The following is a 48,703-nucleotide window of genomic DNA, read 5'->3' on the forward strand; positions in this document are numbered from 1 at the left end:
CAGGTGGCCCCGGTGGGGGGGGCGGGGGCGGGGCCCGGACGGCCCCCCCCGGGGGCGGGGGCCGGGGCCCCCGCCCCCCCCCGGGGGGGGCCCGCCCCCCCCCCGGGGGGCGGCCCCGGCCGCCGTACGTCCCCCCGACGGGTCAGCAGATGCGCGGCAGCTGCTCGCCCATCGGGAGGTCGACCACGCGGGTGCCGCCGAACCCGGTGCGGGCCACGACCATGCCCGGGTGGTCGGTGACGCACTCGCCGATCACGGCGGCGCCGGCGCCGAGCGGGTGGGCGCGCATGGCGTCGAGGACGGCGTCGGCCTCCCGGCGCGGGACGAAGGCGACGAGCTTGCCCTCGTTGGCGACGTACATCGGGTCGAGGCCCAGCACGGCGCAGGCGTTGGCGACCTGCGGCGGCACGGGGACGGCCCGTTCGCTGATGACGACGCCGACCCCGGCCGCCGCGGCGATCTCGTTGAGCGCCGCGGCCAGCCCGCCCCGGGTGGGGTCGCGCAGGACGTGCAGGTCGGGGGTGACGGCCAGCATCGCCTCGACCAGTCCGCCCAGGGGCGCGCAGTCGCTCTGGACCTCGACCCCGAACTCGAGGCCCTCGCGGACGCTCATGATGGCCACCCCGTGCAGTCCGATCGCACCGCTGACGATCACCACGTCGCCCGGGGCGGCCCGTTGCGGCCGGATGTCCACCCCGGCCGGGACGAGCCCGATGCCGGCGGTGTTGAGGTAGATCCCGTCGCCGTGTCCGGACTCGACCACCTTGGTGTCCCCGGTGGCCACCTCGACCCCGGCGGCGCGTGCGGCGGCGCCGAGCGCCCTGGCGACCCGGTCGACGACCGCCATCTCCACGCCCTCCTCCAGGATGAACCCGCAGGACAGGTAGGCCGGCCGGGCCCCGCTCATGGCGAGGTCGTTGACGGTCCCGTTGACGGCGAGGTCGCCGATGCTGCCGCCGGGGAAGAACAGCGGGCGCACGACGTAGGAGTCGGTGGAGAAGGCGAGCCGGGCGCCGCCGAGTTCCAGGACGGCGGAGTCGCCGAGGCCGGCGAGGGCGGGCCCGCCGAACGCGGGCGCGAAGAGGTTCTCCACGAGTTCGGCGGACATCGCCCCGCCGCCGCCGTGTCCCATCACGACCCGGGGGTGGTCGCGCAGCGGCAGCGGGCAGCTCCAGCCGGAGAGGTCGGGGGCGGCCGCGGCCCGGGCGTCCGCCCCGGTGAGGGTCTCGGTGTCAGCCAACGGGGCTCGCCTCCTGGGGTGCGGCCGGCACGCCCAGGCGCCGGTAGAGGTAGTACGCGGCGCAGGCGCCCTCGCTGGAGACCATGGTGGCGCCGAGCGGGGTGCGCGGGGTGCAGGTGGTGCCGAAGGCCTCGCACTCGTGGGGTTTGAGCAGGCCCTGGAGCACCTCGCCGCTGCGGCACTGGGCGGGTTCGCGGGTGGTGATCCCGGAGACGTCGAAGCGGTGCTCGGCGTCGTGGTCGCGGTAGCGGGGGGAGAGCCGCCAGCCGCTCTGCGGGATGACGCCGATGCCCCGCCAGGCGCGGTCGGTCACCTCGAAGACGTCCTCGAGCATGGCCCGGGCCGCCGGGTTGCCCTCGGGCCGTACGGCGCGCGGGTAGGCGTTGTCGACGGTGTGCTCGCCGCGCTCCAGCTGCCGGACGGTGCGCCGGATGCCCTCCAGGATGTCGAGGGGTTCGAAGCCGGTGACGACGATGGGCACGCGGTGGCGTTCCGCCAGCGCCGGGTACTCGTCGGTGCCCATCACGCTGCAGACGTGTCCGGCGGCGAGGAATCCCTGCACCCGGCAGTCGGGCGAGTTCATGATCGCCTCGATCGCCGGGGGCACCCGGACGTGCGAGACGAGCATGCTGAAGTTGCGCAGCCCCTGCTTCCGGGCCACGTGGACGGCCATGGCGTTGGGCGGGGCGGTGGTCTCGAAGCCGATGCCGAAGAAGACGACCTCCCGGTCGGGGTTCTCCCGGGCGATCCGCAGCGCGTCCAGCGGTGAGTACACCACCCGGACGTCGCCGCCCTCGCCGCGCACCCGGAAGAGGTCGCGGTCGGTGCCGGGCACCCGGAGCATGTCGCCGAAGGAGCAGAAGACGACCTCGGGGCGGGCGGCGATGGCCAGCGCCCGGTCGATCACCTCCAGCGGGGTGACGCACACCGGGCAGCCCGGGCCATGGATCAACTCGACCTCCTCTGGCAGGAGTTGGTCGATGGCGTGCCGGATGATGCTGTGCGTCTGGCCGCCGCACACCTCCATCAGGGCCCACGGCCGGGTGACCGTGGCCCGGATGTCGGCGAGCAGGCCGGCCGCCAGCTCGGGGTTCTGGAACTCCTCCAGGTACTTCATCGCCCGGCCTCCTCCGCCGCTCCCGCCGCCTCCCAGGGGTCTCCGAACTCCTCCTGCAGCAGCCCGAGTTCCTCGAACAGCTGCAGGGTGCGCCGGGCCGACTCCTCGTCCAGGCGCTGCAGCGCGAAGCCGACGTGCACGATCGCGTACTCGCCGACCCCGAGGTCGGGCAGGTACTCCAGGCACACGTCCTTGACGACCCCGCCGAAGTCCATGACCGCCATCCTGGTCCCGTCGCGTTCCGAGACCTCCGTCACCCTGCCGGGCACCGCCAGGCACATCCGCACTCACTCCTCCCGGGCGGCCGCCGCGCGGGCGGCCACCATCAGCTGGCCGAGCGCCAGTCCTCCGTCGTTGGGCGGCACCCGGCGGTGCCGCAGTACGGTGAAGCCGTCCTCGCCGAGGCCGCGGGCGCAGGCCGAGGAGAGCAGCGCGTTGGCGAAGACGCCGCCGCTGAGCGCCACCGTGGTCGTGCCGTGCCGGTCGCGGACGGCCGCGCAGACCGTCCGCGCCAACCGGGCGACCGCGTCGTGGAAGCGCGCGGCCACCAGTCCGGCGGGCGCGCCGGCCCGGACGTCCGCCACCACCGCGGCCAGGACCGGTCCGGGGTCGGCGATCCAGCCCCCGGCCTCCGGCCGCAGCCCGAAGGCGTAGCCGGGCGCCGGGCCGAACTCCGCCGCCGCCGCCTCCAGTTCGATCGCCGCCTGGGCCTCGTACCCGGCCCGGTGGCAGATCCCCGCGAGCGAGGAGACCGCGTCGAACAGGCGGCCCATGCTGGAGGTCGGCACACAGTTCAGATTGCGCTCCAACTGCTTTTCGAGCAGATCGAGTTCCTTGCCCTGGCAGGCCTCCACCGGCGGCAGTCCGGCGCTCCGCGGCAGCCCGGCGGCGTACAGGTGCGCGAGCGCCGTCCGGTACGGGCGCTCGACCGCCGCGTCACCGCCGGGCAGCGGCACGTAGGCGAGGTGGGCCAGGCGTCGGAAGCCGGCGTAGTCGGCCAACAGCACCTCGCCGCCCCAGACCGCACCGTCCTCGCCGTAGCCGGTGCCGTCGAAGGCCAGGCCGAGGACGGGGCGCCGGCCGTCCAGGCCGTGCTCGGCCATCACCGCGGCGATGTGGGCGTGGTGGTGCTGCACCCGCCGGACGGGCCGGCCGGCGGCGACGCGTCCGGCGTGCCGCACCGAGCGGTACCCCGGGTGCCGGTCGGTGACCAGCAGCTCGGGCCGCACTCCGCTGACCGTTCCGAGCTGGGCGACGGCGCGGTCGAAGGCGCGCAGGGTGGCCAGGTCGTCCATGTCCCCGATGTGGCCGGAGAGCCAGGCGTAGCCGTCGCGGGCGAGGGCGAAGACGTTCTTGAGGTCGCCGCCGACGGCCAGGGCCGGACGGACCGGCACCGGCAGCGGGATCGGCAGCGGCGCGTACCCGCGGGAGCGGCGCAGCGGCAGCAGCTCACCGTCGACGACCCGCACCACCGAGTCCTCGCAGGGGACGTGGATCGGCCGGTCGTGGGTGAGCCAGCCGTCGACGAGCGGGGCGAGGTCGGTCAGCGCCCGTCCGTCGTCGGTGACGATGGGCTCGCCGGAGAGGTTGGCGCTGGTCATCACCAGGAGGTCCGGTCCGGGCGGGGCGAGCAGCAGGTGGTGCAGCGGCGTGTAGGGGAGCATCACCCCGAGGTCCGGGCTGCCCGGGGCGACCGCCGCGAGGCCGGGCAGCGGTGTGCCGACGCGGCGCAGCAGCACGATCGGCCGCACCGGCCCGGTGAGCAGCTCGCGTTCGACCGGGTGGAGCGGCAGCAGGCGCTCGACGGTGGCGAGGTCGCGGGCCATCAGGGCGAACGGCTTGTCGCCGCGTCGCTTGCGCCGCCGCAGCAGGGCGACGGCCTCGGCGTCGCGCGCGTCGCAGGCCAGGTGGTAGCCGCCGATCCCCTTGACGGCGAGGACGGCCCCGGCGCCGAGCAGCCGGCGCGCCCCGCCGAGCGCCTCCTCCCCGGTCAGGTCGTCGCTCCCGGGCACGGTGAGCGTGAGCCGGGGGCCGCAGGCGTGGCAGGCCACCGGCTGGGCGTGGAAGCGGCGGTCGGCGGGGTCGGTGTACTCCCGGGCGCAGTCGGGGCACATCGGGAAGCCGGCCATGGTGGTGCTGGCCCGGTCGTAGGGCAGGCCGGTGACGATGGTGTGGCGGGGCCCGCAGTTGGTGCAGCTGATGAACGGGTGCCGGTGGCGGCGGTCGGCCGGGTCGGCGAGTTCGGCCAGGCAGTCGGCGCAGACGGCCACGTCGGGCGGGATGAGGGTGCTGCTGGGGCCGTCGGTGCGGGACGGGACGATGGCGAAGCCGGTGGCGCCGGTGGCGGCCAGCGGCGCGGACTCCACCGAGGAGACCTGGGCCAGCGGCGGCGCGTCGCTGGCCACCCGCCGGCAGAAGGCGTCGAGGGCCGCGGGGCTGCCCTCGACCTCGGCCAGGACGCCCTCACCGGTGTTGGTGACGCTGCCGGCCAGGCCGAGCTCCCCGGCCAGGGTGAAGACGAAGGGCCGGAAGCCGACGCCCTGCACCAGGCCCCGGACGGCGACCCGCCGCCGCTCGGGGCCGAGCTCCCGGTGACCGGTCGTCACGCGCTCTCCCGCACCGCGGCGGTCGGGTCCCGGCGCTCCCCGTCCTCGCCCTGGTGCGGATGCCCGTGGTCGTGCGGGTGCCCATGGCCGTGCGCATGCCCGTGGCCGTGCGGGTGCGCATGCCCGTGCCCGGATCCGGCGTGGTCGGCCGCCATCACCGGCCGGTGCGGCACGGCCCCGTCCAGGACGGCCAGCGCCCGGTCCAGCAGCACACCGACGCCCTGGCCGCGCCGGGCCGAGGTGAGGACGACCTCCACCCCGGGGTTGACCCGGGTGACGTTCGCCCGGAACGCCGCCTCGTCGAACTCGGCCGCGGCGGCGAGGTCGGCCTTGGTCACCAGCACCAGGTTGGCCAGCCCGAACGCGGTCGGGTACTTGAGCGGCTTGTCCTCGCCCTCGGTCACCGAGGCGAGCGCCACCCGCAGCGATTCCCCGAGGTCGTAGGAGGCCGGGCAGACCAGGTTGCCGACGTTCTCCACGAAGAGCAGCCGGGTGTCGTCCGGCAGCCAGTCGGCGAGGTGCCCGGCGAGCATCTCCGCCTCCAGGTGGCAGAGCCCGTCGGTGAGCACCTGCTTCACCAGCGCGCCCGAACGGGCCAGCCGCAGCGCGTCGTTCTCGGTGGCGAGGTCGGCGGTGAGCGCGGCCACCGGCACCCCGCGCCGCCGGGCCAGGCCCAGTTCGGCCTCCAGCAGCGCGGTCTTGCCGCTGCCGGGGCTGGACATCAGGTTCACCGCGACCGTGCCGCGCGCGGCCAGGGCCGCCCGCAGCTCCCGTGCGCTGCCGTCGTTGCGGGCGAGGACCGCCTGACGGAGGTCGACCGTGCGGCACATCGGCATCAGCCTTTCTGATCGGCCTGGACGCCGGGGCGCTCGGCCCACTCGACGTCGAGGATCTGCAGCTCGCGCCCGGTCAGCAGCTCGACGCTGCCGCCGGCGCAGTTCGGGCAGCCGAGGTCCGGCGGCATGCCGACGGGCCACTCGACCGCGCAGGGCGTGCAGCGGGCGCGGGCCGCCACGGACTCGGTCTGCAGCACGGCGCCCGCCACCAGCGTTCCGGCGCAGGCCAGTTCGAAGCAGAAGTCGAGCGCCTGCGGGACGACGCCGGCCAGTTCGCCGACCTGCAGCCGCACCCGCGCCACGCCGGGCGCCCCGTGGTCGCGCGCGGCCGCGTCCACCTGTTCGACCACGGCGGCGGCGATCGACATCTCGTGCATGGGTCCCTTCCCACAGCCGGTGGCGGCGCGCGCCGACGGGCGGCGGCCCCGGCACGACGACGGGCCCCATGACAGGGCTGCGACGACGGGCCCCATTACAGGGCGCGGTGGCGGTCCCGGCCCGAAGCCGCGCCGCCACCGCGGCCGGGGCTGCACCGTTCGCAGCAATCCGCGCCCGGCGGCCGCCCGCCGGGCCCGTCCGGCAAGGCCTGCCGGCGGGTGCTACATCCGCGAGATGCGCAGGTAGCGCTTGAGGTCGGGCAGGCTCTGCCAGACCAGCACGCCGATGCCGGCCAGCAGGCCCGCGCAGAACAGTCTTCTCAGCATGGTGTCGTCTCCCTCTCCGGTTGCGTGGCCTCGTCCAGGACCCGCAGGATCACGTGGACCGCCTCCTCGACGGCGGCGGTGACGGGGGCGCTCAGCCCGATGCCCTCCTCGAGCGACGCCGGCTCGCAGCCGACCACCAGCACCCGCCCGGGCGGTTCGCCACCGGTGCCGGCGGCGAGGGTGGCCAGCAGGCCGAGCACGGCGTCCGGCCCCATCCGGTGCCCGTCCAGGACCGGTACCTCCAGCGGCTCGGCGGCCGCCTCGATGAGGTAGACGGTGCCCGGCGGGCCGCCCCGGCAGGTGGCGTCGACCAGCACCGCGGTGCGGTACCCGTCGAGCAGCCGGTACGCCAGGTCGACCCCGCGCACGCCGACGTCGACCACCTCGACGCCCGGCGGCACCGGGTGGGCGGCGAGCCGGCGGACGGCCTCCACCCCGAACCCGTCGTCGCCGAGGAAGACGTTGCCCACGCCGGCGACCAGCACCGTCGCGCCGCTCACGGCTCCACCACCGGGGCGGGGCCGTCCAGCGGGGTGACCTCGTCGGGCTGGAAGTAGCGGAACCGCCCCTGCGCGCGCCACAGGTCCGCGCCCGGGTCGTCGTCCACCGTGACGGCCAGGTGCACCGACCCGTCGACGTCGTGCAGCACGGCCTCCACGACGGCGCTGCGCCCGTGCAGGAAGAGGTCCTGGGCGTCGGTGCGCCGCCGCCCGGGCCGCAGCACCACCCGGCTGCCGGCGCCGACCGGCGTGCCGTCGACCATGACGCGGTCCTGCTCGGGGTCGACGTGCGGGTCGTTGCCCGGGTCCCACCAGGGCTGCTCGCCCGCGGCGGATCCGCCGGTGACCTCGCGCAGCCCGCGCACGGCGCCGTGCAGCCGCTCCAGCACCTCGGGCGGCATGGACTCCGCCAGGTCGATCACGGCGCCGGCCCGCTCGTCGGTGCCGCGGGCCTCGCGCTTCTCCTGGTCGGTGAGGGCCGCGGTCCGCAGGGCCAGGATCTCGTCGATCTCGGTGGCGTCGTAGAGGGTGCCGAGGCTCTCCGGGGCGATCTGCGGGTGGTCCTCGAGGATGATCGGCGAGGAGAGCAGCACCCGGCGCCCGCCGTCCGGCCCGGCCAGCACCGGCCAGGTGTGCTCGTTGCGGCACTTCTCGACGGCCGGGCGGGCCCACTCGGGCGGGTCGGTGACGGACAGGAAGCTGCCGTGCTCCAGCCCGAGCAGCAGGTGGGCGGAGACCAGCGAGCGGGGCAGCGCCTCCTCGCGGTCGGCGCCGCGGGGCGGCGTCCAGTCGGAGGTGTTCTCCACCACGACGGTCAGCCGCAGCGCCCGGAACGGCCCGGGCAGCTCCTCGGCGGTCACCCGGAGCAGGCCGTCGACCTGTTCGCGGCGGCGGGCCAGCCGGCCGATGGCGGTGCCGTTCTCGCGCACCAGCTCCAGTGCCGCGGTGGCCGGTAGCCGGAACGGTCGCATCACCCCCTGCCCGGTCAACTCCTTGACTTCGAGGAGGAGTTCGACCTTCTCCTCGACGCCCTCGTCCCAGGGGACGAGCACCCGGTCGGCCAGTTCGAGGCGTTCCACCGGCTCGAAGCCGCCGATGGCGGCGGTCTGTTCGACGGTGCGGCGCTGGGCCCGTAGGAAGCGCAGTTCGACCGCCAGCCGGTCGTCGTCCCCGCGCGGCTCCAGCAGGCACTCGGTGCGCTGGTGGGAGTGCTCGCCGCCGCGCGCGCCGTACTCGGGCGGGACGAGCACGCCGAACTGCCAGCGCAGCCGGTTCTTGGCGGCCGAGGCGCGGTACGGGTAGAGCACGTAGCCCTCGAGCAGCACCGCGTCGGCGATCTGCCGGGCGGTCGCGAAGCCCTGCTCGATCCCGCTCGGGAAGGCGCTCACCGGACTCCCTCCTTCACGATGTCGTCGACGGCCGTCCCCCCGGCCGCGGTGAGCAGCTCGCGTACCGTCGCCTCCCAGGAGGGCAGGGCCCGTCGGGAGCGGTACGCGAGCAGGGCGTCCATCAGGTCGTTCGGCAGCCGCAGCCAGCCGCAGCCGGGGAAGTGCTGGTCGACGGCCTCGCGCCAGACCCTCACCGGCATCCGGACGGAGGCCTCCCGGTCCCAGGGCACCGGGGTGACCTGGAAGCCGCCGGGGCCGCTGAAGGCGGTGCCGGAGAAGAGCAGCAGCAGCGGCACCTCGCCGCCGTCCAGGGCCCGGAAGTAGCGGGCGGAGGCGACCTCCAGGTCGTAGCTGCACGGGACGGGCAGGTCGACCTCGGTCTCCTCGGTGAAGCCGGGGACCATCAGCGGCACGGTGGCGAGCTGGATCGGGTTGAGCGTGGTCGCCCAGCGCTCCCGCTCGCCGAACAGGTCGGCGAGCCGCTCGCCCTCCGCCTCGCCGTACGGCCGGCGTCCGGGTTCGATGCGCAGCTGGCAGCGCAGCGCGAGGGCGTGCACCCGGGTGCCGGGGGCGGCGGTGATCCGCAGCCGGAACACCAGGGTCGGCACGGCCGCGTACGGGTCGGAGCGCACCGCGGTGCAGCCGAAACCGAGGGCGCTCACGCCGTCACCTCCGCGGGCAGCGGGCGGGCCCGGGCGGCCAGCCGCGCGAAGAAGGCGTCGAGTTCGGCGCGGGCCTCCGGTCCGCCGTCGAAGCCGTGCCAGCACCGGCGCAGCCGGCCGACGAGCTCGTAGCAGGCGTCGATCGGCACCAGCAGGCAGCTGACCCGGTCGGCCTCGCGGTGCAGCAGCAGCGCCTCGACGTCCGGTGCCAGGGCGGCCGCCAGCCGGCTGCTGCCGAGGGCGGCGCTCCAGGCCTCCTCGGTCAGTTCGCTCTCGGTGGCGCCGGCCGGCCCGGGGTAGCAGGCGACCGGCCGGCCCAGCGCGGTGTTGCGGAACAGGAACGCGGTGCCGACCGGGATCCCCAGCGCCGTCCAGGCCCGCTCGTCCAGCCGGGTGTCCGGGTCGCTGAGGTGGCGGTCCGGCACCGCGAGGTAGCGCCCGGCGGCGGCGCCCGGCTGCTGGAACAGCAGGCCGCAGGCGGTGCAGGCGCAGGTCAGCGCGCGCTGTTCGGTGTCCACCAGGTGGCGGTGGCCGGGTGGCAGGCCCTGGCCGCAGAACCCGCACCGCTCGGGCAGCGGCGGGGCCGGCTCGCGCAGCCGGCGCAGCAGGGCGCTGCCGGCCCGGGGCAGCGGTCGGCCTGTCATCGGGCCTCCGCGGCCAGCGGCGGCCGGGTGCCGATCTGCAGCAGCTGCGGGGCCCGTTCCAGCTCCAGGGACGTCACCTCGGGGGCGTGGCAGGCGAGCGCGGCCTCCACCTCGGCCTCGCCGCAGCCGCAGCCGGAGGCGGTCCGGCGCAGCCGCAGCGTGCCGGCGGCCGGCTCGAACCCGAGCACCTCGAGGGGTTCGGGCAGGGAGTCGAGCGCCCGGCGGATCCGGGTGTCCACGTCCTCGGGGTGCAGCTCGTGCAGGATCAGCAGCCCGGCCACCGCCGGGTCGTCCAGCAGCCGGGACAGGGCGGGCGGGGGCAGTTCGGGGACGAGCCGGGCCAGGCCCTCGCCGTAGAACTCCATCAGCTCGCGGACCAGCTGCTCGGCCGCCTGTTCGGCGCCGCTGCCGGCCAGCGCGTCCAGGGCCTCCTGGATCCGCAGCCCGGTCTGCTCGGCCGTCACGCGGTCAGCCCGCTCAGGCCGGTGGGCACGTGCATGGTCTGCAGGGTGCGCCCGTTGCCGACGTACATGTGCACGCCGCAGGGCAGACAGGGGTCGAAGCTGCGTACGGCGCGCATGATGTCGATGCCCTTGAAGTTCTCCGGGCTGTTCTCCTCGAAGATCGGGGTGTTCTGCACCGCGTCCTCGTACGGGCCGGGGGTGCCGAAGCTGTCGCGGACGCTGGCGTTCCACGGGGTCGGCGGGTAGGGGTGGTAGTTGGCGATCTTGCCGTCGCGGATCACCATGTGGTGCGAGAGCACGCCGCGCACGGCCTCGGTGAAGCCGCAGCCGATCGACTCGTCCGGCACCTCGAAGCGCTCCCAGGTCTGGCTGCGTCCGGCCCGGACCTCGGCCAGCGCCTTCTCGGCGAAGTGCAGGGCGGCGGCGGCCGCGTAGGCCTGGAAGTAGGTGCGGGCGCGGTTGCGCTCGATGGCGTTGCTCCACTGCGGGATCTTCCACTCGAAGGTGGTCTCCGGCTTGGTCATGGAGCGGGGGAGGTTGATCACCACGCTGTGCCCGGTGGCCTTGACGTAGCCGATGTCGACCAGGCCGGAGAGCGCGGTGGACCACAGCCGGGCGATCGGGCCGCCGCCGGTGTCCAGGGCGAGGTAGTCGGTGCCGTCGAACCAGCGGGGGGACATCACCCAGCTGTACTTGTCGTCGAAGTTCCGCTTCTGCGGCTGGGGGATGGTGTGCTGGTTCCACGGGTGCCGGGGGTCGACCGGGTTGCCCAGCGGGTCGTGGGTGACGAAGAGCTCCTTGCCCTGCCAGTCCTCGTAGTAGGAGCTGCCGAGCAGGATCCGGATGCCGAGGTTGATCTGGGTCAGGTCGTTGGTGACGAGCTTGCCGTCGACGACCACGCCGGGGGTGACGAACATCCGGCGCCCCCAGTCCGTCATGTTCCGGTACGTGAAGTCGCAGTGGTCCGGGTCGTTGAGGCTGCCCCAGCAGCCGAGCAGGACCCGCCGCCGGCCGACCTCCTCGTAGCCGGGCAACGCCTGGTAGAAGAAGTCGAAGAGGTCGTCGTGCAGCGGCACGACCTTCTTCATGAACTCCACGTAGCGCATCAGCCGGGTGAGGTAGTCGGTGAACAGCTGCACCGTCGCCACCGTGCCGACGCCGCCCGGGTAGAGCGTGGAGGGGTGCACGTGGCGGCCCTCCATCAGGCAGAACATCTCCCGGGTGTACCGGCTGACCTGCAGCGCCTCGCGGTAGAACTCGCCCTCGATCGGGTTGAGCGAGCGCATGATGTCGGCGATGGTCTTGTACCCGTGGTCGCCGGCGTGCGGCGCCTCGGTGCGTTCGGCGAGCTCCAGCACGCCGGGGTTGGTCTCGCGGACCATCTTCTCGCAGTAGTCGACCCCGACCAGGTTCTCCTGGAAGATGTTGTGGTCGAACATGTACTCGGCGGCCTCGCCGAGGTTGATGATCCACTCGCCGAGGTGCGGGGGCTTCACGCCGTACGCCATGTTCTGGGCGTAGACCGAGCAGGTGGCGTGGTTGTCGCCGCAGATCCCGCAGATCCGGCTGGTGATGAAGTGCGCGTCGCGCGGGTCCTTGCCGCGCATGAAGACGCTGTAGCCGCGGAAGACGGAGGAGGTGCTGTAGCACTCCGCGACCCGCTTCTGCTTGAAGTCGATCTTGGTGTGGATGCCCAGGCTGCCCACGATCCGGGTGATCGGGTCCCAGGACATCTCGGTCAGGCCGCTGCCGTCGCCGGCCGCCTTGGTCGTCGGTGCCATCGTGTGTGTGGTGCCCTTCTCTGCGAGCGGGGGAGGTGGTCGGCGGCGACGGGCCGCACGCCCGCGGGCGTGCGGCCCCCGGGCGTCACCAGGGCGGTCGGTAACCGGTGGTCAGCCGATTGCCCCGGTGCCGCCACTTCGGCTCCTTGTCGACGGTCTTCTGGGTGATCTCGCGCAGCCGGCGGATGACGGCCCCGTAGGCGGAGCTGGCGCCGGTGGAGACCCGCGAACCGGGCGGCGGGTCCATGAACGGCATGAACTTGTCCGGGAAGCCCGGCATCGTGCAGGCGATGCAGATGCCGCCCACGTTCGGGCAGCCGCCCACGCCGTTGATCCAGCCGCGCTTGGTGACGTTGCACTTGACGACCGGGCCCCAACAGCCGAGCCGCACCAGGCACTCGGGCGTGCCGTAGTCGGTGGCGAACTGGCCCTGCTCGTAGTAGCCGCCGCGGTCGCAGCCCTCGTGGACGGTGGCGCCGAACAGCCAGGTCGGCCGCAGCTTGTCGTCCAGCGGGATCATCGGCGCGGAGCCGGCCAGCTGGTACAGCAGGTAGGTGAGCGTCTCGGAGAAGTTGTCGGGCTGGATCGGACAGCCCGGCACGCAGACGATCGGCAGACCGGCCTTGGACTTCCAGTCCCAGCCGAGGTAGTCCGGCACGCCCATGGCGCCGGTCGGGTTGCCGGCCATCGCGTGGATGCCGCCGTACGTGGCGCAGGTGCCGATCGCCACCACGCCGGTCGCCTTGGGGGCGAGGCGGTCCAGCCACTCACTGGTGGTGATGGGCTGGCCGGTCGCGGGGTCGTCGCCGAACCCGCACCAGTATCCCTCCTTCTTGATCTTCTCGTTGGGGATCGACCCCTCGACGACCAGGACGAACGGGTCCAGCTCGCCGCGGTCGGCCTTGAAGAACCACTCGACGAAGTTGTCGGCGCCCTGGACGGGTCCGCACTCGAAGTCGATCAGCGGCCAGTGCACCGCGATCCTGGGCAGGCCGGGGAGCGCGCCGGTGACGATCTCCTCGATGCTCGGCTGCATCGCGGCGGTCAGCGAGACGGAGTCGCCGTCACAGCTGAGACCGGCGTTGATCCAGAGAATGTGCACCACGTCGGTGTCGGTACTTGCAGCACCCATGAGGATGCCTCCTCGGGGATGGGAGCCGGAGGAAATGGCTCGAAGCCAGTCATAGCAACGGTTCGCGGCGCCCGCCGGTCCGCACGGCCGGGAGGAGTGCCCCGCGGGCGCAAGCCGGCCGGGGCCGTTCGGGTCACCGTGGCGCCGCGGACCGGGCCGTCGCGGGCCGCTTGCGGACGAACGCGGACCGCAGCGCGTGGTACGGCTCTTCGGGGGAGAAGAACTGCTGCCGCATCACCGCCAGCTCCTCCTCCCGGTACGCGGCGAGCGGCCTGGCCAGCTCGTCGTGCTCGCGGGCGGCCTTCTTGGCGGCGATCCGCTGCTGGGCGGTCGGCGAAGCCGCGAGCAGCCCGGCCAGCCGGGCCGCGGCCGGCCCGAACTCCTGCGGCCCGCAGGGCAGCACCCGGTCGACCAGGCCGATCCGCTGCGCCGTCGCCGACGACAGCGGCAGCGCCTGCGCCGTCAGCCGCTCCGCCTCGGCCGCCCCGACCCGGCGCGGCAGCGAGTACGTCCAGTACTCCGAGCCGTACAGGCCCATCAGCCGGTAGTGCGGGTTGAGCACCGCGCCCCGGCGGCACCAGACCTCGTCCGCGGCGAGCGCCAGCATCACCCCGCCGGCCGCCGCGTTCCCGCCCAGCGCCGCGACCACCAGCCGGTCGGTGGTGGTGAGCACCTCGGCGACGAGGTCGTCCATCGCCGTGATGTTCGCCCAGGACTCGCCCGCCGGATCCGGCGCCGCCTCGATCACGTTCAGGTGGATGCCGTTGGAGAAGAAGTCCCGCCCGCCGCCGAGCACCACGACCGAGGTCGGCCGGCCCAGCGCGAAGCGGTAGGCCGACAGCAGCCGCCGGCACTGCTCCGTGGACATCGCGCCGCCCGGGAAGGAGAACTGCAGGAAGCCGACCGGGCCCTCCTCGCGGTAGTGGACGTCCGCCCACTCCGGGCGCCCGTCCTCCGCCGGCATCAGCGGCGCCGAGAACTCCGGCACCCGGGGCAGCAACGGGCCCAGCGCCGTGACCGCCGGCAGCCGGAAGGTCTCCGGGCCGCCCGGGGCGCGGCGCCGGCGCAGCTCGGGGATCCACACCGCGCCGTCCGAGGTCGCCCGGCAGACCGCGCCGTCCCGGGTGGCCAGCACGTCACCCGGGCGGCCGCGCAGGCCCGGCTCGGGGTGCCCGCCGTGCAGGTACCACTCGCCGCCGCAGAACGCGTCCAGCACACCGGGCTGGGAGTCGGCCGCGTGCAGACGGCGCAGCACCTCCTCGGTGGAGTGGCCGGCCCAGTCGATCCGCCGCTCCTCCTGGCGCAGGAACGGGCGGGTGCGCACCGCCACCCGCCAGTCCGGGCCGTGCTGCGGACGCGGCGCGTAGTCGCCGGAGGCGAGGCGCTCGACGGCGAGCAGGACCGCGCGCACGGCCGCGTCGGAGACCTCGTTGCGGTAGAGGTCGCCCTTGCCGAGACCGGGCACGAGGCGGCACGGCGCCCAGGCCCAGACCGGCCCGGCGTCCATCTCCTCCTCCGCCTGCAACACCGTCACGCCCCACTCGCTGACGCCCTCCTGGACGGCCCGGTCGAGCGAGGAGGGGCCGCGGTCGCCCGGTGGACCGGGATGGACCACCAGGCAGGGCACCGCCGACCAGACGTCCCGGGGGATCGCGCTGCGCAGCATCGGCGCCAGCACGCAGTCCGGCTCCAGACGGCGCACGTCCTCCCGCAGCGCGGCGTCGTCCCCGGCCAGCCGGACCTCCACGGTGTGCCGCAGGTCGCGCAGCTCGGCGTGAACCCGCTGGCTGAGGCTGTTGAACGCGCTGGCGAGGAGCAGGATCCGCATGCCGGCCTCCGGCGGTGTGGGCGTCCGGGAACCCGGCGATCATCGCCCCGCCACCGGCGCCCCCCGGACCCACCCGCCCCGCCGCGCCGTCCGTTCACCCGGCCGGACGCCCGACTCACCGGCCGGCCCGGCGGAGCGGTGGCTACCCTCGAAGCGGAGGACCGAGCAGACGGGTGGTGCCGTGGCCGCGAGTTACCCGTTCGTGGGGCGCGAGGACGTGCTGGGGGAGCTCCGCGACGCGCTGACGCGGGCGGCGGCCGGCCGCGGCGGGCTGGTCGTCCTGACCGGGGCGGCCGGCGTCGGGAAGACCCGGACCGCGGAGGAGGCCACCGGGCACGCCGAGGGCTTCCGGGTGCTCTGGACGTGGTGCCCGCCCGACACCGCCGGTCGCGCCTTCCGGCCCTGGTCGCGGGTGGTGGGCGAGCTGGCCGCCGACGACGTGGGGTGCGGGCGCCTCACGGCCGCCTCGCCACCGCTGCGGGCCCTGCAGGCCGGCGCCGCACCGGAGGACCCGGCGGGGGCCCCGTCCGCCACCGATCCGGAGGCGGCCCGGCTGCGGCTCGCCGGGGACCTCGCCCGGCTGCTGGCGACGGCCGCCCGGAGCCGGCCGCTGCTGCTGGTCCTCGACGACGTGCACGCGGCCGACGCCTCCTCGCTGCGCCTGCTGCTGGACGTGGCCGACGCGGCGCGCACCGCCCCGCTCCTGCTGCTCACCACCGCCCGTGACGACGACCCGGCCTGGCAGGACCGCGGCTGGGCGCGCGCCCAGCTGCTGCGCCGTGGCCGCAGCCTGCCACTGGGGCCGCTGCGCGATGCGGACGTGGCCGGCCTGGTCGAGGCCGCCACGGGCCGCCGACCCGCCCCCGCGGCGTTGCGGGAGCTCGTGCGGCGCACCGGTGGTGAGGCCTTCTTCGTCACGGAGCTCGTGCGCGCCCGCGGCCCCGGAGCCGGCGGGGGTCCGGACGCCGACCGGTTCGACCCCGGGCCGCCCGTGGTCGGCGTGCGGATCGCCGTCCAGGCCCGGATCGCCGAGCTGTCGCCGCCCGCCGCCCGGCTGCTCCGGCTCGCCTCCGTACTCGGCAGCCCGTTCCGGCCGGACGTGCTGGCGGAGGCCGCCGCGGTGCCGCTCGCGGCGGTGCGGGCCGCCCTCGACGAGGCCGCCGGGGCCGGGCTGCTGGCCGAGCTCACGGCCGACGGCGGCACCTTCCGGCACGACCTGCTGCGCGAGGCCGTGTACGGCACGCTGAGCCCCGGCGAGCGCACCGGCCTGCACGCCGCGGTGGGCGCCGTCCTCGCCGGGCACTGCCGGCGGGGCAGGGACACCGGGCCGGCCGAGGCCGCGCACCACCTGCGGCTGGCCGGCCCCGGACACGCGGCCGAGGCGGCCCGGTACGCGCGGTCGGCCGCCGAGCAGGCCGAGGCCCTGGGCGCGTACGAGGAGGCGGCCCGCTGGTACCGGGCCGCCGCCGGGGCCGCGGACGGCGCGGAGCTCGTCGAGGTGCTGCTCGGGCTCGGCGGGGCCGAACTGGGCAGCGGGGAGCCGGCGGCCGCCCGCGCCGCACTGCTGCGGGCCGCCGCGCTCGCCGGCCCGGCCGGCCGCCCCGACCTGCTGGCCCGGGCGGCCCTCGGGCTCGGCACCGGCCCGGTCGGCTTCGAGGTCGACCTCGCCGACCAGGAGCAGCAGGAGCTGCTCGCCGAGGCCCGCACCGCCCTCGCGGCCCGTCCCGACCAGGAAGGCCTGCGCGCCTGCGTCACCGCCCGGCTCTCCCTCGCCACCGCCCTGGTCGAACCGGAGCAGCACCGGCTCGCCCTCGCCGAGGAGGCCGTCCGCACCGCCCGCCGGCTCGACGACCCCGCCGTCCTCGGGCCCGCGCTCGCCGCCCGCTGCGACGCCGCGCCCGGGCCCGACCGCTGCCGGGACCGGCTCGACTGGTCCGCCGGGATCGTCGCCGCCGCCCGGGCCCGCCACGACCCGGTGCTGGAACTCCTCGGCCGCCGGCTGCGGCTGGTCGCCCTGATGGAGACCGGCGACTTCGCCGCGGCCGACGCCGAGGCCGACCGGTTCGACTCCGTCGTGCGCCCGCTGCGCCGCCCGCTGTACGCCTGGTACGTGCCGCTGTGGCGCGGCGCCCGGGCCCTCATGGAGGGCCGGTACGCGGACTGCGCCGCCGCCGTCGAGGAGGTGGCGGAGCTGGGGCGGCGGGCCGGCAGCGGCAACGCCGCGCTGCTCGCCGCCACCCAGCGCTGGTGCCTGGCCGCCCAGGGCGGCGACCTCGACGGGCTGCGCGGCAGCCGCGTGGACGCCACCGTGCTGGAGCAGCACTCCGGCGTCTGGCCCCGCGTCACCCTCGCCCTGATCGCCGCCCAGCTCGGCGACCGGGAGGAGGCCGGGCGCCGGCTGACGGCGGTCGCCCCCCGGATCGGCGGGGCGCCCCGGGACAGCGAGTGGCTGCCGATGCTGGCCCAGGCCGCCGAGACCGTCGGCCTCATCGGCGGGCACCCGGCGGCGGACACCCTGTACCGGCTGCTCGCCCCGTACGCCGAGCTGTTCGCGGTGGAGGGCATCGGCGCGGCCGTCCGCGGTCCCGTCCACCGCCACCTGGCGCTGCTCGCGGCGGCCGGCGGCGACGCCGCCCGGGCCCGCTCGCACCGGGAACGGGCGCTGCGGGCGGCCGGGGCGGCGGGCGCGGTGGCACTGGCGGAGCGGATCGCCGAGGAGACCAGGCCCGGGCCCGCCGCGCTCCCGCCCCCGGCCGGCCGGGACGGCGCGGTCTTCCGGCGAGAGGGCCCGCTCTGGCACCTGGCCTACGCCGGCCGTGACACCCGGCTGCCCGACAGCAAGGGCCTGCACGACCTCGCCGTCCTGCTCGCCCGGCCCGGTACGCCCGTGCCCGCCGTGGAACTGGCCGCCGCGCCCGCCGCCGCCCCCGGGCCGGCCGAGGGCCTGCACCCCGAGGGCGACACCGGCGAACTCCTCGACGCCACCGCCCGCTCCGCCTACCGGCGTCGCCTGCAGGAGCTGGCGGCCGAGGCCGAGGAGGCCGACGCCGCGGCCGACCCGCACCGCTCCGAGCGGATCGCCGTCGAGCGCGACGCGCTGGTCGCCCAGCTCTCGGCCGCCTACGGGCTCGGCGGCCGGGTCCGCCGCACCGGCTCGCCCGCCGAGCGCGCCCGCACCGCCGTCACCGCCCGGATCCGTGCCGCCGTCCGCCGGATCGCCGCCGACCACCCCGAACTGGGCCGGCACCTGGACACCGCCGTGCGCACCGGCACGCTCTGCGTCTACGCCCCGGAGGACCCGCCCGACTGGCGGCTGTGACCGCGCACCGGCCGGAGCGCACCGGCCGGAGCGTGCCGGAACACCGGCGTGCACCACCGCCGTGCCGCCGTGCCGCACACCGTGCCGTCCGATCTCACGCCTGTCGGTCGAAGGCGCCGTACGACGGATGTACGGCCGTGAGACCGAGGCAGGACACCATGCCGCGCACCAGCAAGACCGAGGCCGAGCTCCGGGTCGACGAGCCGGTCATCGAGGGCCGCTACGCCGAGATCGGCCCGTACACCGTCGGCTACGAGACCGTGAAGCAGGACCTGGACCCGGCGCCGCTCTTCCGCGGCCTGCCCGACGACCGCTGCCAGTGCCCGCACTGGGGCCAGGTGCTCACCGGCCGGATCGTGTTCCGCTACGCGGACCACGACGAGGTCTTCCGCGCCGGGGACAGCTACTACGGCGCCCCCGGCCACCTCCCGCTGCTGTTCGCCGGCACCGAGACCGTCGAGTTCAGCCCCACCGCCGAACTCGGCCGCACGATGGCCGTCATCGGCCGCAACCTGGAGGAGGCGGCGGCATGACCACCGACCAGGCCCGCGCCGAGGAACTGGCCGGCCTCTTCGTCCGGTTCCTGGAGACCAACACCGCGCCCGACGGCCTCTTCACCGACGACGTCCTCGTCGACCTCAGCCTGCCGCAGTGGCGGCTGCAGGCCTCCGGCCCGGACGCGCTGGTCGCGCTGCGCCGGCGCAGCCACCCCGCCCTCGGCCGCGTCCCGCGCCACCGCGTCGACGCGACCGGGACCGGGCTGGTGGTGGAGTTCGAGGAGCGCTGGACGGACGACCAGGGCCACTGGTACTGCCGGGAGATGATGCGTGCCGACGTCCGCGACGGCCGGATCGACGAGCTCTCCGTCTACTGCACCGGCGACTGGGCCCCGGACGTCCAGTCCGCGCACGCCCGCGAGGTGACCCTGCTGCGGCCGTGAACCGGAAACCGGGCCCACCGCCCCGCCCGGACGTGAGAGCATCGGCCGGTGCGAGCACTGACTGTCCTGGGGACGTGCGGGGCGTGGCCCGAGGCCGGCCGGGCCGCCAGCGGCTTCCTGCTGGAGTACGACGGGTTCCGGCTGGTCCTCGACCTCGGCTACGCGACCTTCCCCCGGCTGCTGGAGCACTGCCCCGACGGCCGGGTGGACGCCGTCGTCGTCACCCACGAGCACCCCGACCACTGCGCCGATCTCAGCGCGCTGTGCCGGGCCCGCTACTTCGCGCTGCAGCGCGGTCCGCGGGTGCCGCTGTACTGCCCGCCCGGGGTCGTGGCACGCGTCCAGGCGATGGAGCCGACCGAGGACCTGCACGAGGTGTTCGACGTGCACCCCCTCCCGGCCGCGCACCGGGTGGGGCCGCTGCGTCTGGACGCCGAGCCGCTGCCGCACCACGTCCTGCACGCGGGCGTCCGGCTGACGGCTCCGGGCCTGACCCTCGCCTACAGCGGCGACGCCGGACCGGGCCCGGCGCTGGAGCGGCTGGCGGCCGGAGCGGACCTGTTCGTCGCCGGCGCGACCCTGCAGGGCGGGCCGGCCGCGGACCCGTACCTGATGAGCGCCGCGGACGCCGGGTCCTGGGCCGGGCGGTGCGGCGTCGACCGCCTGCTGCTCACCCACTTCTGGCCCGGGGCCGACCGGGCACGGTCGATCGCCGAGGCGCGCGAGGCCTTCCCGGGCGAGGTGACCGCGGCCGAGGAGGGCATGACCATCCCGCTGTGACGCCGGACCGGGTCGCGTGCCCGGTCCCTCTCCAGGGGAGAATCGTCCCCTGCCCTGCCCTGCCCTGCTCAGCCCAGCCCACGAATCGACGGGTGACCTCAGATGACCGGAGAACGCACCGAGCCCCCCGCCGCGGGCGGCGCCCCCGTCCCCAAGCTGCTCTGCGACACCAGGGCGCTCGCGGCGCTCGACCCGGCACCGGCGGGGGCGCTGTGGCGGCTGGCCGAGCCCGGCCGGCAGCTGGACGCCAACCTCGTCCACGTCCCGCCGGGCGGCCGCATCGACACCCACACCGAACCGGACCTCGACGTCCTCGTCCTGGTCGTCGCCGGTGACGCCACCCTGCAGGCGGGCCCGGACCGGCAGCCGCTCACCGAGGGCGGCCTGTTCTGGCTGCCGCACGGCTCCACCCGCAGCCTCACCGCGGGCGACCGGGGCGTCTCCTACCTCACGGTGCACCGCCGCCGCCCGGGCCTGCAGATCCGGCACCAGGACCGCTGACCCGGGCCGCGGTGCCCCCGATCAGCGCCGGCCGGGGTGCGGCTTCCCCGCCGGTGGTGGGGCCCGGGGTGGTGCGGCCGGGCTGCCGTCGCGCAGCTCGCTGATCACGGCCCAGGCCACCGAGACCACGGGCACCGCCACGACCGCGCCCAGCACCCCGGCCAGGACGGCGCCGCCGGTGACGGACAGGGCCACCGCCACGGGGTGGATCCGGACCGACCAGCCCAGTACCAGGGGGTGCAGCAGGTGGCCCTCGATCTGGCCGATCACCACGATCAGTCCGAGCACCAGCAGGGCGACCACCGGCCCGCGCACGGCCAGGGCGACCAGCGAGGCGATGGCCAGCGCGATCGGCGATCCGATCAGGGGGACGAGCGCGGCGACGAACTCCAGCACCGTCAACGGCAGCACCAGCGGGACGCCGAGCACCGACAGGGCGATGCCGACCAGTACGGCGTTGGTCGACGCGACGATCAGCACGCCCCGGGTGTACCCGGCGAAGGTCTGCCAGCCGACCCGCCCCGCCCGGCTCCACACCGACCGTGCCCCGGCGGGTAGTTGGCGCTCCGCCCAGCCCCACATCCGGTCGCCGGAGTGCAGGAAGAACACCGAGCAGAACAGGCCGAGGGCGGCCGTGGTGACCAGTTCGACGACCCGGCCGGCACTGCTGATCGCGGTGCTGATCAGCGTGGACCGGTGCTCGGAGAGGAACTCGCCGAGCTTGGACCGGAAGTCGGTGACGGTGCCCGGACGGACGTGGAACGGCGCGCCGCTCAACGAGTGGTCGAGCCGGGCCAGGCCACCGTGCAGCTCCTCGCCCAGCCGGCTCCACTCGCCCGCCACCGTCGTGCCGACCAGCGTGAGCACCCCCAGGACCAGCGCGATCGCGGTCAGGAAGGACACCAGCACGGCGAGCGCGCGCGGCATCAGCCGGGCCAGCAGATCGACCAGCGGCCGTAGCACGGAGGTGATCACCAGCGCCAGGAACAGGGCGACGACCGGGAGTTGGAGCTCACCCAGGACCTGCACCACGAGGTAGCCGGTGATGCCGAACAGGAGCAGCCGCCAGGTGTAGGCGGCCGCCGTCCGCAGCCCGGGCGGGACGGTGGCGCGGGGCGGGGCCGGCCGGGGCCGGGGCGCGGGCACGCGGGGCCGCCGCCCGGCGGCCGGCCGGGGCGGTCGGTGGCCGGTGTCGCGCACGGGCCGCCTCCCTGGGGTCGTCGTCTCGGTCGTGTGGCGGGGCCGCCCGGTCGGGCGGCGGCCGTGCCCCCGGCGGCCCACCGCCGGGAGCCCCGGGGGGAGCAGGGCGCCGTGGGCACCGGCCGTCACCGCATCGACGGTCCGACCGTGCTGCCGCTCCCGCCCCTGCCGCTCCCGGGCGGCCGGCCCGCCGGTGCGGCGGGCGGCCCCCAGGTCTACCGCCCGGCGCGCGGCCGCGTCCCGGAGGCGACGCCGCCGCGCGCCGGATCACCGTGCCGGACCACCCGTTCGCCGGAGTGCGCCGGGCGGTGCTGTGATCATCTGTCCGGAGGCCCCGGGCGGCCGGACCGGCCGTGCGGTCGCGGCTCCTCGACCGGGTCGGTCACCTCGTACTCAGGGCCGTCCTCCGGCCCCTTGCGCTTCTCCTGCTCGGGTGGAAGCCTGCCGCCCTCCCCGGTCATCCGGGACTCGGGCGTCTCCACCCGCACCGGGGGGTCCTGCGAGCTGTCGTCCACGTCTCTCGCCTCCTCGGGCCGCGCAGGCCGCCGCGGGGCGGCCGCCCGGCGCCTGGTCAGTGCCGGCCGGCGTCCTTGATCTTCTCGGCGGCCTGCTTGAGGTCGCTCTTCGCCTGCTCGGCGTGGCCCTTCGCCTCGATCGAGCGGTCCCCGGTGGCCCGCCCGGTGACCTCCTTGACCTTGCCCTTGGCCTTGTCGGCGGCATTGCGCAGCTTGTCGTCGGTACCCACGACGGGGCTCCTCTCGTCTCGCGGTCAGGGCGGTGCCCGCCCGGGGCCGCGTGTGCCCGGACTCCGGTGTTCCATGCACGGCTGTTCCATGCACGGCGCACGCCTCGGCGCGGGCGCCGGACGGGTGGACGCCGTCCGTCCGCGCATCCCGGGGCCGTGCGCGGCATGATGGTCGGGACGGCACGCCGCCGCCGCAACCCGACCAGGAGCCCGCCATGCCACGGTCAGCCGAACCGCCCGGTGCGGGCGCGGAGGAGCAGGGCCCCGGTGGGCTGCGGGTCACGGCGCGGCGGGAGGGCCCGGTCCGGGTGGTCTCCGTCCAGGGCGAGCTGGACCGCGACACGGCGGACACCCTGCGCGCGGCGCTCGCCGGGCCCGGGGAGGAGGACGAGCGGCGGATCGTCGTCGACCTCGCCGGTCTGCGGTTCTGCGACTCGACCGGGCTGAACCTGCTGCTCCGTGCGCGTCAGGACACCGAGGCGGACGGGGTGCGTCTTGAGCTGGCAGGTGCGCGCGGGGTGGTGGCCAGGCTGTTCGAGATCACCGGGGCCGACACCGTCCTGCGCATCCACCCGGACCTCGACGCCGCGCTGGGCACGGCCGGCCCGGCGTCCGAGTCCGTCGCCGACCCGACGTGAGGAGGCCGGTGTGACACGTGCCGCGGACGGGCTCCCGCACGATCCCGGACGGACGCCGGGTGCCGAGCGGATCAGGCGGCTGGTCCTGGACGGGGCCGACGGGGCGGTGGCGCGCTGCCGCGAGTTCAGCCTCTCGGCCCTGGTCACGTGGCACTGGCTGCCGGCGCTCGACGACGAGCGGCAGGCCGTGACGGAGGACGTCCTGCTGATGGTCTCGGAACTGGTCACCAACGCGTGCCTGCACGCAGGGGGGCCGCGGGAGCTGCGGCTGCGCTGGGACGGCGAGCGGCTGCGGGTGGAGGTCGTCGACGCCAGCCCGGTGCCGCCGAGGCTGCAGCCGCTCATCGACCCTGGCCGGCCCGGCGGCCACGGGCTGCGGGTGGTGGACCGCCTGGCCCGGTCCTGGGGATCGCTGCCCGAGGGCGCGGGGAAGGCGGTCTGGCTGGAGGTGCCGTCGCCGCTGGGCCGCCCGGCCGACGGGGCCCACCGGGCCTGAGACCCCCGCGGCGTTTCCGGTTCCCCGCAGCGGATACCCGTGGGGCGGGGAGCCGTCGCCGTGGACGGCCCGGGAAAGGAAGGGGGCCGCCGCCATGACGCGCCGACCCAGGGCCGCGCAGCCCGTACCGGAGACGCTCGGGTTCACCGCGGTCGCCCGCCCGTGGGACCGCGGCACCGTCCTCACCCTCGTGGGCGAGCTGGACCTCGACACGGCCGGCGCCCTGACCGTGGCCCTGGACGCCGTCCTGGCCGTCCCCGGCACCGTGGTCGTGCTCGACTGCGCGGGCCTGGAGTTCTGCGACTCCAGCGGTCTCAACGTGATGCTCCGCGCCCACAAGCGGGCGGTGGCCGGGGGCGGCCGGGTCGAGCTCGCCGGCCCGCGGCCGATGGTGCTCAGGATGCTCGAACTGACCGGTGCCACCCACGCGCTCCCGGTCCGCGACTCGGTGCCGGAGTGAGCGGCCGGCCGCCACGGCCCGGGCCCGCACCACGACCCGGACCAGGCCGGGCGGCGCCCTGCTCGTACGCCCGTGCGGCGCCCGCCGGTGGCAGAGTGGGAGCAGGGCGGCGCCCGCCGCCCCCACGAGCCGTAGCCCGCCCGTCGGCGCTGGGGCCGTGCGTCCGTGCGGGACGGTGACAGGATGGACGAGCAGCCGGCGCCCGGTGCGCGGCCCGCCGACCCGGCCGGACAGGCCCTGCGGCAGCTGCTGGCCGGGCTGACCGCCGTGCGCGACGGCGACTTCGGGACGAGGCTCACGCCCGACCAGCCCGGGGTGCTGGGGGAGATCGCCACGGTCTTCAACGGCATGGCCGACCAGCTGTCCCGGGTGACCTCGGAGGTCACCCGGGTGGCCCGGGAGGTCGGCACCGACGGGCGCCTCGGCGGCCAGGCGCAGGTGCCGGGCGCGGCCGGTACCTGGGCGGACCTCACCGACTCGGTGAACGCGATGGCCGGCAACCTCACCTGGCAGGTCCGCAACATCGCCCAGGTGACCACGGCGGTCGCCGAGGGCGACCTGACGCAGAAGATCGAGGTCGACGCCCGGGGCGAGATCCTGGAGCTGAAGAACACCGTCAACACGATGGTCGACCAGCTCTCGGCCTTCGCGGACGAGGTGACGAGAGTGGCGCGGGAGGTGGGCACCGAAGGCATCCTCGGCGGCCAGGCCGACGTCAAGGGCGTCGCCGGGACGTGGCGCGACCTCACCGACTCGGTGAACTTCATGGCCGGCAACCTGACCGGCCAGGTCCGGGCGATCGCCCAGGTGGCCACCGCCGTCGCCGAGGGGGACCTGACCCAGAAGATCACCGTGACGGCCCGGGGCGAGATCCTGGAGCTGAAGACCACCATCAACACGATGGTCGACCAGCTGGGTTCCTTCGGCGCCGAGGTGACCAGGGTGGCCCGGGAGGTCGGCACCGAGGGCCGGCTCGGCGGCCAGGCCGACGTCCGGGACGTCTCCGGCACCTGGCGGGACCTCACCGAGTCCGTGAACGTCATGGCCGACAACCTCACCGCCCAGGTGCGCGCGATCGCCGAGGTGACCACCGCCGTCGCCGAGGGCGACCTGAGCCAGAAGATCCGGGTGGACGCCCGGGGCGAGATCCTGGAGCTCAAGGAGACCATCAACACGATGGTCGACCAGCTGTCCGCGTTCGCCGACGAGGTGACCAGGGTCGCCCGCGAGGTGGGCACGGCCGGCAACCTCGGTGGCCAGGCCACCGTCCGGGGCGTCTCCGGCACCTGGAAGGACCTCACCGACAACGTCAACGTGATGGCTTCCAACCTCACCGGCCAGGTCAGGTCGATGTCCGACGTGGCGACGGCCGTGGCGCGCGGAGACCTCTCCCGGAAGATCACCGTGGAGTCCCAGGGCGAGGTCGCCGCCCTGGCGGACGCGATCAACACCATGGTGGACACGCTGTCGGTGTTCGCCGACGAGGTGACCAGGGTCGCCCGCGAGGTCGGCACCGAGGGCATCCTCGGCGGCCAGGCCCGCGTTCCCAACGTCGCGGGGACGTGGAAGGACCTCACCGACAACGTCAACTTCATGGCGCACAACCTGACCAGCCAGGTCCGCAACATCGCCCAGGTGACCACGGCGGTGGCCAAGGGCGACCTCACCCGCAAGATCGACGTGGACGCGCGGGGGGAGATCCTGGAGCTGAAGACCACCGTCAACACGATGGTCGACCAGCTGGGCTCCTTCGCCGCCGAGGTGACCAGGGTGGCCCGGGAGGTCGGCAGCGAGGGACGTCTGGGCGGGCAGGCCCGGGTCGAGGGCGTCTCGGGCACCTGGAAGCGGCTCACCGAGAACGTCAACGAGCTGGCCGGCAACCTCACCCGGCAGGTCCGCGCGATCGCCGCGGTCACCAGCGCCGTCGCCGCCGGGGACCTTACCCGGTCCGTCACCGTGGACGCCTCCGGCGAGGTCGCCGACCTCAAGGACAACATCAACGCCATGGTCGGCTCCCTGCGCGAGACCACCCTGGCCAACCAGGAACAGGACTGGTTGAACACCAACCTCGCCCGCTTCGCGGCCGCCCTCCAGGGGCGCCGGGACGTCCGCTCCGTGGCCGAGATGATCACCGACGAGCTCACTCCGCTGGTGGGTGCCCAGTACGGGGCCTTCTTCCTCGCCGAGGAGGGCCCGGACGGCCCCGAACTCGCCCTGATCAGCGCCTACGGCCGGCCGACGGAAGGACTGCCCGACGAGCGGTTGCGGCTCGGCGAGACCCTGGTCGGCCAGGCCGCCCGCACCCGGCGCACCGTGGCCGTGGACGACCTGCCACCCGGCTACGCGACCATCTCCTCCGGCGCCGGGGCGGCCGACGCCCGGGCCGTCCTGATCCTGCCGATCGCCCTGGAGGAGTGGCTGCTCGGTGTGCTGGAGTTCGCCTCCGTCCACCCGTTCACCGAGGTCCACCGGGACTTCCTGGAGCAGTTCGCCGAGGCGTGCGGCGTCAACATCGGCACCTTGCTCGCCAACGCCCGCACCGACGAACTGCTCGGCGAGTCCCAGCGGCTCACCGCCGAACTCCAGGCCCGCTCGGAGGAGTTGCAGGAGGGGCAGGAGGAGCTGCGGCGCTCCAACGCGGAACTGGAGGAGAAGGCGGCGCTGCTCGCGGAACGCAACCGCGACATCGAGGCCAAGAACCTGGAGATCGAACAGGCCCGGCAGGAACTCGAGGAGCGCGCCCGCCAGTTGAGCCTCACCTCGATGTACAAGTCGGAGTTCCTGGCCAACATGAGCCACGAGCTGCGCACCCCGCTGAACAGCCTGCTCATCCTCGCCCAGCTGCTCGCCCAGAACGCCGCCGGCAACCTCACCCCCAAGCAGGTCGAGTACGCGGGTGTCATCCACTCGGCCGGCGCCGACCTGCTCCAGCTCATCAACGACATCCTCGACCTGTCCAAGGTCGAGGCCGGCAAGATGGAGCTGAGCCCCGAGCCCTTCGCCGTGCACGAGCTGCTGGACTACGTGGAGTCCACCTTCCGGCCGCTCGCCGACCAGAAGGGCCTCGGCTTCGAGGTCACCGTCGACGAAGCCGTGCCGGAACGACTCGTCACCGACCAGGCCCGGCTGCGCCAGGTGCTGCGCAACCTGCTCTCCAACGCCGTCAAGTTCACCGACACCGGCCGGGTCGAGCTGAGGCTCGAACCCGTCCGCGCCCCCGACCTCCCGGCCGAGCTCGGCCACCTGGCCGCGGCCGTCGCCTTCCACGTCGAGGACACCGGCATCGGCATCGCCCCGGGCCACCTGGACGCCATCTTCGGCGCCTTCCAGCAGGCCGACGGCACCACCAGCCGGCGCTACGGAGGCACCGGCCTGGGCCTGTCGATCAGCCGGGAGCTGGCCCGGCTGCTCGGCGGCACCATCGTCGTCCGGTCCAGGGCCGGCGAGGGCAGCCGCTTCACCCTCTACCTCGCGACCGGGGAGCCGGCCGAACCCCGCGCCGACCGGCGGCACGTCCTCGTCGTCGAACCCGAACCGCCCGGTCTGCTCACCATGATCGCCCGGGCCGCCGTCCGGTCCGCGGGGCCCTCGGCGGGGCCGGTCGAGGTCCGCGCCGCAGGGGACGAGGCCGCCCTGCGCTCCGCCCTGGTCCAGGGCCACTACCGCTGCGCCGTCCTCGACCTCGACCACTCCGGGGACCTCGCTCCGGTACTGCTGTCGGCCCTGGACGGCGACACCCCGGTGCTGGGCCACCAGGGTGACGGCACCGCCCGCTCCGGCACGGCGACCGCCGGCGGCTTCGAACTCCCCGGTGGCCTGGACGCGTTGCGCGGGCGGCTGGTCGAGCTGATCGGCGGCGCCCCGCAGGCCGTCGAGGCCGCAGTGCCCGCGCCCGAGCCACCGCAAGGGCCCCTGACGGGCCGGACCGTCCTGATCGTCGACGACGACGTGCGCAACGTGTTCGCGCTGACCGCCGCCCTCGAACAGCGCGGCCTGGACGTCCTGCACGCCGCCGACGGCGGCGGCGCGCTCGACCTGCTGCACGCCCACCCCGAGACCGCCCTGGTCCTGATGGACGTGATGATGCCCGGCATGGACGGCTACGCCGCGATCGGTGCCATCCGGGCCGACGAACGCTTCGCCCGGCTGCCGGTCATCGTCGTCACCGCCAAGGCGATGCCGGGCGACCGGGACCGCAGCCTCGCCGCCGGCGCGGACGACCACGTCACCAAGCCCGTGGACATCGGCAGCCTCCTCGACCGGATGCGGCACGTGCTGGACCTGCCATGAGCCCGGGACCGGACCCAGAGGACGGCACCGCCCGGGCGCTGGCCGGGACTGTCCGCCGACTTCAGCGCACCGTCGAGCGGATGCGGGCGGAGGAACGCTCCCGGGCGGTCGTCGACCTGGCGACCGGCATCCTGTCCGAACGGCTCGGCCTGTCGCTCGGCGAGTCGGCCGCCCATCTCGGCCGGCTCGCCGAGGAGTCGGGCGTCCCCGTCGCTGCGCTGGCCGCCGACGTCGCGGGCCTGCCCGCGCCCGACCACCCGGGCGAGGCCGGCGGCGAGCCCGTGGCCGCTCCCGGGCCGGGCGCATCCGTCGGCGGGGAGCGTTCCGAGCTGCAGCACGCCGTCGAAGCCGTCCTCGACCAGACCGGCGGGCCGCTCGGCGTGCGCGCCGTGGCCGTCTGGCAGTGTCTCGCCGACGGTGCGCTCGCCCTCGCCGCCCAGGCCGGACTGCCCACCGCGGAGGCGGCCGCCTGGGCCCGCGTCCCACCGGGCGTCCCCACCCCCGCGCAGCGGGCCGTCGGCCTGGGGCGGGACCTGTGGCCCGGCACCTCGGAGACGGCGGGCCCCTCGGTCGGGCCCGGATCCGTCCGGGCCGTCCTTCCTCTGATGGAGCGGGGCCGCCGCCGGGGAGCCCTGGAAGTGCTCTGGCCGCCCCCGGCGCCCGGCCTCGGCAGCGCCGAGCGCCGCCAGTTGCGGGCCCTGGCCGACCTGTGCGCCACCCTCCTCGACGGCCCCGCGGAGCCGCCCGCCGACGACGACCGGGGCGCGGTACCGGACGGTCTGCTCACCCCGGCCCTGCTGCTGGCACCGGTCCTGCGGGGCGGCCGGGTCGCCGACTTCGCGATCCTGCGCGTCAACGACCTCTTCCACGACCCGCTCGGCCGCCCGCGCGCGGAGGTGGAGGGCTCCTCGTTGCTGGAGGCCTACCCCGTCGCCGCCGCCACCGGACTCTTCGCGCACCTGCTGCGCTGCCACGAGAGCGGCGCCGCGCAGCCCGCGACGCTGCTGGAGCTGGAGTTCCAGCGCGGCGCGGACCCCCTGCCGAGCACCGTCCGGCTCGGTGTCGCCCCGCTCGGGGACCGGCTGCTGCTCAGCTGGCAGCCGGGCCCGGCGCGGGCCGGTGCGCCGCAGCAGGCCGACCTGCTGCGCCAGGCCCAACGGCTGGCCCGGGTCGCCGGGTTCGAGGAACCGGCCGGCACCGGCCGGATCAGCTGGAGCGAGGGCCTGCACGAGCTGTTCGGGCTGCCGCCGGAGGCGGCGCCGGTACCGCTGGCCCACCTCGGGCGGCACGCCTACCCCGACGACGAACCGGCCATCCGCCGGCTGGTGGACACCGTCCGGCACCGCCACCGCAGCGCCTCCGCCGTCTTCCGGCTGGTCCGTCCGGACGGCGCGCAGCGCTACACCAGGGTCATCGCCGAGCCCGTGCTGGACGCGGACGGCCGCCTCGCCGCCGTCCGGGGCGCCTACCACGACGTGTCCGCGCAGCACTGGACGGAGGTCGCGCTCGGCGCGACCCGGGAGCGGCTCGCCGACTCCGAGCAGGAGTCCGCCGAGCGCGCCGAACTGGCCCTGCGGCTCCAGCAGGCCATCCTGCCCACCGTCCCGCCGGCGCTGGGCCCGGGCGGCCTGCGGGCGGCCGTGCGCTACCGCCCGGCCGCCAAGAAGGACCGGGTCGGTGGCGACTGGTACGACGTCATGCCGCTGCCCGACGGACGGGTGCTGCTCGCGGTCGGGGACGTCGCCGGCCACGGCGTGGGGGCGGCCACCGGCATGGTCGCCCTGCGGCACGCGCTGCGCGCCCTGGCCGTCACCGGGGCCGGGCCGGGCCGGATGCTGGAGTGGGCCAACACCGTCGCGCTGGGCGAGCCCGGGCAGGTCACCGCGACCGCCGTCTGCGTCCTGCTCGACCCGGCGGGCGGTGGCCTGCACTGGGCCCGGGCCGGTCACCTGCCCCCGATCCGGCTGGGCGCCGCGGGCGCCGAGGTCCTGCCGCTGCCGCACGGCGTGCTGCTCGGGGCCCTGGAGGACGCGGCCTACGAGGAGCACAGCGCCCGGCTCGACCCGGGGGACGTCCTGCTGCTCTACACCGACGGCCTGGTCGAGCGCCGGGACCGGCCGGTCGAGGAGTCCGTCGACCAACTGATCCGGGCGGCCGGAGCGCCCGGGCCGGACCTGGAGGGCTTCCTCGACCGGTTGCTGGAGCTCAGCCCATCCGACACCGACGACGACACCTGCCTGGTCGCCGTCCGGAGGGACTGAGACCGGCCGGACGCGCCGGCCCCCCGGACCGGACGGGGCGTCGGTGCAGGGCGTCCGAGCTGGCCGTATGCTGTCCGCCACCACTGAAGAGGGGGAGGACACCATGGGTTGGCTGTGGGCGGTGATCCCGGCCGTCATGATCGGCGGAGGCTGGGTCGTCGAGAACGTGCGGGGTGCGCTGAAGACGCGTCACGAGCGCACGATGGAACGGCTGCAGGCGGAGGACAAGCGCAGGCTCGCACTGGAGGCCGCGCACCGGCCGCCGGAGCCGGTCTGCGGCTGTACGCACCACCTGGCCAAGCACGACAAGCAGGGGCGGTGCCACGAGGTCGTCGAGGCGCCGACCGCCTGGGACGCCGAGCGGCGTCCGCTGCAGTTCGAGGCGCGCGACTGCAACTGCCAGCAGTACGTGGGGCCGGAGCCGCTGGGCACGGTGTTCGCGCCGGAGATCGTCGCTCCCGAGTGAGGCCGCCCCCGGGAGGGGCGAACCCTGGTCCCGGCCCCGCCCGGGGCGGGACCGGGCGGCGGTACGAATGATGATCTTGTACGGATATGCTGGGAAACCGTCAGGTCCTCGTCGGGGGCGTGGATACGAGGGCGGGAGCCAGATCATGATGGGACCGGCGCATTCACTGTCGGGGGCGGCGGCGTGGCTCGGAGCCGGGGCGGTCGCCGCGGGGCTGGGGGAGCCGATGCCCTGGCCGGTGCTGCTGGTCGGTGCGCTGATCTGCGCGGGCGCCGCGCTCGCGCCGGACCTCGACCACAAGGCCGCCACGATATCCCGGGCCTTCGGTCCGGTCTCGCGCTCGCTGTGCGAGGTGATCGACAAGCTCTCGTACGCGGCCTACAAGGCCACCCGCAAGAAGGGTGATCCGCGCCGCTCGGGCGGGCACCGCACACTGACCCACACCTGGCTGTGGGCGGCGCTCTGCGGGGCCGGCGCGTCCGCGGTGGCCGTATTCGGCGGCCGGTGGGGCGTGCTCGCGGTGCTCTTCGTGCACATGGTGCTGGCGATCGAGGGGCTGCTCTGGCGCCACGCCAGGGTCTCCAGCGACGTGCTGGTCTGGCTGCTCGGCGCGACCAGCGCCTGGATGCTCGCCGACGTGCTCGACGAGCCCGGCAACGGTGCCGGGTGGCTGTTCGACCAGCCCGGGCAGCAGTACCTGTGGATCGGTCTGCCGGTCGCGCTCGGCGCCCTGGTGCACTGCCTGGGTGACGCGCTGACCGTCTCGGGCTGCCCGGTGTTCTGGCCCATCCCGATCGGGCGCAAGCGCTGGTACCCGGTCGGCCCGCCCAAGGGCATGCGGTTCCGGGCCGGCAGCTGGGTCGAGATCAAGGTCCTCACCCCGGTTTTCATGGGCGCCGGCGGGGTCTGCGCCCTGGGTGCGCTCGGCTTCTTCGGCTGAGCCGGCGGACGGGGCCCGCCCGCGCGCCCGCCGGACGTGCCCCGTCCGAGGGGGCGTCAGCGCGGCGGGCTCCGGACTGACCTCCGGTCAAAGCTCGGTAAAGTCCGGTCAGCCCCCTAGCTGTACCATTGCACATATCACATCATGCTTCCCATGAGGAAAGCCATCGCCCTGCTTGCGGCAGCCGCGGCCGTCGCCGCCTTCGGCGGAGTGTCCGCCTCCGCCGCCGAACCCGACACCGCCGAACTCGTCGACAGCGGGCAGGGGAAGCTCGCCTGGAGCTCCTGCAACGACGCCACCACGCCCGCACTGCAGTGCGCGATGCTCGACGTGCCGGTGGACTACGCCGACCCGCACGGCCGGAAGATCAGGATCAAGCTCAACCGGCTGCCGGCCACCGCGCCCAAGGAGAAGCAGCAGGGCCCGATCCTGCTCAACCCCGGCGGCCCCGGAGACTCCGGACTCTGGATGCCGGCCTACATCTCCGGGAAGGTCCCGCAGGACGTCGCCTCGACCTACGACTGGATCGGCTTCGACCCGCGCGGCACCAACGGCAGCGACCCCCACGTGGTCTGCGACGCCCACTACTTCGACGGCGAGCGGCCCGACTACCAGGTGAGCCAGGGCACGGCGAAGGCCTGGCTGAAGAAGGCCGCCGGCTACGCGGCCGACTGCGCCGCCGACTGGTCCTGGCTGCTGCCGCACATGACCACCGTGGACAACGCGCGCGACATGGACAGCATCCGGCGGGCCCTCGGCGTGCCGAAGATCAACTTCTACGGCGGATCCTGGGGCACCTCGCTCGGCTCCACGTACGGCCAGCTCTTCCCCTCGCACGTGCGACGCATGGTGCTGGACAGCATCGTCGGCCCGACCATCACCTGGTACGACCACAACATCCTGCAGGACAAGGAGCACCAGCGCCGGTTCGAGGCCTTCGCGGCCTGGACCGCCAAGGCCGACTCCGTCTACCACCTGGGCACCGACGCCGCCGCCGTCGAGAAGGCCTACGCCCAGGTCGAGGCCGCGCTGCGCACCGACCCGGTCGACGCCGCCCCGGCCCCGGGGAAGATCGGCCCGGCCGAGTTCGAGGACACCTTCTACGGCGGCGGCTACAACTTCCTGCGCTGGCCGAGGATGGCCACCGTCCTCTCCGCCTACGTCACCCAGCACGACACCCGGCCGCTGAACATCGCCTACAACCGCTACGCGGCCCCCGGCGCCGACGACGGCACCTTCCCCGCCTACAACGCCGCCCAGTGCACCGAGAACGCGTGGCCGCGGGACTGGGAGGTCTGGAAGAAGGACCAGGCCCAGGTCGACGCCGTCGCGCCCTTCTACACCTATAACAACATGTGGTACAACGCTGCCTGCATGTTCTGGCCCCACCAGGGCAACCCGGCCGGCCGCACGAAGATCACCGGCAAGGGCCTGCCCCCGGTCCTGCTGTTCCAGGCCACCGAGGACGCCGCCACCCCGTACGAGGGCGGCCTCGCCATGCACGACGCGCTGCCCGGCTCCAAGCTGGTCGTCCAGACCGGGGGCAGCTTCCACGAGATCCTCTTCCACGACAACCCGTGCCTGGACGACACCTTCACCGCCTACCTGCGCGACGGCAGCCTGCCCGAGGGCAAGGGGCGGATCGCCAGGACCTGTGCCCCCGAAGCCGACCCGGCCCCGGTCTACGTGACCCCGCCGCCGGCCACCACCAGCAAGACCGCCACCGCCGCCGCCGGCGGGGACGCCGCGACCGGCGGAGCCGCCCCGCTCGCGCCCACCGACCCGGAGGCGGTCCGCGGCATGCTGCGCTGACCCGCCGCCCGCGCGGCCGCCGCCCCCTCCCCGGGGCACGCGGCCGCGCGGCCGGCTCAGGCGGGCTGACCCGGCTCGACGTCCGCGACGTCGCGGTAGCACAGCAGCGGCGCGGTGCCGGGCGGCACGTGGACGGCGACGGGGGCGAGCAGCAGCCCGGTGTGGTCGCCCCACTCGGCCAGATCCAGGACCCGGCCGACGAACCAGGCCGGCGCCGCGGCGAGGATCGGCGCGCCGAACGGGCCGTGGTACCACTCGACCAGCGGGAACTTGGCCGTGCCGCTCAGACCGCCGAACACCTCGGCCAGCCGGTGGTCGCGGGGCAGCAGGTGGACGGCGAGGGCGTCCGCCCGCAGCGCCGCCGCGTGGGTGTGGTTCGCCCGCGAGATCCACACCACGAACCGCGAGGGCCGGATCGAGCACTGGCCGGCGAAACCGACCAGGCAGCCGGCCGGCTCGCGCCCGGCGGCCGTCACCACGTAGACCGGGTGGTCCAGCAAGGCCGCGAAGGCGTCGAAGTCGCTCATGCGCCCGCCACCTCCTCGGCCTCCGCCGGTTCGACGGCGCTCAGCGGCGAGGCCAGGTCCTCCAGGCTGCGCCGCTCGGCGCGGACCCCGATCGCCGCCTCCACCAGCCCCGCGGCCGTCATCAGCCCCGCGCCGATGCAGAACGCGAGCGTCGTCCGGGAGACCTCCCCGCTGCTCACCAGGCCGTTGAAGAGCAGCGGCCCGCTGATGCCGCCGACGGCCGTGCCGACGGCGTAGAAGAAGGCGATGCACAGCGCCCTGGTCTCCAGCGGGAAGATCTCGCTGACCGTCAGGTAGGCCGAGCTCGCCCCGGCGGAGGCCAGGAACAGCACGGCCGTCCAGCAGGCCGTCAGTCCGGCGGCGGAGAGCGAGCCGCTCTGGAACAGCGCGGCGGTGCCGAACAGCAGCACGCCCGAACCGATGTAGGTGCCGGCGATCATCGGCACCCGGCCGACCGAGTCGAAGAAACGGCCGAGCAGCAGCGGACCGAGGAAGTTGCCGACCGCGATCACCGCGAAGTAGTACCCGGTGTCGCCCTCCGGCACCTGGAAGTACGTGGTGAGGATGACGGCGTAGCCGAAGGTCACCGAGTTGTACAGGAAGGCCTGGCCGATGAACAGGGCGAGGCCGAGCACGGTGCGGCGCGGGTAGCGGGTCACCACGGTGCGGGCGATCGTGACGAAGCCGAGCGGACCGCGCTCGCGGATCCGGATGGGCTTGCCTGTCACGGGCGGCAGCGGTTCGCCGCTCTGCCGCTCCACCGTCGCCTCCGCCTCGGCCACCACCTCCTCGGCCTCCCGGGCCCGCCCGTGGGTGAACAGCCAGCGCGGGCTCTCCGGCACGTGCCGGCGCACCAGCAGGATCACCAGTCCCAGGACGACGCCCAGCCCGAAGGCGAGCCGCCAGCCGACGTCCGTCGCGAACAGCGAGGTGTTCAGCAGGGCGATGGAGGCGAAGGCGCCGATCGCGGCGCCGATCCAGAAGCTGCCGTTGATGACCAGGTCGATCCGGCCGCGCACCCGGGCCGGGATCAGCTCGTCGATCGCCGAGTTGATCGCCGCGTACTCGCCGCCGATGCCGAAGCCGGTGAAGAAGCGGCAGAGGAAGAAGAACCAGGCCGTCCAGGAGAACGCCGTCACGGCGGTCGCCGCCAGGTAGACGGCGAGCGTCACCATGAACAGCTTCTTGCGGCCCAGCCGGTCGGTCAGCCAGCCGAAGAACAGGGCGCCGCTGCAGGCACCCGCCACGTACATCGCGGCCGCGACCGTGGTCACCTGCGCCGTGGAGACGGCGATGCCGCTGCCGTGCTGCGCGAGCCTGGCCGCCATGTTGCCGACGATCGTGACCTCGAGACCGTCCAGGATCCAGACGGTGCCCAGGCCGATCACGATCCGCCAGTGCCAGCGGGACCACGGCAGCCGGTCCAGCCGGGCCGGCACGTCGGTCTCGACGACGTCTCCCGGAACGGTGGACCGGCTGCCGCGGGCCGCCTCCGACCGTCGTGTCGAGGACTTCGCGGGATCGGCCATCGGGTGTGCCTCCTTCACCAGCCGGGTCACGACGCCACGCGTCTGCCCCCTGCCGGCGTGGCCACACCTGGGCCTTGAGCGGCACGTGCGGTGAGCGACCGGCGACCGGACCGCCGGTCGCGGGGGTGTCGGGCCCGCCGGACGGCGCGGGCACGGGCCGCCCGGCACCATTCGTGTACATCCGGCCCGCTGGGGAGGACAATCGGCAGCACAGGGCGGGAAGACGAACGAGGAGGCCGATCATGCGGAGCCTCACGCACCGCTACGCGGTGACCCTGCCCGGTCCGGTCGGCGGGCACGCCCCGCCCACCGTCGTCGTGGTGCAGTCCACCGGCGCGGTGGGGCCCGGTGGGCGTCCGGTCTGGGAGAACGCGGACGGTGACCTACGGGTGGAGATCGCCGGCGAGGTGGCCACCGTCCTCGCCGCGCCCACCGGCACCGGCCGGCACAGCTGCCTCCTGGCGGTGCCGCTGCGCTGAGTGCCCGCCGCGGGTGCCGGCGTCAGTGGGCGTCGGCCGCCATCGCCTCACGGACGGTGACCAGGCACGGGTCGCAGTAGCGGTCCGGCGTCAGCGGCTCGGCGCTGTCCGCCGGGGGTGCCACGCGCTGGGCGGGTTCCAGGAACCGGCCGCACAGCGAGGTCGTCGCGTCGTCCTTCGTGACGACGTGCCACACCACGGTCGGGGGGAAGATCGCCGGGTCGTGCTCGGCCCACATCTCGTACACGGCTGCCTCCGGGATTCGCTGGGGCTCGTCACCCCATGCAACCCCCGCTGCGGTGGCTCGGCCACCGGGCGGCGCCCGGTGGGATGGCACGGCGGGCGGGCCCGTCGTCCCCACCGCCCGGAGCCCGTGGGGAAATCCGCCCGCGCGCCGATCGGACGGTCGGTAGATTGCTGCGGTCGTCGGCCCGGGCTCCGGGCGGACGACCGCCCGGCCTCGCCACCGCCGGGCCCGTCGACCCGGAGAAGGAGCGCACGTGACCCAGCCGCGGATGGTGCCCGAGCCCTACGACGAGGGCATGCTCGACGTCGGCGACGGCAACCAGGTCTACTGGCAGGTCCGCGGCACCCCCGGCGGCAAACCCGCCGTCGTGGTGCACGGCGGCCCCGGCGGGGGCTTCCACCGCGGCGGCTACGGGCGGTTCGACCGGGCCGGCTACCGACTGGTGCTGTTCGACCAGCGCGGCTGCGGCCGCAGCACCCCGAACGCTGCCGACCCGGCCACCGACATGCGGCACAACACCACCCACCACCTGATCGCCGACATGGAACGGCTCCGGGAGCACCTGGGCATCGAGCGCTGGCTGCTGTACGGCTACTCCTGGGGCTCCGCCCTCAGCCTGGCCTACGCCCAGCAGTACCCCGAGCGGGTGTCCGAGATCATCCTGGCGGCCGTCTTCGGCGGTCGGCGCAGCGACATCGACTGGCTGTACCGGGGAGCCGGGCGGTTCTACCCCGAGGCCTGGGAGCGGTTCCTCGCCGGGGTGCCGGGCACCCCGCGCGACGGCGACCTGCTCGGCGCCTACGCCCGGCGTCTGGAGGACCCGGACCCGGAGGTGCGGGAGCGGGCGGCGCTGGACTGGTCCGCCTGGGAGGACGCGCTGCTCTCGCACGAACTGCCCGGGCGGCGCGGCCCGTTCACCGGTCTGCCGCGGGCCGAGCGGATGGCCCTCGTGCGGACCTGCGCGCACTACTTCTCCCACGGCCTGTTCCTGGAGGACGACGCGCTGGTGCGCGGCGCCCATCGGCTGGCCGGGATCCCCGGCGTGCTGGTGCACGGCCGGATGGACATGAACGGACCGCTCCAGGCCGTCTGGGAGCTGGTCAGGGCCTGGCCGGACGCCGAACTGCTGGTCGCCGAGGACGCCGGGCACCTCGACAGCGAGACCAAGGTCCGTCACGTCTTCGAGGCCATCGAACGCTTCGCGGCCCGCTGACGGCCCGCTGACGGCCTCTTGACGGCCCGCCCGGTCCGGCCCGCTCCGGGCGCGGCTCCCGGTCGCGGCGGAGGGGCCGCCCGCGCACGCGGGTGGCGTGCGGGGGCTGCCCCTCCGGCGCGGGCCGTCCGACGGGTGCTCAGGCCTGGCAGCGGCCGGTGGCCCAGTCGACGGTGGCGGTGGCCTGGGAGTAGCGCCACTCGGGGGTCAGCAGGTCGCGGTCGAGCTGCGCGGCCGCCGTGCCGTCCTCGACGACGTACCCGAAGTCCTGCAGCCAGGCCGGGTAGAGGTTCTTGGACCCGATGTAGAAGGCGGATCCGTCGACCGCCACCAGCTTGTGGTGCAGCGCGTACGGGTGGCCGTCGGCCCAGGTGGCGGAGGGGGCGGCGCGGAAGGTGGCGAGCTGGAGGTTGCTGCAGAGCGCGGCGCCGGCCTTGGTCCGGTCCCCGGTGAGGGCGGTCAGCCGGGCCTTGAGGACGTCGCTGATCTCGTTGAGGGACTTGATCTGCGAGTAGCCGCCGCTGCCGACGGTGCCGCGGTTGGCGGGGTCGCTCACCACGATGCGGACCTTGACCCCGGCGGCGAGCTTGGCGGCCAGCGTCTCGTAGAGCCGGGAGTCGTAGCGGGGGAGCGGCGGGCAGGTGCCGTTCATGTCCTGCTGGGAGATCTCGATGTGGCTGGTGGCCCCGGCCACGAGGGCGCGCAGCGCGTTCTCCTCGGGGTTGACCGTCTCGTAGTCGCGGTCGGCGTTGGTGTTGTCGTGCAGGGTGAGCGGGCTGCACTTGGCGTCGGACGCGCCGGTGACCGGGCCCGGGCGGTAGTCGGAGGAGGGGTCGGCGGCGCGGATGCCGACGCCGAGGCCGCCGACGGCGAGGACGGGGACGTTGCCGGTGGCGGGTGCGTCCGGGTTGAGCTCGCGCTCCATCGACGGCCGGCAGGCGGCGCCGTCGGTGGAGGCGAACCAGGCGTTGTCGAAGACGCCGGTGCGTCCGCAGGTCCACTCCCAGAGGGTGTCCAGGTAGCGGGCCGCGGAGCCGGCGGCGGGGCCGGTGAGGGCGAGGTCGACGTCCGAGACGGGGTGCGCGGTGTCGAGGTAGTCGTCCTTCCAGCCGTTGATGCCGCCGGCGATCACGCTGCGGCCGTCGACGACCAGGAGCTTGGAGTGGTTCCAGGAGAAGGCGGTGCGCGAGGTGGTCATCGAGGCGACGGTGAGGGTCACCGACCGGGCCGCCGGGCCGAGCTTGGCGACCAGTTCGTCGCGGTAGCGGGACGGCAGGACGTTGGCGTTGTAGAGCGGGGCGGCGCCGACCAGGATCCGCACCTGGAGGCGGTGGCCGGCCGCCACCGAGGTCTTGAGGCCCTCGACCAGGGCGTCCTGGAAGCCGCCGTTCGGGAACGGCGCGAGGGTGGAGACGTCCACCGTCCGGGTGGCCGAGGCGACGTTCGCGCGCATCCGGTCGAGCAGGGCGCGGGTGCCGGGGCGGTCCGTGCAGGTGCTGTCGCCCCAGCAGCCGGGGGTCTGCAGCAGCCAGCCGGCCGGGTCGTCCGCGGTGGCGTCGAGGCTGTTGCCCTCGGTGCGCTGCCAGACGGTGCCCTCCAGGCCGGGCGCGACCTCGCGCAGGGCCTGCTCGACGGCGTCGAGGTGGGGTGTCGCACCGGGGGCGGCCGGGCCGGTCGCGGCGTCGGCGTGGGCGGGCGGCGGCGTCGCGAGGGAGAGCAGGGTGGTGGCTGCGGCGGCGGCCAGGGCGGAGCGCAGCAGACGGCCGGACCGGCCGGACCAGGGGAGGTGCACGTGTGGTTCCTTGCAGGAGGTGACGGGTGTTCACCCGTGGGACGACCTGAGATTACCCAGAAGTAACCTGATCCTTAAATCTGAGCATGACAATGAGTCACCAGGCCGGAATCACACCCGCCGTCCGGCCCCCGCCGTCGGACCCCCGCCCTTCGGCCCCCGCCGACCGCCGGGGTCCGACGGCGCGTCAGCCACCCCCGCCGCCGCCCCGCACCGTAGCGTCGGCCCATGCTCATCGGCCTGCTGTCCGCCCTCCTGGCCGCACTGCTCACCGGCACGGCCACCGTGCTGCAGGCGGTCGGCGCCCGCAGGGCGGCCACCTCCCCGCAGACGGGCGAGACCGCCGCCCTCGCCGGGGCGCTCCGGCAGTGGCCCTTCCTGGCCGGGGTCGGGATGGACATGCTCGGATTCGCCGCCGAACTCGTCGCCCTGGGGCGGCTGCCGCTCTACGTCGTCGAGGCCGCACTGGCCTCGGCGCTCGCGGTGACCGCCGTCGGCGCCTCCCGGGTGCTGGGCGTGCGCCTGCGGCGCAGCGAGTGGCTGGGCGTGGCCGCCGTCTGCGCCGGGCTCTGCGTGCTCGCGCTCACCGCCGGGCGGGACGGCCAGGGCAAGGGCGACGAGGCGCTGCGGCTGGGCGTGCTGCTCGTCGCGGTCCTGTTGCTCGGGGCCGGCCGGCTGGTGGTCCGCTTCGGCGGCGCCCGCCGCACCCCGCTGCTCGGCCTGGTCGCGGGCCTGCAGTTCGGGGTGGTCGGCGTCGCCGCACGGGTGCTGCCCGACCCGAGGCTCCCGGACCTGCTGACCGAGCCCTCGGCGTACGCCATCGCGGTCGCCGGCCTCGGCGGCTTCGCCGCGCTGACCTGGGCGATGCAGCACGGCTCGGTGACGGCGGCGACGGCCGCGATGGTGCTCGGCGAGACGCTGGGCCCCGCCGCGGTCGGGGTGCTCGTGCTGGGTGACCACACCCGGCACGACCTGACCCCGTTGGCCGTCCTCGGCTTCGCGGCCGCGGTGATCGGCGCGCTGACCCTGGCGCGCTTCGGCGACGCCGAACAGCCCGCCGCCGCGGGCTGACCGGGCGGCCGCCCGCGGGGGCGGAGGATCCGTCACACCGTCAGGAGTGGGAAGGCGCTTCCGGCGGAGGGCGCGATCCGGCGCAGGTCGGCCGGGCCGAGGGTGAGGTCCTCGACGGCCCGGCGGCGGGTGGCCAGGGTGACGCCCTCGCGGCGCAGGGCGGCCCGCCAGTCGGCGAGGCGGGCGGGCAGGTCGGCACCGTCGGGGGAGACGGCAACGGCGGGCGGCGGCGGTCCGGCGGCCGCCCGGGCGCGCTCGCGGGCGACCTCGGAGAACCCGCACACCTCCAGGCTCGCCTGCTCCGCGTCGTCCAGACCGGCGCTGTCCGCGAGGCGGCGCGCCAGCGGGTTCAGGGCGACCGCGCGGGCGAGGGAGAGCCGGTGCACGCCGGCACTGCGGTCGTCCAGGCGCAGCGGCTCGGGGACGTCGCGGATGCCGCAGCGGCCGCGCACGCCCCGGGCGGCGGCGGCCAGCATGGCGCTGGCCTCCGAAGGGTGCCAGCCGAAGACCCGGCGGACCGGTTCGACGTGCGCGGCGCCCAGGGCGAAGCCGGCCGGCGGCAGCCGAGCGAAGAGCTCCCGCGCCGGGACCTCCCGGTCCAGGGCGGGGCCGGTGACCCAGACCCGGGTCGGCAGCCGGGTGCGGACGCAGGCGGCGAGGACGAGGGCGTCGCCGAGCGGGCTGCGCAGCGTCGGCTCGGTGCCGTCGGACAGGATGTCGCCGCCGACGTCGACCACGTCGACGTGCGTCGCGCCGCAGTGCCGGGCCGCCGCCGCGACGGTGCGGGCCAGCCCGGCCGCGCCGCCGTACGGGTCCAGCAGGCCGAGCGGCAGCGGAAGTTCGGCGGCCAGCCGGGGCAGTGAGGAGCCGGCCGGGGGGATCGGCGCCGTCCGGGCGGTGACCAGGTCGAGGCGGGGCGCCGGGCTGTCCAGGCCGGTGAAGTCCGCGCGGCCGCGCGGGCCGGGCAACGGATCGACGACCAGGCGTTCCCAGGCGTACGTCAGGACGAGCGCGGGCGCGGCCGGGCCGTACAGCGCCGCGTGCAGCATGACGGCGGCGATGACGTCCCCGCCCCCGCCCGCGGCGATCAGAAGTCTCTTCATGCCGACCAGGGTTACCGCCCTCCCGGGTCAAGCACCAGACCTTCACGAGCAATTGACCGGTCGGCATATTTCTCCAGCGTGCGAACCTCTCAACTCCCCGGCCGCGCCGCTTTCGTCACTCGGAGAATCCGACCCGTGACCGCGGGATTCCGGTCCGCCTAGCGTCATGTCCCGGGCTTGACCGGACCTTGACCTAGCCGAACGGGAGTCACCACCCCGATGAGCACCTCCCCCCTGCTCCAGCTCACCCCGCGTCCCCCCGCCGACACCTCCGCCGACACCCCCGCCGAGGCCCTCGGCACCCCCTACCGGCAGTACGTCTACGCCTACCCGCACCAGAAGTCCTACCGCGCCCTGGCCGACGGGCCGGCGCTCACCGACATCTGGGCCGGAGAGCGGCTGGACGCCCTCTCGCTCTACGTCCACGTGCCGTTCTGCGAGATGCGCTGCGGCTTCTGCAACCTGTTCACCCGCACCGGCGCCCCCGAACAGATCACCACCGCCTGGCTGGACACCCTCGAACGGCAGGCCCGGGCCACCCGCGAGGCCCTCGAGGCCCAGGGCCGCGACATCCGGTTCACCCTCGCCGCGTTCGGCGGCGGCACGCCCACCTACCTCACGGCCGCCGGACTGACCCGCCTCGCCGACCTCTGCGAGAACGTCATGGGCGCCGACCTCCGGGCCGTCCCCTGGTCGGTGGAGACCTCCCCGGCCACCGCCACGCCGGACCGGATCGCCGTCCTCGCCGAACGCGGCGCCACCCGGGTCAGCATCGGCGTGCAGACCTTCCTCGAGGAGGAGGCCCGTGCGGCCGTCCGGCCGCAGAAGCGCTCCGAGGTCGACGCCGCCCTCACCCGGTTGAAGGCCGCCGCCTTCCCGATCCTCAACATCGACCTCATCTACGGGATCCAGGGCCAGACCGAGGAGACCTTCCGGACCTCCCTGGACGCGGCGCTGAGCTGGGAACCCGAGGAGGTCTACCTCTACCCGCTGTACGTCCGCCCGCTCACCGGGCTCGACGGCCGGCACGAGGACACCGGCGAGAGCTGGGACGAACAGCGGCTGCGGCTCTACCGGTTCGGCCGCGACCACCTGCTCGCCGCCGGTTACCGGCAGACCTCGATGCGGGTCTTCCAGCGGGCCGGCACCGCCGCCGTCGACCAGGCCGACGACGCGGGCATCAGCGAGTACAACCAGCAGGCCGGGATGGTCGGCCTGGGCGTCGGCGCCCGCTCGTTCACCACCGGACTGCACTACACCACGGACTACGCGGTCGCCGTCCCCGAGGTCCGCCGGATCATCGACGACTACATCGCCACCCCCACCGAGGACTTCCGGCGCGCCCAGTGGGCGTTCACCATGGACGACGACGAGCGCCGCCGGATGTACCTGCTGCAGACCCTGCTGGAGAGCGGCGGCACCGTCGTCGAGCAGTACCGCGGCCGGTTCGGCGACACGCCCGCCGCGCACTTCCCGGCGCAGTTCGCGATCCTCGCCGAGCGCGGCTGGCTGACCGGCGGCGACACCCTGCGGCTGACCCCCGAGGGCATGGCCTGGGCGGACGCCGTCGGCCCGCTGTTCTTCTCGCCGCGGGTCGACGCCGCCATGGCGGCCTACCGGGACCGCTGACCCCCCTCCCCGGGCGCCCGGGCCGTCGCGACCCCCGCCGCGGCGGCCCGGGCGGTGGCGTCCCCTCCCGGCTCCTGGCCGACCACCGCTCCGGCGGCCCCGGCGGCCACCCGTGCCCGGCCCCGCACCGGGACCGACACCACCACCAGACCGCCCAGCAGCAGCGCCGTCCCGAGCGCCGCCCAGCCGCCGAGCCGCTCACCCAGCAGCAGCACCCCCAGCAGCGCCGCCACCAGCGGCTCCGCCAGGCTCAGCGTCCCGGTGGTCGCCGCGCTGATCCGCTGCGCCCCCTGGGTGAACAGCAGGTACCCGACGGCCGTCGTCGCCAGCGCCAGCCAGCCGATCAGCACCAGCGCGCGCACCGAGCCCAGCCCGGCCGGGGCCACCGCGATCCACGGCGCCACCAGCAGGCCCGCCCCCAGCACGCTCACCGGCGCGGCGGCGCCCGCGTCCGCGCCCGCCGCCGCGAGGCGCTTGCCCGCCACGATGTACACCCCGAACGAGGCCCCCGCCACCGCGGCCAGCAGCACGCCCACCAGGTCCGTCCGGCCGGAGCTGCCGGGCAGCAGCAGGAGGCCGATCCCGGCGACGGCGAAGCCCGTGCCGGCCCACCACGGCCCGCCCAGCCGATCGCCCTGGACCAACCGGGCGCACGGCCCCGCCACCGCCGGAACGCTGCCGAAGGCCACCGCGGTGGCGACCGCGGCCCCCGTCCGGTCCACCGCGGGCAGGAAGGCGGCCTGGAACACGGCCGTGACCGCGACGCTCAACAGCACCCAGGCACGCGCGCCCCGGCGCCACAGCGTCCGCAGCCCGGCCGGGCGCACCGCCACCGCGCACAGCACCGCACCCCCCAGCAGCATCCGGCAGGCCCCCAGCGCCACCGGATCCACCGCGGCCTCCGCCAACAGCTGCGCCGGACCGACCGTGCCCCACAGGCACGCCGCGGCCAGCACCGGCACCACCCCGCCCCGCACCGCTCCTCCGGCAGCCACCCGCGCTCTCCCCTCGCCCGCCCCCGCCGACGGCGGCGCCGGCTCCGACGACCCTAGGACCTGTCTTCAAACCCGCGTCTGCGGGACGACGCCGGGGCACGCACCTCGCCGCGTTGTCGTCGGTCGCCAATGCTCCGCAGTGGCTCCCTCCTCCGCCTTGCGATGCACGCACCCCAACGCCGCCCCGCCCGCCCTCCGGGCGGACGGGGGTTTGAAGACAGACCCTAGGGGCGCCCCGCAGGCCGGCCAATTGGGGGAACCGCTCGACCCCGGACACCCCGGCGGCCCCCGCCACGGACCTTCCGCCAACCGCACCGCCCCGGGGCTGGCATCCCGGGCCGCAGCCGGGCCGTCAGCCGCGCAGGCGGGTGTTGAGCCGGGCGGCCTGACGCGTCAGGTGGTCGCGCTCGGCCAGGTCGGGCGCGCGGTGGGCCGCCTCGGCGTACAGCCGCGCGGCCGTGGCGAGGTCGCCGTCGCGCTCGTGCAGGTACGCCGCCACCGCGGTGTGGCGGGGCAGCGAGTCGTCCAGTCCGGCGAGCGCCGCCAGCCCGGCGCGCGGCCCGTCCGCCTCCCCGACCGCGACCGCGCGGTTGAGCCGCACCACCGGACTGCCGTTCAGACGGACCAACTCGTCGTACCACTCGACGATCTGCACCCAGTCGGTCTCCCCGGTGCTCCGGGCGTCGGCGTGCAGGGCCGCGATGGCGGCCTGGGCCTGGAACTCGCCCAGCCGGTCGCGGGCCAGGGCCGCCTGGAGGATCCCGACGCCCTCGGCGATCGCCCGGGTGTCCCAGCGGGAGCGGTCCTGCTCCGCCAGCGGCACCAGGCTGCCGTCCGGCGCGGTCCGGGCCGCCCGCCGGGCGTGGTGAAGCAGCATCAGCGCGAGCAGGCCCGTCACCTCGGGGTGGTCGATCACGGCCGCGAGCTGCCTGGTCAGCCGGATCGCCTCGGCGGCGAGGTCCACGTCGCCGCCGTAGCCCTCGTTGAAGACCAGGTAGAGCACCCGCAGCACGGTCGCGACGTCCCCGTCGCGGTCGAGCCGCACGCCGGAGACGGTGCGCTTGGCCCGGCTGATCCGCTGCGCCATCGTCGCCTCGGGCACCAGGTAGGCCCGGGCGATCTGGCGGGTGGTCAGGCCGCCCACCGCGCGCAGGGTGAGCGCGACGGCGGAGCCCGGGGTCAGCGAGGGGTGGGCGCACAGGAAGTAGAGGCGCAGCGTGTCGTCCACGGCCGGGGCGGGCCCGGGCGGCGGCTCCTCGACGAGGCGGTCCTCGCGCCGGCGGCGGGCGGAGTCCGCGCGGGCGGCGTCGAGGAACTTCCGCCACGCCACGGTGACCAGCCAGCCCTTCGGGTCGCGCGGCTGGTCGGCCGGCCAGACCCGTACCGCCTCGACCAGCGCCTCCTGGACGGCGTCCTCGGCCGCCGCGAAGTCTGCGCCGCGGCGGACGAGGACACCGAGCACGCCCGGCGTGAGGCTCCTCAGCAGGGCTTCGTCCACGGGGTGGGTCACTCCGTGATGGTGGGCGGGGCGGCCAGGAAGGGGCGCAGCTCCAGCCACTCGTGGATCGGCCGACCGCCCGCGCCGGGGGCGGCCGACAGCTCGCCGGCCAGCTCGACGGCGCGCTCGTGGCTGTCGACGTCGATCACCATCCAGCCGGCGATGAGGTCCTTGGTCTCGGCGAACGGGCCGTCGGTCACCGGCGGGCGCCCCTCACCGTCGTACCGGACCCAGGAGCCCTCGGGCGCGAGCGCCTGGCCGTCGACGAACTCGCCGCTCTTCTCGAGCCGGGCCGCGAAGTCGTTCATGTACTGGATGTGGGCCGAGATCTCCTCCGGCGTCCACTGGTCCATCGGCACGTTGTTCACGGGGGCCGGGGCGCCGCGGTAGTGCTTCAGCAGCAGGTACTTGGCCATCGTCTTCTCCTCGGAGCGGGTGCGACCATTCTCGTCGCGTTCGGCCCTGGGACGGAGCCGGGCACGGGTTCTCGACACGGGCGACGGAGATTTCTCCGAAGAGTTTTCCCGGGGCCCGGCCCCGCCCCGGCGTCCCGCGCCCCGCCCGGGCGTCCCGCGCCCCGCCCGGGCGTCCCGCGCCCCGCCCGGGCGTCCCGCGCCCCGCCCGGGCGTCCCGCGCCCCGCCGCGCGCCTCCGCGGGGTGAGGGGGCGCTCCCCGGCCCGGACGGTGCGCCCGGTGCCACGGCGGTGCCGGGGTCGTGCGCGGGCGCCGGGTTCGGCCGGATCGCGTCGGGACGGTCCGTGGGCACCCTGTCCGCCCGGCGGCGGGCGGGCGAGAATGTCCCGGCTGCGTACGGGGGGCGGGCCGGAACGGGCCGTTCCCGTGCGCAGCCGTGTCGTTCCGATGCCAGCATGGAGGTGTGCCGACCGTGTGCAGGAACCTTCCGCGAACCGTGTTGTCGGGTGTGCTGACCGCCGCAGTCGTCGTGGTGGCCGCGGCGGCGGCCACCACGATCCCGGCCGCGGGTGTCACCGCCGCGTGCGGGGCCGCGCCGGGGCCGGGCCGGGCGGCCAGTCCGGTCGCGGACAGCCTGGTGGAGGCGCGTCGGGCGGACGGCCGGACGGAGCAGTTCCAGCAGTTCTACGACGACTCCGCGACGCCCGGCCCGCGCTTCGTCTGGCACCGGTCCCAGGAGGAGCCGGGCGGCGAGTACGGCGCGTGGGAGCGGGTCAGCGCGACCCCGGTCGGGCCGAAGCTGTACCAGGTCAGCGCGGTGGAGAACGGCCGCGGCGGGCTGGAGGTGTTCATCGCCTCGTACGGCAGCATCTGCCGCACCGTGCTGGCCACCCCGGACGGACGCTGGAGCGCGGCCGAGGGCTTCGAGCTGGCGCCGCCGCCGTACCACGGGGGGATCACCCTGTTCAAGGAGCGCGACGGGCGGCTCCACGCCTTCGCCGCGGGCAACGGGTCCTCCGGGGCGATGGAGGTGCGCAGTCAGCGGGACGGCAGCGGGGACGCCTGGGGGCCGGTCCGGCCGCTGCCCGGACTGCCGGAGCCCGGTCGGGGGCTGAGCGCGCCGAGTTCGGTGGTGCAGCTGGCCGACGGCCGGTTGCAGGTCACGGCCCGGGAATGGAACGCGGACCGGTACTGGCGGACCAGCGAGGCGGACCGGTTCGGGTCCTGGGTGGCGTGGCGGCTCTGTGCGGACGGCACCTGCGGCTGAGCCGGCCTCCGCCCGCCGTGGTGGCGGATCGGTTGCCCGGCCGGGCGGCGCTCCGGCCTGGGGGCGCTCGGGCTCAGCCGCCGTGGGCCACCTCGTGGCGCGGCTGGTAGAGGCCGACCACGCCCCCGCCCGGCAGTCGTAGCGCCGTCCGCAGGCCCCACCCGGCGGAGCTCACCGGCTCGGTGAACTCGACGCCGAGCGCGGTGAGTTCGCGGACCGTCGTGTGGACGTCGTCGCACATCAGGTAGAGCTCCCGGTCGGAAGCCTCGGCGGGGTGGACCGCGAGCTCCGCGGGCGGCAGCCGGAAGACCAGCCAGCCGCCGCCCGCGTCCACGTGCGGGAAGCGCAGGACGTCGCGGAGGAACGCGCGGTCGGCCTCCGCGTCCCGGCTGTACAGGATGACGTGGGCGCCGTTGATCATGCCCTCACGGTAACCGCGGGCCGCCGCCCCCGCAGGTCGGCCCGGCGGCCGCCGGCTCCTCGGGCGGGCTCGCCCGCGATCGTCGGGAACACCACCGGGACCGCGGCCGAGCGCAAGCAGCGACCGGGCCGTGAACGAGGCCTTCCCATGGATCGGCAGCAGCCGCGAGACTACCGGTGCGGTGTCCGGGCGGGCCGCACCGCTTCCGGTGCGCCGCCCACGGCCGGTCGGCCACGGGCCCGGCGGGAATTCACGGCCTGATCCGCGGATGTCCCGGAATTGCTGGCAAGGCCTTTCCGGGGAATTCGGAGACGGTCAAGGCCAGGTCAAGGGCTGGTAGAGGGATCTGTGCGGCCGGGGCGGGATGTGTTGTGGTGGGTTCCGGTGGGGCCCCGGCCGCGGACGGCGCGGACGGGCCGTGACCGGGCGGACGCCGCTGGTGGGCGGCGTAGACGCTCGCACATGGACCTGAGTGCGGCGGCTATGGTTCGCGGGCTCGGGGCGGACTTGAATGGTGCCAGGACGAGGGGCCGCAGGGCTCAGGGCTCGGACGAGCCCCGCGGATCCGCGTCGGACCGGCCGGACGCCCGGTGCCTCCGGCGGTCGGTTCCGTTCGTTCTCCTTCTTTTCTCCGAATGAGGTGGTCGTGATGACGTACGACGGTGCTCTTGATCTTCCGGTCGATGCCGGTGTGGTGCTGGTGGTGGGTGGTACGGGTAAGACGGGTCGGCGGGTGGCGGAGCGGTTGTCGGCGCTGGGGTACGGGGT

The 48,703-nt window shown here is 75.3% G+C and carries 45 protein-coding genes; 18 read left to right on the plus strand and 27 right to left on the minus strand.

All coding sequences use genetic code 11. From position 1 onward, the window contains the following. Window positions 1-142 precede the first annotated feature (142 nt). The 15 genes from hypE to ACIRS1_RS19200 all read right to left on the minus strand — a co-directional run bounded on the left by hypE (window position 143) and on the right by ACIRS1_RS19200 (window position 14,902). On the minus strand, window positions 143-1,240 hold the full coding sequence (hypE, locus tag ACIRS1_RS19130) for a hydrogenase expression/formation protein HypE (RefSeq protein WP_402841126.1): 1,098 nt from the start codon (window positions 1,238-1,240) through the stop codon (window positions 143-145). Next, on the minus strand, window positions 1,233-2,357 hold the full coding sequence (gene hypD / locus ACIRS1_RS19135) for a hydrogenase formation protein HypD (protein ID WP_402841128.1): 1,125 nt from the start codon (window positions 2,355-2,357) through the stop codon (window positions 1,233-1,235). The genes hypE and hypD overlap by 8 nt, the downstream gene beginning before the upstream one ends. Continuing rightward, window positions 2,354-2,638 carry a HypC/HybG/HupF family hydrogenase formation chaperone gene (locus tag ACIRS1_RS19140; RefSeq protein WP_360219977.1) on the minus strand — a complete coding sequence of 95 codons (285 nt, stop codon included), beginning with the start codon at window positions 2,636-2,638 and terminating at the stop codon, window positions 2,354-2,356. The genes hypD and ACIRS1_RS19140 overlap by 4 nt, the downstream gene beginning before the upstream one ends. 6 nt (window positions 2,639-2,644) lie before the next feature. Further along, window positions 2,645-4,963, minus strand: coding sequence for a carbamoyltransferase HypF (gene hypF / locus ACIRS1_RS19145; RefSeq protein WP_402841131.1), 2,319 nt, complete (start codon window positions 4,961-4,963; stop codon window positions 2,645-2,647). Further along, window positions 4,960-5,793: a hydrogenase nickel incorporation protein HypB gene (gene hypB / locus ACIRS1_RS19150; protein WP_402841134.1), complete on the minus strand. Its 834-nt coding sequence runs from the start codon at window positions 5,791-5,793 to the stop codon at window positions 4,960-4,962. The genes hypF and hypB overlap by 4 nt, the downstream gene beginning before the upstream one ends. 5 nt (window positions 5,794-5,798) lie before the next feature. Further along, window positions 5,799-6,176: a hydrogenase maturation nickel metallochaperone HypA gene (gene hypA, locus ACIRS1_RS19155; RefSeq protein WP_402841136.1), complete on the minus strand. Its 378-nt coding sequence runs from the start codon at window positions 6,174-6,176 to the stop codon at window positions 5,799-5,801. A 222-nt stretch (window positions 6,177-6,398) separates the two neighbouring features. Continuing rightward, a complete protein-coding gene (locus tag ACIRS1_RS19160; RefSeq protein ID WP_387907690.1) occupies window positions 6,399-6,503 on the minus strand; it encodes a DUF6893 family small protein in 105 nt (34 codons plus the stop codon). Continuing rightward, the gene (locus tag ACIRS1_RS19165) at window positions 6,497-7,003 is read right to left on the minus strand and encodes a hydrogenase maturation protease (protein WP_360219965.1); all 507 of its coding nucleotides are present in this window, start codon (window positions 7,001-7,003) and stop codon (window positions 6,497-6,499) included. The genes ACIRS1_RS19160 and ACIRS1_RS19165 overlap by 7 nt, the downstream gene beginning before the upstream one ends. After that, the gene (locus ACIRS1_RS19170; RefSeq protein WP_402841140.1) at window positions 7,000-8,391 is read right to left on the minus strand and encodes a hypothetical protein; all 1,392 of its coding nucleotides are present in this window, start codon (window positions 8,389-8,391) and stop codon (window positions 7,000-7,002) included. The genes ACIRS1_RS19165 and ACIRS1_RS19170 overlap by 4 nt, the downstream gene beginning before the upstream one ends. After that, a complete protein-coding gene (locus ACIRS1_RS19175) occupies window positions 8,388-9,053 on the minus strand; it encodes a DUF6084 family protein (protein WP_402841143.1) in 666 nt (221 codons plus the stop codon). Before ACIRS1_RS19175 ends, ACIRS1_RS19170 begins: the two co-directional genes overlap by 4 nt. Next, on the minus strand, window positions 9,050-9,697 hold the full coding sequence (locus ACIRS1_RS19180) for a DUF5947 family protein (protein WP_360219956.1): 648 nt from the start codon (window positions 9,695-9,697) through the stop codon (window positions 9,050-9,052). The genes ACIRS1_RS19175 and ACIRS1_RS19180 overlap by 4 nt, the downstream gene beginning before the upstream one ends. Continuing rightward, window positions 9,694-10,161 (minus strand): thioredoxin, encoded by a 468-nt coding sequence (locus ACIRS1_RS19185; RefSeq protein WP_402841146.1) that lies wholly within the window; start codon window positions 10,159-10,161, stop codon window positions 9,694-9,696. Before ACIRS1_RS19185 ends, ACIRS1_RS19180 begins: the two co-directional genes overlap by 4 nt. Then, on the minus strand, window positions 10,158-11,942 hold the full coding sequence (locus ACIRS1_RS19190; protein WP_387907697.1) for a nickel-dependent hydrogenase large subunit: 1,785 nt from the start codon (window positions 11,940-11,942) through the stop codon (window positions 10,158-10,160). The genes ACIRS1_RS19185 and ACIRS1_RS19190 overlap by 4 nt, the downstream gene beginning before the upstream one ends. Window positions 11,943-12,027: 85 nt before the next feature. Next, complete coding sequence (locus ACIRS1_RS19195; RefSeq protein WP_402841150.1) at window positions 12,028-13,074, minus strand: hydrogenase expression protein HypE; 1,047 nt, start codon at window positions 13,072-13,074, stop codon at window positions 12,028-12,030. A gap of 133 nt (window positions 13,075-13,207) precedes the next feature. Then, window positions 13,208-14,902: a hydrogenase maturation protein gene (locus tag ACIRS1_RS19200; protein WP_402841153.1), complete on the minus strand. Its 1,695-nt coding sequence runs from the start codon at window positions 14,900-14,902 to the stop codon at window positions 13,208-13,210. Window positions 14,903-15,083: 181 nt separating this feature from the next. On the opposite strand from ACIRS1_RS19200, the gene ACIRS1_RS19205 reads away from it, so the two are divergent. The 5 genes from ACIRS1_RS19205 (at window position 15,084) to ACIRS1_RS19225 (ending at window position 20,442) form a co-directional block, all read left to right on the plus strand. Further along, window positions 15,084-18,221 carry an ATP-binding protein gene (locus ACIRS1_RS19205; RefSeq protein WP_402841156.1) on the plus strand — a complete coding sequence of 1,046 codons (3,138 nt, stop codon included), beginning with the start codon at window positions 15,084-15,086 and terminating at the stop codon, window positions 18,219-18,221. A 137-nt stretch (window positions 18,222-18,358) separates the two neighbouring features. Then, the gene (locus ACIRS1_RS19210) at window positions 18,359-18,754 is read left to right on the plus strand and encodes a hypothetical protein (RefSeq protein ID WP_360219939.1); all 396 of its coding nucleotides are present in this window, start codon (window positions 18,359-18,361) and stop codon (window positions 18,752-18,754) included. Next, window positions 18,751-19,161 (plus strand): hypothetical protein, encoded by a 411-nt coding sequence (locus ACIRS1_RS19215; protein ID WP_360219937.1) that lies wholly within the window; start codon window positions 18,751-18,753, stop codon window positions 19,159-19,161. The genes ACIRS1_RS19210 and ACIRS1_RS19215 overlap by 4 nt, the downstream gene beginning before the upstream one ends. 48 nt (window positions 19,162-19,209) lie before the next feature. Continuing rightward, the gene (locus ACIRS1_RS19220; protein ID WP_402841159.1) at window positions 19,210-19,941 is read left to right on the plus strand and encodes an MBL fold metallo-hydrolase; all 732 of its coding nucleotides are present in this window, start codon (window positions 19,210-19,212) and stop codon (window positions 19,939-19,941) included. A 102-nt stretch (window positions 19,942-20,043) separates the two neighbouring features. Beyond that, window positions 20,044-20,442 (plus strand): hypothetical protein, encoded by a 399-nt coding sequence (locus ACIRS1_RS19225; RefSeq protein WP_402841162.1) that lies wholly within the window; start codon window positions 20,044-20,046, stop codon window positions 20,440-20,442. Between the two features lie 21 nt (window positions 20,443-20,463). Here the strand turns inward: ACIRS1_RS19225 and ACIRS1_RS19230 are convergent, their stop codons facing one another. The 3 genes from ACIRS1_RS19230 to ACIRS1_RS19240 all read right to left on the minus strand — a co-directional run bounded on the left by ACIRS1_RS19230 (window position 20,464) and on the right by ACIRS1_RS19240 (window position 22,387). Next, on the minus strand, window positions 20,464-21,642 hold the full coding sequence (locus ACIRS1_RS19230; RefSeq protein ID WP_402841165.1) for an AI-2E family transporter: 1,179 nt from the start codon (window positions 21,640-21,642) through the stop codon (window positions 20,464-20,466). Window positions 21,643-21,959: 317 nt separating this feature from the next. Continuing rightward, complete coding sequence (locus ACIRS1_RS19235) at window positions 21,960-22,157, minus strand: hypothetical protein (RefSeq protein ID WP_402841167.1); 198 nt, start codon at window positions 22,155-22,157, stop codon at window positions 21,960-21,962. Between the two features lie 56 nt (window positions 22,158-22,213). Next, window positions 22,214-22,387 (minus strand): CsbD family protein, encoded by a 174-nt coding sequence (locus ACIRS1_RS19240; protein WP_402841170.1) that lies wholly within the window; start codon window positions 22,385-22,387, stop codon window positions 22,214-22,216. Window positions 22,388-22,602: 215 nt separating this feature from the next. Here ACIRS1_RS19240 and ACIRS1_RS19245 point away from each other — a divergent pair, with 215 nt between their 5' ends. From ACIRS1_RS19245 to ACIRS1_RS19280, 8 genes are all read left to right on the plus strand, one after another. Beyond that, window positions 22,603-23,025, plus strand: a complete 423-nt coding sequence (locus ACIRS1_RS19245) for an STAS domain-containing protein (protein WP_402841173.1) — start codon at window positions 22,603-22,605, stop codon at window positions 23,023-23,025. Window positions 23,026-23,035: 10 nt separating this feature from the next. Then, the gene (locus tag ACIRS1_RS19250; RefSeq protein WP_402841175.1) at window positions 23,036-23,521 is read left to right on the plus strand and encodes an ATP-binding protein; all 486 of its coding nucleotides are present in this window, start codon (window positions 23,036-23,038) and stop codon (window positions 23,519-23,521) included. Between the two features lie 94 nt (window positions 23,522-23,615). Next, window positions 23,616-23,981, plus strand: coding sequence for an STAS domain-containing protein (locus ACIRS1_RS19255; RefSeq protein ID WP_402841177.1), 366 nt, complete (start codon window positions 23,616-23,618; stop codon window positions 23,979-23,981). Between the two features lie 183 nt (window positions 23,982-24,164). Further along, the gene (locus ACIRS1_RS19260; RefSeq protein ID WP_402841179.1) at window positions 24,165-28,271 is read left to right on the plus strand and encodes a HAMP domain-containing protein; all 4,107 of its coding nucleotides are present in this window, start codon (window positions 24,165-24,167) and stop codon (window positions 28,269-28,271) included. Then, window positions 28,268-30,532 carry a SpoIIE family protein phosphatase gene (locus ACIRS1_RS19265; RefSeq protein ID WP_402841181.1) on the plus strand — a complete coding sequence of 755 codons (2,265 nt, stop codon included), beginning with the start codon at window positions 28,268-28,270 and terminating at the stop codon, window positions 30,530-30,532. Before ACIRS1_RS19260 ends, ACIRS1_RS19265 begins: the two co-directional genes overlap by 4 nt. A gap of 103 nt (window positions 30,533-30,635) precedes the next feature. Then, window positions 30,636-30,998, plus strand: a complete 363-nt coding sequence (locus ACIRS1_RS19270; protein WP_360223180.1) for a hypothetical protein — start codon at window positions 30,636-30,638, stop codon at window positions 30,996-30,998. Window positions 30,999-31,143: 145 nt separating this feature from the next. Then, window positions 31,144-31,938: a metal-dependent hydrolase gene (locus ACIRS1_RS19275; RefSeq protein WP_360223183.1), complete on the plus strand. Its 795-nt coding sequence runs from the start codon at window positions 31,144-31,146 to the stop codon at window positions 31,936-31,938. Between the two features lie 153 nt (window positions 31,939-32,091). After that, window positions 32,092-33,750, plus strand: a complete 1,659-nt coding sequence (locus ACIRS1_RS19280) for an alpha/beta hydrolase (RefSeq protein ID WP_402841184.1) — start codon at window positions 32,092-32,094, stop codon at window positions 33,748-33,750. A 56-nt stretch (window positions 33,751-33,806) separates the two neighbouring features. Here the strand turns inward: ACIRS1_RS19280 and ACIRS1_RS19285 are convergent, their stop codons facing one another. Then, a complete protein-coding gene (locus ACIRS1_RS19285) occupies window positions 33,807-34,277 on the minus strand; it encodes a flavin reductase family protein (protein ID WP_402841187.1) in 471 nt (156 codons plus the stop codon). Next, on the minus strand, window positions 34,274-35,806 hold the full coding sequence (locus ACIRS1_RS19290) for an MFS transporter (protein WP_402841190.1): 1,533 nt from the start codon (window positions 35,804-35,806) through the stop codon (window positions 34,274-34,276). Before ACIRS1_RS19290 ends, ACIRS1_RS19285 begins: the two co-directional genes overlap by 4 nt. A gap of 242 nt (window positions 35,807-36,048) precedes the next feature. Here ACIRS1_RS19290 and ACIRS1_RS19295 point away from each other — a divergent pair, with 242 nt between their 5' ends. Then, window positions 36,049-36,285, plus strand: coding sequence for a DUF6296 family protein (locus ACIRS1_RS19295; RefSeq protein WP_402841192.1), 237 nt, complete (start codon window positions 36,049-36,051; stop codon window positions 36,283-36,285). 22 nt (window positions 36,286-36,307) lie between these two features. Here ACIRS1_RS19295 and ACIRS1_RS19300 read toward each other — a convergent pair whose 3' ends face one another. Next, window positions 36,308-36,532, minus strand: coding sequence for a hypothetical protein (locus ACIRS1_RS19300; RefSeq protein WP_360222833.1), 225 nt, complete (start codon window positions 36,530-36,532; stop codon window positions 36,308-36,310). A gap of 268 nt (window positions 36,533-36,800) precedes the next feature. On the opposite strand from ACIRS1_RS19300, the gene pip reads away from it, so the two are divergent. After that, window positions 36,801-37,745, plus strand: a complete 945-nt coding sequence (gene pip / locus ACIRS1_RS19305; RefSeq protein WP_360222859.1) for a prolyl aminopeptidase — start codon at window positions 36,801-36,803, stop codon at window positions 37,743-37,745. Window positions 37,746-37,884: 139 nt separating this feature from the next. On the opposite strand, the gene ACIRS1_RS19310 is transcribed toward pip, so the two are convergent. Continuing rightward, on the minus strand, window positions 37,885-39,537 hold the full coding sequence (locus ACIRS1_RS19310) for a phospholipase (RefSeq protein WP_402841195.1): 1,653 nt from the start codon (window positions 39,535-39,537) through the stop codon (window positions 37,885-37,887). A gap of 228 nt (window positions 39,538-39,765) precedes the next feature. Between ACIRS1_RS19310 and ACIRS1_RS19315 the strand changes: the two genes are divergently transcribed. After that, the gene (locus ACIRS1_RS19315) at window positions 39,766-40,608 is read left to right on the plus strand and encodes a hypothetical protein (protein WP_402841197.1); all 843 of its coding nucleotides are present in this window, start codon (window positions 39,766-39,768) and stop codon (window positions 40,606-40,608) included. Window positions 40,609-40,640: 32 nt separating this feature from the next. Here the strand turns inward: ACIRS1_RS19315 and ACIRS1_RS19320 are convergent, their stop codons facing one another. Further along, on the minus strand, window positions 40,641-41,711 hold the full coding sequence (locus ACIRS1_RS19320) for a DUF1152 domain-containing protein (protein ID WP_402841199.1): 1,071 nt from the start codon (window positions 41,709-41,711) through the stop codon (window positions 40,641-40,643). A gap of 219 nt (window positions 41,712-41,930) precedes the next feature. Here ACIRS1_RS19320 and ACIRS1_RS19325 point away from each other — a divergent pair, with 219 nt between their 5' ends. After that, entirely contained in the window at window positions 41,931-43,340 is a 1,410-nt protein-coding gene (locus tag ACIRS1_RS19325; protein WP_402841201.1) for an STM4012 family radical SAM protein, read from the plus strand. Here the strand turns inward: ACIRS1_RS19325 and ACIRS1_RS19330 are convergent. The 3 genes from ACIRS1_RS19330 to ACIRS1_RS19340 form a co-directional block, all read right to left on the minus strand. After that, window positions 43,325-44,335, minus strand: coding sequence for a DMT family transporter (locus ACIRS1_RS19330; RefSeq protein ID WP_402841203.1), 1,011 nt, complete (start codon window positions 44,333-44,335; stop codon window positions 43,325-43,327). The two genes, ACIRS1_RS19325 and ACIRS1_RS19330, sit on opposite strands and share 16 nt — an antisense overlap. A gap of 352 nt (window positions 44,336-44,687) precedes the next feature. After that, the gene (locus ACIRS1_RS19335; protein ID WP_402841220.1) at window positions 44,688-45,833 is read right to left on the minus strand and encodes an RNA polymerase sigma factor; all 1,146 of its coding nucleotides are present in this window, start codon (window positions 45,831-45,833) and stop codon (window positions 44,688-44,690) included. 8 nt (window positions 45,834-45,841) lie between these two features. Next, window positions 45,842-46,249, minus strand: coding sequence for a YciI family protein (locus ACIRS1_RS19340; protein WP_402841206.1), 408 nt, complete (start codon window positions 46,247-46,249; stop codon window positions 45,842-45,844). Between the two features lie 506 nt (window positions 46,250-46,755). Here ACIRS1_RS19340 and ACIRS1_RS19345 point away from each other — a divergent pair. Then, window positions 46,756-47,514: a hypothetical protein gene (locus tag ACIRS1_RS19345; RefSeq protein WP_402841209.1), complete on the plus strand. Its 759-nt coding sequence runs from the start codon at window positions 46,756-46,758 to the stop codon at window positions 47,512-47,514. Between the two features lie 73 nt (window positions 47,515-47,587). Here the strand turns inward: ACIRS1_RS19345 and ACIRS1_RS19350 are convergent, their stop codons facing one another. After that, window positions 47,588-47,935 carry a VOC family protein gene (locus ACIRS1_RS19350; RefSeq protein ID WP_402841212.1) on the minus strand — a complete coding sequence of 116 codons (348 nt, stop codon included), beginning with the start codon at window positions 47,933-47,935 and terminating at the stop codon, window positions 47,588-47,590. Window positions 47,936-48,703: the final 768 nt, after the last annotated feature.

Origin of the sequence: Kitasatospora sp. NPDC101176, from assembly GCF_044768035.1 — a bacterium.
In the GTDB taxonomy this organism is placed as follows: Bacteria; Actinomycetota; Actinomycetes; order Streptomycetales; family Streptomycetaceae; genus Kitasatospora.

Excerpts from the sequence above, each read along its gene's own strand:
- hypD (WP_402841128.1), bottom strand. The coding sequence starts at position 2,357 with ATGAAGTACCTGGAGGAGTTCCAGAACCCCGAGCTGGCGGCCGGCCTG.
- ACIRS1_RS19140 (WP_360219977.1), bottom strand. The coding sequence starts at position 2,638 with ATGTGCCTGGCGGTGCCCGGCAGGGTGACGGAGGTCTCGGAACGCGAC.
- hypB (WP_402841134.1), bottom strand. The coding sequence starts at position 5,793 with ATGTGCCGCACGGTCGACCTCCGTCAGGCGGTCCTCGCCCGCAACGAC.
- hypA (WP_402841136.1), bottom strand. The coding sequence starts at position 6,176 with ATGCACGAGATGTCGATCGCCGCCGCCGTGGTCGAACAGGTGGACGCG.
- ACIRS1_RS19160 (WP_387907690.1), bottom strand. The coding sequence starts at position 6,503 with ATGCTGAGAAGACTGTTCTGCGCGGGCCTGCTGGCCGGCATCGGCGTG.
- ACIRS1_RS19180 (WP_360219956.1), bottom strand. The coding sequence starts at position 9,697 with ATGACAGGCCGACCGCTGCCCCGGGCCGGCAGCGCCCTGCTGCGCCGG.
- ACIRS1_RS19190 (WP_387907697.1), bottom strand. The coding sequence starts at position 11,942 with ATGGCACCGACGACCAAGGCGGCCGGCGACGGCAGCGGCCTGACCGAG.
- ACIRS1_RS19195 (WP_402841150.1), bottom strand. The coding sequence starts at position 13,074 with ATGGGTGCTGCAAGTACCGACACCGACGTGGTGCACATTCTCTGGATC.
- ACIRS1_RS19200 (WP_402841153.1), bottom strand. The coding sequence starts at position 14,902 with ATGCGGATCCTGCTCCTCGCCAGCGCGTTCAACAGCCTCAGCCAGCGG.
- ACIRS1_RS19215 (WP_360219937.1), top strand. The coding sequence starts at position 18,751 with ATGACCACCGACCAGGCCCGCGCCGAGGAACTGGCCGGCCTCTTCGTC.
- ACIRS1_RS19225 (WP_402841162.1), top strand. The coding sequence starts at position 20,044 with ATGACCGGAGAACGCACCGAGCCCCCCGCCGCGGGCGGCGCCCCCGTC.
- ACIRS1_RS19245 (WP_402841173.1), top strand. The coding sequence starts at position 22,603 with ATGCCACGGTCAGCCGAACCGCCCGGTGCGGGCGCGGAGGAGCAGGGC.
- ACIRS1_RS19255 (WP_402841177.1), top strand. The coding sequence starts at position 23,616 with ATGACGCGCCGACCCAGGGCCGCGCAGCCCGTACCGGAGACGCTCGGG.
- ACIRS1_RS19260 (WP_402841179.1), top strand. The coding sequence starts at position 24,165 with ATGGACGAGCAGCCGGCGCCCGGTGCGCGGCCCGCCGACCCGGCCGGA.
- ACIRS1_RS19265 (WP_402841181.1), top strand. The coding sequence starts at position 28,268 with ATGAGCCCGGGACCGGACCCAGAGGACGGCACCGCCCGGGCGCTGGCC.
- ACIRS1_RS19270 (WP_360223180.1), top strand. The coding sequence starts at position 30,636 with ATGGGTTGGCTGTGGGCGGTGATCCCGGCCGTCATGATCGGCGGAGGC.
- ACIRS1_RS19275 (WP_360223183.1), top strand. The coding sequence starts at position 31,144 with ATGATGGGACCGGCGCATTCACTGTCGGGGGCGGCGGCGTGGCTCGGA.
- ACIRS1_RS19280 (WP_402841184.1), top strand. The coding sequence starts at position 32,092 with ATGAGGAAAGCCATCGCCCTGCTTGCGGCAGCCGCGGCCGTCGCCGCC.
- ACIRS1_RS19285 (WP_402841187.1), bottom strand. The coding sequence starts at position 34,277 with ATGAGCGACTTCGACGCCTTCGCGGCCTTGCTGGACCACCCGGTCTAC.
- ACIRS1_RS19290 (WP_402841190.1), bottom strand. The coding sequence starts at position 35,806 with ATGGCCGATCCCGCGAAGTCCTCGACACGACGGTCGGAGGCGGCCCGC.
- ACIRS1_RS19295 (WP_402841192.1), top strand. The coding sequence starts at position 36,049 with ATGCGGAGCCTCACGCACCGCTACGCGGTGACCCTGCCCGGTCCGGTC.
- pip (WP_360222859.1), top strand. The coding sequence starts at position 36,801 with ATGGTGCCCGAGCCCTACGACGAGGGCATGCTCGACGTCGGCGACGGC.
- ACIRS1_RS19315 (WP_402841197.1), top strand. The coding sequence starts at position 39,766 with ATGCTCATCGGCCTGCTGTCCGCCCTCCTGGCCGCACTGCTCACCGGC.
- ACIRS1_RS19320 (WP_402841199.1), bottom strand. The coding sequence starts at position 41,711 with ATGAAGAGACTTCTGATCGCCGCGGGCGGGGGCGGGGACGTCATCGCC.
- ACIRS1_RS19325 (WP_402841201.1), top strand. The coding sequence starts at position 41,931 with ATGAGCACCTCCCCCCTGCTCCAGCTCACCCCGCGTCCCCCCGCCGAC.
- ACIRS1_RS19340 (WP_402841206.1), bottom strand. The coding sequence starts at position 46,249 with ATGGCCAAGTACCTGCTGCTGAAGCACTACCGCGGCGCCCCGGCCCCC.
- ACIRS1_RS19350 (WP_402841212.1), bottom strand. The coding sequence starts at position 47,935 with ATGATCAACGGCGCCCACGTCATCCTGTACAGCCGGGACGCGGAGGCC.